64 protein-coding genes (1 of these 64 cut by a window edge) are annotated in these 55907 nt (G+C 51.7%); 38 read left to right on the top strand and 26 right to left on the bottom strand.

Features of this window, described 5'->3' with window-relative positions; all coding sequences use genetic code 11:
• On the top strand, positions 1-82 hold the end of the coding sequence (locus HF679_RS08440) for a DUF2534 family protein (RefSeq protein WP_123753964.1). Its footprint begins 182 nt before the window's first position; the window shows 82 of its 264 coding nt (coding positions 183-264); the start codon falls outside the window, past its left edge; its stop codon occupies positions 80-82.
• A 70-nt stretch (positions 83-152) separates the two neighbouring features.
• Here the strand turns inward: HF679_RS08440 and HF679_RS24865 are convergent, their stop codons facing one another.
• The 5 genes from HF679_RS24865 to HF679_RS08420 form a co-directional block, all read right to left on the bottom strand.
• A complete protein-coding gene (locus HF679_RS24865) occupies positions 153-275 on the bottom strand; it encodes a hypothetical protein (RefSeq protein ID WP_227540094.1) in 123 nt (40 codons plus the stop codon).
• A 205-nt stretch (positions 276-480) separates the two neighbouring features.
• Positions 481-582, bottom strand: a complete 102-nt coding sequence (locus HF679_RS08435; RefSeq protein WP_123755447.1) for a YoaK family small membrane protein — start codon at positions 580-582, stop codon at positions 481-483.
• Between the two features lie 215 nt (positions 583-797).
• Positions 798-1811 carry a sensor domain-containing diguanylate cyclase gene (locus HF679_RS08430; RefSeq protein WP_123753966.1) on the bottom strand — a complete coding sequence of 338 codons (1014 nt, stop codon included), beginning with the start codon at positions 1809-1811 and terminating at the stop codon, positions 798-800.
• 234 nt (positions 1812-2045) lie between these two features.
• Positions 2046-3059 carry a tyrosine-type recombinase/integrase gene (locus HF679_RS08425; protein ID WP_073554187.1) on the bottom strand — a complete coding sequence of 338 codons (1014 nt, stop codon included), beginning with the start codon at positions 3057-3059 and terminating at the stop codon, positions 2046-2048.
• A gap of 115 nt (positions 3060-3174) precedes the next feature.
• Complete coding sequence (locus tag HF679_RS08420; RefSeq protein ID WP_032688283.1) at positions 3175-3474, bottom strand: helix-turn-helix domain-containing protein; 300 nt, start codon at positions 3472-3474, stop codon at positions 3175-3177.
• A 122-nt stretch (positions 3475-3596) separates the two neighbouring features.
• On the opposite strand from HF679_RS08420, the gene HF679_RS08415 reads away from it, so the two are divergent.
• A complete protein-coding gene (locus HF679_RS08415) occupies positions 3597-3866 on the top strand; it encodes a regulatory phage cox family protein (protein ID WP_187042857.1) in 270 nt (89 codons plus the stop codon).
• Between the two features lie 104 nt (positions 3867-3970).
• Here HF679_RS08415 and HF679_RS08410 read toward each other — a convergent pair whose 3' ends face one another.
• On the bottom strand, positions 3971-4186 hold the full coding sequence (locus HF679_RS08410) for a hypothetical protein (RefSeq protein WP_023300862.1): 216 nt from the start codon (positions 4184-4186) through the stop codon (positions 3971-3973).
• 133 nt (positions 4187-4319) lie between these two features.
• On the opposite strand from HF679_RS08410, the gene HF679_RS08405 reads away from it, so the two are divergent.
• The 7 genes from HF679_RS08405 to HF679_RS08375 all read left to right on the top strand — a co-directional run bounded on the left by HF679_RS08405 (position 4320) and on the right by HF679_RS08375 (position 9476).
• Positions 4320-4538: a DUF4761 domain-containing protein gene (locus HF679_RS08405; RefSeq protein WP_187042856.1), complete on the top strand. Its 219-nt coding sequence runs from the start codon at positions 4320-4322 to the stop codon at positions 4536-4538.
• A gap of 15 nt (positions 4539-4553) precedes the next feature.
• Positions 4554-4931 carry a hypothetical protein gene (locus tag HF679_RS08400; RefSeq protein ID WP_187042855.1) on the top strand — a complete coding sequence of 126 codons (378 nt, stop codon included), beginning with the start codon at positions 4554-4556 and terminating at the stop codon, positions 4929-4931.
• A 15-nt stretch (positions 4932-4946) separates the two neighbouring features.
• The gene (locus HF679_RS08395; protein ID WP_187042854.1) at positions 4947-5219 is read left to right on the top strand and encodes a hypothetical protein; all 273 of its coding nucleotides are present in this window, start codon (positions 4947-4949) and stop codon (positions 5217-5219) included.
• A gap of 68 nt (positions 5220-5287) precedes the next feature.
• Positions 5288-5512 (top strand): hypothetical protein, encoded by a 225-nt coding sequence (locus HF679_RS08390; protein WP_004213098.1) that lies wholly within the window; start codon positions 5288-5290, stop codon positions 5510-5512.
• Positions 5513-5520: 8 nt separating this feature from the next.
• Complete coding sequence (locus HF679_RS08385) at positions 5521-6075, top strand: 3'-5' exonuclease (protein ID WP_261802994.1); 555 nt, start codon at positions 5521-5523, stop codon at positions 6073-6075.
• Between the two features lie 232 nt (positions 6076-6307).
• The gene (locus HF679_RS08380) at positions 6308-7243 is read left to right on the top strand and encodes a DNA adenine methylase (protein ID WP_187042852.1); all 936 of its coding nucleotides are present in this window, start codon (positions 6308-6310) and stop codon (positions 7241-7243) included.
• A gap of 37 nt (positions 7244-7280) precedes the next feature.
• Entirely contained in the window at positions 7281-9476 is a 2196-nt protein-coding gene (locus tag HF679_RS08375) for a replication endonuclease (protein WP_261802993.1), read from the top strand.
• A gap of 263 nt (positions 9477-9739) precedes the next feature.
• Here HF679_RS08375 and HF679_RS08370 read toward each other — a convergent pair whose 3' ends face one another.
• The 5 genes from HF679_RS08370 to HF679_RS08350 all read right to left on the bottom strand — a co-directional run bounded on the left by HF679_RS08370 (position 9740) and on the right by HF679_RS08350 (position 15469).
• A complete protein-coding gene (locus HF679_RS08370) occupies positions 9740-10507 on the bottom strand; it encodes a hypothetical protein (protein WP_187042851.1) in 768 nt (255 codons plus the stop codon).
• Entirely contained in the window at positions 10491-10829 is a 339-nt protein-coding gene (locus HF679_RS08365) for a hypothetical protein (protein ID WP_187043091.1), read from the bottom strand. Before HF679_RS08365 ends, HF679_RS08370 begins: the two co-directional genes overlap by 17 nt.
• 17 nt (positions 10830-10846) lie before the next feature.
• Positions 10847-12211: a hypothetical protein gene (locus tag HF679_RS08360; protein WP_119185689.1), complete on the bottom strand. Its 1365-nt coding sequence runs from the start codon at positions 12209-12211 to the stop codon at positions 10847-10849.
• A 475-nt stretch (positions 12212-12686) separates the two neighbouring features.
• Entirely contained in the window at positions 12687-13739 is a 1053-nt protein-coding gene (locus HF679_RS08355) for a phage portal protein (protein WP_410003355.1), read from the bottom strand.
• Positions 13740-13741: 2 nt separating this feature from the next.
• On the bottom strand, positions 13742-15469 hold the full coding sequence (locus HF679_RS08350; protein ID WP_187042849.1) for a terminase large subunit domain-containing protein: 1728 nt from the start codon (positions 15467-15469) through the stop codon (positions 13742-13744).
• A 155-nt stretch (positions 15470-15624) separates the two neighbouring features.
• Here HF679_RS08350 and HF679_RS08345 point away from each other — a divergent pair, with 155 nt between their 5' ends.
• From HF679_RS08345 to HF679_RS08260, 19 genes are all read left to right on the top strand, one after another.
• On the top strand, positions 15625-16464 hold the full coding sequence (locus HF679_RS08345; RefSeq protein ID WP_187042848.1) for a GPO family capsid scaffolding protein: 840 nt from the start codon (positions 15625-15627) through the stop codon (positions 16462-16464).
• Between the two features lie 9 nt (positions 16465-16473).
• Complete coding sequence (locus HF679_RS08340; protein ID WP_187042847.1) at positions 16474-17508, top strand: phage major capsid protein, P2 family; 1035 nt, start codon at positions 16474-16476, stop codon at positions 17506-17508.
• Positions 17509-17557: 49 nt separating this feature from the next.
• A complete protein-coding gene (gene gpM / locus HF679_RS08335) occupies positions 17558-18415 on the top strand; it encodes a phage terminase small subunit (RefSeq protein WP_187042846.1) in 858 nt (285 codons plus the stop codon).
• Between the two features lie 112 nt (positions 18416-18527).
• Complete coding sequence (locus HF679_RS08330; protein ID WP_048024509.1) at positions 18528-19043, top strand: head completion/stabilization protein; 516 nt, start codon at positions 18528-18530, stop codon at positions 19041-19043.
• Positions 19043-19243, top strand: coding sequence for a tail protein X (locus tag HF679_RS08325; RefSeq protein WP_004131559.1), 201 nt, complete (start codon positions 19043-19045; stop codon positions 19241-19243). The genes HF679_RS08330 and HF679_RS08325 overlap by 1 nt, the downstream gene beginning before the upstream one ends.
• Positions 19234-19518 (top strand): hypothetical protein, encoded by a 285-nt coding sequence (locus HF679_RS08320; RefSeq protein WP_004213110.1) that lies wholly within the window; start codon positions 19234-19236, stop codon positions 19516-19518. Before HF679_RS08325 ends, HF679_RS08320 begins: the two co-directional genes overlap by 10 nt.
• Positions 19515-20060: a lysozyme gene (locus HF679_RS08315; protein ID WP_187042845.1), complete on the top strand. Its 546-nt coding sequence runs from the start codon at positions 19515-19517 to the stop codon at positions 20058-20060. Before HF679_RS08320 ends, HF679_RS08315 begins: the two co-directional genes overlap by 4 nt.
• A gap of 20 nt (positions 20061-20080) precedes the next feature.
• The gene (locus HF679_RS08310; protein WP_261803014.1) at positions 20081-20401 is read left to right on the top strand and encodes a DUF2570 domain-containing protein; all 321 of its coding nucleotides are present in this window, start codon (positions 20081-20083) and stop codon (positions 20399-20401) included.
• 55 nt (positions 20402-20456) lie between these two features.
• Entirely contained in the window at positions 20457-20582 is a 126-nt protein-coding gene (locus HF679_RS24860; RefSeq protein WP_261802992.1) for a hypothetical protein, read from the top strand.
• On the top strand, positions 20583-21050 hold the full coding sequence (locus HF679_RS08305; RefSeq protein WP_187042843.1) for a phage tail protein: 468 nt from the start codon (positions 20583-20585) through the stop codon (positions 21048-21050).
• Positions 21047-21682, top strand: coding sequence for a phage virion morphogenesis protein (locus tag HF679_RS08300; protein ID WP_187042842.1), 636 nt, complete (start codon positions 21047-21049; stop codon positions 21680-21682). Before HF679_RS08305 ends, HF679_RS08300 begins: the two co-directional genes overlap by 4 nt.
• Entirely contained in the window at positions 21679-22266 is a 588-nt protein-coding gene (locus HF679_RS08295; protein ID WP_134936710.1) for a phage baseplate assembly protein V, read from the top strand. Before HF679_RS08300 ends, HF679_RS08295 begins: the two co-directional genes overlap by 4 nt.
• Positions 22263-22613 (top strand): GPW/gp25 family protein, encoded by a 351-nt coding sequence (locus tag HF679_RS08290; RefSeq protein WP_187042841.1) that lies wholly within the window; start codon positions 22263-22265, stop codon positions 22611-22613. The genes HF679_RS08295 and HF679_RS08290 overlap by 4 nt, the downstream gene beginning before the upstream one ends.
• 1 nt (position 22614) lies before the next feature.
• Entirely contained in the window at positions 22615-23538 is a 924-nt protein-coding gene (locus tag HF679_RS08285; protein ID WP_187042840.1) for a baseplate J/gp47 family protein, read from the top strand.
• Entirely contained in the window at positions 23528-26557 is a 3030-nt protein-coding gene (locus HF679_RS08280) for a phage tail protein I (RefSeq protein WP_187042839.1), read from the top strand. The genes HF679_RS08285 and HF679_RS08280 overlap by 11 nt, the downstream gene beginning before the upstream one ends.
• Complete coding sequence (locus tag HF679_RS08275; RefSeq protein WP_187042838.1) at positions 26554-26766, top strand: hypothetical protein; 213 nt, start codon at positions 26554-26556, stop codon at positions 26764-26766. Before HF679_RS08280 ends, HF679_RS08275 begins: the two co-directional genes overlap by 4 nt.
• On the top strand, positions 26766-27863 hold the full coding sequence (locus HF679_RS08270) for a phage tail protein (protein ID WP_187042837.1): 1098 nt from the start codon (positions 26766-26768) through the stop codon (positions 27861-27863). The genes HF679_RS08275 and HF679_RS08270 overlap by 1 nt, the downstream gene beginning before the upstream one ends.
• 72 nt (positions 27864-27935) lie before the next feature.
• Complete coding sequence (locus tag HF679_RS08265; protein WP_187042836.1) at positions 27936-28139, top strand: hypothetical protein; 204 nt, start codon at positions 27936-27938, stop codon at positions 28137-28139.
• Between the two features lie 71 nt (positions 28140-28210).
• The gene (locus tag HF679_RS08260) at positions 28211-31366 is read left to right on the top strand and encodes an SIR2 family protein (RefSeq protein ID WP_187042835.1); all 3156 of its coding nucleotides are present in this window, start codon (positions 28211-28213) and stop codon (positions 31364-31366) included.
• Between the two features lie 144 nt (positions 31367-31510).
• Here HF679_RS08260 and HF679_RS08255 read toward each other — a convergent pair whose 3' ends face one another.
• The 6 genes from HF679_RS08255 to HF679_RS08230 are packed head-to-tail and all read right to left on the bottom strand — an operon-like array spanning position 31511 to position 37164.
• Positions 31511-31978 (bottom strand): phage tail protein, encoded by a 468-nt coding sequence (locus HF679_RS08255; RefSeq protein WP_187042834.1) that lies wholly within the window; start codon positions 31976-31978, stop codon positions 31511-31513.
• 15 nt (positions 31979-31993) lie between these two features.
• Positions 31994-34969, bottom strand: coding sequence for a phage tail tape measure protein (locus HF679_RS08250; protein WP_187042833.1), 2976 nt, complete (start codon positions 34967-34969; stop codon positions 31994-31996).
• Entirely contained in the window at positions 34956-35114 is a 159-nt protein-coding gene (locus tag HF679_RS08245; protein WP_058343229.1) for a GpE family phage tail protein, read from the bottom strand. The genes HF679_RS08250 and HF679_RS08245 overlap by 14 nt, the downstream gene beginning before the upstream one ends.
• Complete coding sequence (locus HF679_RS08240) at positions 35114-35431, bottom strand: phage tail assembly protein (RefSeq protein WP_152305845.1); 318 nt, start codon at positions 35429-35431, stop codon at positions 35114-35116. The genes HF679_RS08245 and HF679_RS08240 overlap by 1 nt, the downstream gene beginning before the upstream one ends.
• Positions 35432-35476: 45 nt before the next feature.
• Positions 35477-35992, bottom strand: coding sequence for a phage major tail tube protein (locus HF679_RS08235; RefSeq protein ID WP_187042832.1), 516 nt, complete (start codon positions 35990-35992; stop codon positions 35477-35479).
• 2 nt (positions 35993-35994) lie between these two features.
• Complete coding sequence (locus HF679_RS08230) at positions 35995-37164, bottom strand: phage tail sheath family protein (protein ID WP_187042831.1); 1170 nt, start codon at positions 37162-37164, stop codon at positions 35995-35997.
• 154 nt (positions 37165-37318) lie between these two features.
• Between HF679_RS08230 and HF679_RS08225 the strand changes: the two genes are divergently transcribed.
• The 3 genes from HF679_RS08225 to HF679_RS08215 all read left to right on the top strand — a co-directional run bounded on the left by HF679_RS08225 (position 37319) and on the right by HF679_RS08215 (position 39259).
• Complete coding sequence (locus HF679_RS08225) at positions 37319-38458, top strand: phage late control D family protein (RefSeq protein ID WP_163461364.1); 1140 nt, start codon at positions 37319-37321, stop codon at positions 38456-38458.
• 43 nt (positions 38459-38501) lie between these two features.
• Positions 38502-38753, top strand: coding sequence for an ogr/Delta-like zinc finger family protein (locus HF679_RS08220; protein ID WP_004213128.1), 252 nt, complete (start codon positions 38502-38504; stop codon positions 38751-38753).
• 263 nt (positions 38754-39016) lie between these two features.
• Entirely contained in the window at positions 39017-39259 is a 243-nt protein-coding gene (locus tag HF679_RS08215) for a DUF333 domain-containing protein (RefSeq protein ID WP_123753967.1), read from the top strand.
• A gap of 10 nt (positions 39260-39269) precedes the next feature.
• Here HF679_RS08215 and HF679_RS08210 read toward each other — a convergent pair whose 3' ends face one another.
• Together HF679_RS08210 and HF679_RS08205 are read right to left on the bottom strand one after the other, a co-directional pair.
• Positions 39270-39617, bottom strand: coding sequence for a DUF488 domain-containing protein (locus HF679_RS08210; protein ID WP_123753968.1), 348 nt, complete (start codon positions 39615-39617; stop codon positions 39270-39272).
• Positions 39604-40113 carry a DUF523 domain-containing protein gene (locus HF679_RS08205; RefSeq protein ID WP_123753969.1) on the bottom strand — a complete coding sequence of 170 codons (510 nt, stop codon included), beginning with the start codon at positions 40111-40113 and terminating at the stop codon, positions 39604-39606. Before HF679_RS08205 ends, HF679_RS08210 begins: the two co-directional genes overlap by 14 nt.
• A 184-nt stretch (positions 40114-40297) precedes the next feature.
• On the opposite strand from HF679_RS08205, the gene HF679_RS08200 reads away from it, so the two are divergent.
• Entirely contained in the window at positions 40298-40990 is a 693-nt protein-coding gene (locus HF679_RS08200) for a CTP synthase (protein ID WP_154143670.1), read from the top strand.
• A 61-nt stretch (positions 40991-41051) separates the two neighbouring features.
• Here the strand turns inward: HF679_RS08200 and HF679_RS08195 are convergent, their stop codons facing one another.
• On the bottom strand, positions 41052-42239 hold the full coding sequence (locus HF679_RS08195) for a CynX/NimT family MFS transporter (protein ID WP_187042830.1): 1188 nt from the start codon (positions 42237-42239) through the stop codon (positions 41052-41054).
• A 97-nt stretch (positions 42240-42336) separates the two neighbouring features.
• Here HF679_RS08195 and HF679_RS08190 point away from each other — a divergent pair, with 97 nt between their 5' ends.
• Positions 42337-43131 carry an AraC family transcriptional regulator gene (locus tag HF679_RS08190; protein WP_187042829.1) on the top strand — a complete coding sequence of 265 codons (795 nt, stop codon included), beginning with the start codon at positions 42337-42339 and terminating at the stop codon, positions 43129-43131.
• Here the strand turns inward: HF679_RS08190 and HF679_RS08185 are convergent.
• Together HF679_RS08185 and HF679_RS08180 are read right to left on the bottom strand one after the other, a co-directional pair.
• On the bottom strand, positions 43115-43561 hold the full coding sequence (locus HF679_RS08185) for a DUF441 domain-containing protein (RefSeq protein ID WP_123753972.1): 447 nt from the start codon (positions 43559-43561) through the stop codon (positions 43115-43117). The genes HF679_RS08190 and HF679_RS08185 overlap by 17 nt on opposite strands.
• 135 nt (positions 43562-43696) lie before the next feature.
• Positions 43697-44197: a YbaK/prolyl-tRNA synthetase associated domain-containing protein gene (locus HF679_RS08180; protein ID WP_123753973.1), complete on the bottom strand. Its 501-nt coding sequence runs from the start codon at positions 44195-44197 to the stop codon at positions 43697-43699.
• Positions 44198-44573: 376 nt separating this feature from the next.
• Here HF679_RS08180 and HF679_RS08175 point away from each other — a divergent pair, with 376 nt between their 5' ends.
• Positions 44574-45638 (top strand): glycosyltransferase family 9 protein, encoded by a 1065-nt coding sequence (locus tag HF679_RS08175; protein WP_261802991.1) that lies wholly within the window; start codon positions 44574-44576, stop codon positions 45636-45638.
• A gap of 73 nt (positions 45639-45711) precedes the next feature.
• Here HF679_RS08175 and HF679_RS08170 read toward each other — a convergent pair whose 3' ends face one another.
• Positions 45712-46251 carry a helix-turn-helix transcriptional regulator gene (locus HF679_RS08170; protein ID WP_187042827.1) on the bottom strand — a complete coding sequence of 180 codons (540 nt, stop codon included), beginning with the start codon at positions 46249-46251 and terminating at the stop codon, positions 45712-45714.
• A 675-nt stretch (positions 46252-46926) separates the two neighbouring features.
• Between HF679_RS08170 and HF679_RS08165 the strand changes: the two genes are divergently transcribed.
• Positions 46927-47628 carry an oligogalacturonate-specific porin KdgM family protein gene (locus tag HF679_RS08165; protein ID WP_123755450.1) on the top strand — a complete coding sequence of 234 codons (702 nt, stop codon included), beginning with the start codon at positions 46927-46929 and terminating at the stop codon, positions 47626-47628.
• 140 nt (positions 47629-47768) lie between these two features.
• On the opposite strand, the gene HF679_RS08160 is transcribed toward HF679_RS08165, so the two are convergent.
• Together HF679_RS08160 and yeaG are read right to left on the bottom strand one after the other, a co-directional pair.
• Positions 47769-49052, bottom strand: coding sequence for a YeaH/YhbH family protein (locus HF679_RS08160; protein WP_123753977.1), 1284 nt, complete (start codon positions 49050-49052; stop codon positions 47769-47771).
• 167 nt (positions 49053-49219) lie between these two features.
• Positions 49220-51154 (bottom strand): protein kinase YeaG, encoded by a 1935-nt coding sequence (gene yeaG, locus HF679_RS08155; protein WP_123753978.1) that lies wholly within the window; start codon positions 51152-51154, stop codon positions 49220-49222.
• Between the two features lie 428 nt (positions 51155-51582).
• Between yeaG and HF679_RS08150 the strand changes: the two genes are divergently transcribed.
• The 3 genes from HF679_RS08150 to HF679_RS08140 all read left to right on the top strand — a co-directional run bounded on the left by HF679_RS08150 (position 51583) and on the right by HF679_RS08140 (position 54844).
• Positions 51583-52329: a MipA/OmpV family protein gene (locus HF679_RS08150; protein ID WP_187042826.1), complete on the top strand. Its 747-nt coding sequence runs from the start codon at positions 51583-51585 to the stop codon at positions 52327-52329.
• A 103-nt stretch (positions 52330-52432) separates the two neighbouring features.
• On the top strand, positions 52433-53287 hold the full coding sequence (locus HF679_RS08145) for an aldo/keto reductase (RefSeq protein WP_123753980.1): 855 nt from the start codon (positions 52433-52435) through the stop codon (positions 53285-53287).
• A 99-nt stretch (positions 53288-53386) separates the two neighbouring features.
• Complete coding sequence (locus tag HF679_RS08140; protein ID WP_123753981.1) at positions 53387-54844, top strand: anion permease; 1458 nt, start codon at positions 53387-53389, stop codon at positions 54842-54844.
• A gap of 81 nt (positions 54845-54925) precedes the next feature.
• Here the strand turns inward: HF679_RS08140 and HF679_RS08135 are convergent, their stop codons facing one another.
• Positions 54926-55813: a D-hexose-6-phosphate mutarotase gene (locus tag HF679_RS08135; protein WP_123753982.1), complete on the bottom strand. Its 888-nt coding sequence runs from the start codon at positions 55811-55813 to the stop codon at positions 54926-54928.
• Between the last annotated feature and the right edge of the window lie 94 nt (positions 55814-55907).

The raw sequence follows: 55907 nt of genomic DNA, 5'->3' as shown, positions 1-55907 counted from the left end.
GACCGTTTACAGCACCGTGTTCACGCTGCTGTTCTCTATTCCGCTGGGGTTCTTCTTTTTAGGTTCCGATCGTCAGGACTGATTGCCAGTCTCGATAAAACGGGGCGAACCGACGTTCGCCCTGCTTGATGCTTCGCTCGCTAATCCCTCAATTACCAACCGCGACCATCATAATGATGGTGGTGGCGCCCGTGATGATAGCCATCATGCACGATACAACCCGATAACAGCGTGCATAGCGTAAGTAGCAACGTTAACACGATCGGTTTTTTCATCTCTCACTTCTCCGCTGGTCCACCGTCCGCGGGCAAAGGGCCTGCGGAATCGGCTGATGAAGTGAGTGTATAGCGTTAAGTTATTGAGTGGATAAGACAACTCTGCAATTTCAGCCGGGTAAAAAATACGATTACCACCAGCCGAACTGCACGCCTGCCAGCGCAATAATAGCGACGATAAGCATAATAATGGTGCTTTTTTTCATCACGCGCCTCCCGGCGACGCGTAACCGCCGACAAAAAACCAACCGAGAAAAATAACGGCGACGATAAAGATGGCCACCGGGAAAAGAATACCCAATCTCATTGTGTTACCTCTGGGGCCAGACATCCTGCCCGTAATATAAGAGTCCATTAAGAGCCTATCCCATTAGGCTATTTTATTTGCCATTTTGGTCCTGGGCAGTGCTCACCATCCTCACGTACTGCGTGTACGCTCCGGTGGTTCCGCGCTGTCCGCGGCCAAACTGGCTGCAACAATCTACGCCTACTGGGATAGGCTCTAAGCCGCGCTATCATACCTTAATCAAGATACAGGAAGGTTTCTTTGCGACGGGATTTTTTATCCTGATACATGGCATCATCGGCGGCACGTAAAGCGCTTTCGACATCCTGGTTATGAGGATTAACGTCAATAACGCCAAAGCTGGCCCCAGGATAATCGATCCGGTGGCCGGCGAGATGATACACCCCGCTTAAGGCCTGGCGCAGCGTGGCGACAAAGGCCAGCTGCTGCGCGGCATCCCGCTCGGCGCCAACCACTAAAAACTCATCGCCGCCCAGTCGTCCCACCAGATCGCCAGGCTCAAGGCGGGCAGTTAAGCGTTCACCAATCTGAATCAAGAAGCTGTCGCCGCACTGGTGACCGAAGCGATCGTTAATCGCTTTAAAATCGTCAAGGTCGATAAAGACCATCAGGATATTACGCTGCTGCTCACGGGCGCGGGGAAATATCGACGTCAGGTGTTTAAACAGCGCCCGACGATTCGCCAGCCCGGTGAGTTCATCGGTATAAGAGTGCATCTCTAACGCGACGTTGGCCTCGCGCAGTTGGTCAACCAGCGTCTCTTTCTCAATATAGTGAGAGATTAAATTCGCAAACAGCCCCATGACCTGCTCACCCTCAAGGTTGTAGGGCTGCTTGTCGCGGCTGGTGGCGCACAGCGTGCCGTACAGCGAGCCGTCGGCGAGGCGCACGGGGATGCTGAAGAAGGTCATGATCCCCAGGTCTTGAGCGGCAATGCACGAGCGCCAGCGATGGTTGACATCATTGCTGAACTGGCAGTTATCGTCGATGGCTCGTTTGCATAATGAATCATTCCAGGGCACGGAAAACCCTTCCGGGATCTGCATAACGCTGCTGTTATGTGCATACATAATAAGCTGACGCTGTGCTTCAAAATCAATACGAGTCAGATACGTCGACTCCATTCTGGTCACCAGCTCCAGCATCTCAAGCAACTGCCGAACTAATAATTCCAGGGAATGTTCGTTGGCGAGTGTTTGCGAAACACGAGCAAGAATAAAATCTGACATGAATGTACGGCTCCCGATCGCGAGTGAAGACAGCCAGCAGATCCAGCTGGCGACGGCTACCCACGAAAAGTAAACATAGATACATCAAATTTAACACATTAATTCGGGGAATACCTGCGATCGCAGCGGGGAAAAAAAGCCCCGTCGGGTGCATTACCTAAACCTGGTAGTTGTGGCTTTCAACAGTGTAATGCGGGTTGCGCGGCACACAACACCATCGAAAGCCATATTTACCTACCTAAGTGTGGACATAATGTGGACATTTTCCGCATCAATGCCACCTCTTAAGGGGTTAAGAGAAATGGCGTCCTGTAAATACTCAGGCGCAAAGTGAGCATAGGCCATCGTTTGCTCAATTCGGGCGTGCCCGAGGATCCTTTGTAGCGTTATGATGCTTCCCCCATTAATCATAAAGTGCGTCGCGAAACTGTGCCTCAAGGCGTGCGTAGACTGACCAGTCGGGAGATCTGGTTTTACTTCCCGAAGTGTCTGCCTGAAGTCGGTATACGACGCACTGGTAAACAACAAACCTCGCTTACCACCAGCTATGAGTTTCGCGACTTCTGCTGATACCGGAACAGTGCGAAGCTTGTTGCTCTTGGTTTTAACGAACGTTACTCGATTCTGTATGATGTTTTCCGCCTTGAGTCGTGCAGCTTCACCCCAACGAGCACCGGTGCTTAAACAGAGGATCGCGATCTTCCTGTTGTCGCCATCGAGCTTTGAGAGTAAAAGGGCTATCTCTCCTTCGGTGAGATAGCCGGTTTCGGGTACTTCTTCCTTCAGCTTTTTTCTGCCCCGAATTGGATGCTCACCGGAGAACAATTCGGCCTCAATAAGCGCAGTGAACATGCCACTTGTACTATTAAGATCGCGGTTTATGGTCGAAGCTTTAATGCCCTGGCTTCTTCTCGTTGAGTAGTACTGACTTATCAGCGCCTTCGTGATCTGAAATGCACAAGGATCGTTAGTCATCCTGCAGAACGTCTCAATCTTATTGCGATTTATCCGTCCATGTTCCTCGTGCTTTCCCTTCAAATTCCACCAGATCTGTATTAACTCAGACAGATGCCGCTTATCTGTCGGTTTTGATAACCACTCTTTAGTATGGTGGTTAAACTGGGTGTGCTTCTCAAATGCTACTGCTTCACTCTTCTTGTCAAACCTCCTGCGGATGCGCTTTCCGTTGCGCCCGGCAGGTCTTATGTCCACTTCATATCGACCATCATCGAGTTTCTTAATTGTCATAAGAAATCCCTCAGATGGGGGCGTTTGCTTTTAGGCTTCAACGCGTTGCCATTATGTGATGAATACTTTTCGACCAATAACAGACATTTGAAATGTATGTAAGACCGGTTAATTGTTAACCAATCTTTTGGTCTGATTGCTGCGAGGTTGTTAAGTCTTGCCCAAAGTGTGCGAGGGCCGGTGCGATTTGACCGGATTCAGGGGATACCTGATCGGTCATAAACCACAAGGCGTACTTACAAAAACGGGGGTGCTGGAGAATTTTCATTGCTATATCGGTTGGAGGGATAGTCCTCCCGCTTTCATAGTATGTGAGTGAGCTGTAAGGAACTCCTGTAATTTCAGCAAATTGCTTTCTGTTTAGCCTCTCGGACTCGCGGATTAACGCGAGTTTCTCGCTAATAGCGGTTGACATGTTATCAAGATCCTCTAATATCTTTCGGTATGTTCTACTCAAATTCAATTTTCTCTAAAATCACTGATGCACATTAGAGAACATTGAAACCCATTGGTTAGATCTAGATAAGAGGTTATCAGATGAACAAAAAAAATGTCAGTAGCAGCGACGCCATTCCGTATCAGGAGTTTGCGAAAATTATAGGGAAAACGCCGGCAGCAGTTAGAGGCATGATCGAAAAAGGGAAGCTACCTGTAATCGAAATGACCGATCCCCAATCAACTTCTGGCCGTGCGGGCGAGTACTGGGTTTACCTTCCAGCCTGGAACAACGGCATGAAACTGGCCTACGAAAGTCGTCCAAAGGAGATCAGGGAAGGGTGGTTGATGTGGCTTGGACTGGGAGAATGAAAATGCTCAAACCTGCTGAATCAGATAGTGCATTACAAGGGCAAATCTTCTACCGTGGCGATATGAAAAGCGCCACATTGGTGGCGCTGGTACCCTACAAGCAATTACTTGCCACGATTTCTGTTGACGTGATCTTGCAGAATGGCGGCCAACTCTTCGATCTCATCCAAGGCGAGCCCAACAAAGAAACGGTCGGTGGATGGAATGGAGACTTTTTGCGGGAAGCCAAAGCCAATAAAAGCCATACCAGATTCGCCTTCGACGTAACCATATTGCTTGGCGATAACATAGGGATCCTTACGAACTTCATTACTAGACATTGAAACTCCTTGTTTTATGTGTAGTTGCCTGCCCATTCTTGGCGGAATGCAGGCCATAAAAAAATACCATAAACAAGCCATCATGAATGGCTTAACAATTCAATGAATATCTTTTGTTTGACGGAGTTCTCATATGAAGAGTGGGGTTGGTAAGGGGGGGGTGCAGTTGAATAGCAAAACCAGTCTTTACTGTGGTTTTACTATTCTGAAACTCCCACGCAAAAAACCGTACAACCGCCAGCGCTATCAAATTACACACACAGGCCATTATTTCGGCATTGACTTTGCTTTATCAGAAGCATGCCGAACGATTGACAGAATCATGAATAAAAAGCGCTTCATTGCTTTTTAATCTCTGGGGGCGAAAATGAAACTTGAATATGCAGATAAAATTAATTCGCTTTTACAATGCTTCCATTTCAATAAAGAGTTTCTGGAATGGAATCATGATTACTCTCTTCAGCTCTTACGCCATGGCGTATCCCACCTTTATCATTTCGCAATGCTTCAAGGCGAGAATGATGAATGCACTCTTGAAGAACTCCGCAACATCATTATTGCCGTGACCGATGGCGACATCCCTAAACCATACGACCTGCTATCACTCGACACTGAGCAACTGAAGAAGGCTATGGTGTTTGCCAAGCCGCCGGCGGTAACTGTAGAAGTTACCCCGGAGATCTTGCAACACCTGAAACTGGGAGCAAAAGCCTCCTGGCGGCTGGAGCCCCCTTGCTTTAACTGATCATCGGAGTACGCCATGTTCACCGAAGAAAAAACATCTTGGGAACAGGAAATGCTGATCCGAGAGGCGATGGAAAGTGCAGAGCAGGGGTTCACTGTACATCTGAAAAACGGTGCTCGTATCACCATTACTTCAAAAAGCCCGTCTAAAGATTTAATAATTTACGGGCTCGAAAAAGCCATTCGCGGTAATCACGATCGCGCGCGAATGACCTTTATTGATTTCATGTATTACTGGCATGAAAGGATATTTAAGCAGATTAAAAGAAAACCGCGTCCAAACAATTAATTAACCCGATTTAAAAATAACGGCATTCACTTTGCCGGGGATTCGTTTTGCCTTTTTTAGGAGGTTGCATGTCGGTTACGTCAATAAAGCCGGAAGGCGGAATAAGCGATCCAGAGTTTATGGGTATCAGCACCAATGCGCGCAAAGGCGAGCGCGCCCACTTACTAGGATTGCTGCGCATCCGTATGGGCCTGCTGAAAGAGCAAGGCCTTACCCCCGAAGAGATTTATTCAGCACTTGAGCAGTGGATAGCCAACCACGAAACAATCACCAGCGAGGGCAGTAGACCATGAATCACGTAATGATCGATTTGATTAACGTTAGTAAGAAACCATCATCACCTCTGTGTGCCATTGAAGCTGTGTTTTTTGAACCCTCAACAGGGCAGATCGGAAAGGTTTTTTATTCTTCGATAGACATTCGTAAATCTGAAAGCTTGAAGGGCCGTATCAGCATTAGTACGGCATTCGATTGGATGAAAAAAGACTCTCACTGGCGCGCCGAAGTAATGAGCGCAACCGAAGCTGAAGAAGATGCACTTTGCAGCCTTGCTGCTTTCATCGCCGACAATACCTGTCCCCGGAACGCGGCGTTATTCGTATGGTTCAAAGATGTCCCGGAAAAACTGGTTTCACTTCGTTATGCCGTGGATCGCTTAGAGGTGTCAGGCATTTTCCCTGAAGGCACAAAATACCGCTGCATTCGTTCACTTCTCGACCTTGCTGCTGCCACAGACTATGCGCCTCATGCGAGAAGCGCCCTGGCATGTTACACGCTCACTGACGCGCGATATCAAGCAGAGCAAGTCTGCGAAATCTGGCAGCGCTTGACCTCTCCACACACTGGATCGCTATGAGGGCCGCCATGCATTCGCATCTGTCTGTTGTTTGTAACGCGCCGTTGCCGGTTTGTAAGAGGGCGCTTGCCGCCCTGAATTGCTTTGCTCGTGGACAGCGTAATTACACCCGAGTCAAGCCACACGCCTATCTCGTGATCCGCATTGGCCTCCGTTGGCGTTTGCTCAGCAAAAACGGTGGTAAGCAGTGGCGACTGATGACCCATGAAACCTATAACCAGGAATGCCGCAAATGATTAAGTCACCTCTTAAGTGGGCTGGCGGTAAAACCCGCGTGTTGCCGGAGCTGCTGAAGCACTTACCTAAAGCCGATTGCTTGATTGAGCCCTTTGTAGGCAGTGGCACAGTCTTTATGAATACGGAATACCGCCGCTATGTGCTTTGTGACAGCAATCGCGCATTGATCAATTTCTTCCTCGCGCTCAGGGAAGACCCTGAAAGATTGATACTGATCGCCAGGAACGTATTCAGAAATGGCAATAACGAAGATAGCTATTACGAAGAGCGCAAGTTGTTCAACCACCTGTCGTGGGATGACGAGTGTGCAGATGATTACGTTGTACGGTGGGCTGCATCATTTTTATACCTGAACCGCCACTGCTTTAACGGGCTTTATCGCACCAACAGGGATGGCGGTTTCAATGTTCCATTTGGCAGCTATAAGGCACCTTATTTTCCAGAAGCAGAAATGCGCCTATTTGCCGAAAAGGCGCTGGATACTCACGCGCTCTTTCTTTGTAATGATTTTCGTACTTCTATTCCGTACGTTGTCAGGAACCGCCTGGACTCCGTGATTTACTGCGATCCGCCGTACATCCCGACTAGCAAAACAGCCAATTTTACCGCTTACGGCAAGCCATTTACCCTGGATGATCACCGCGCTTTGGTTACGGCGTTGCTGGACGTTAATCGCCAGCATGGAACGCGCTCGGTCATCTCGAATAGCGACACACCAGAAACACGCCAGATCTACTCCGCTTTCAATCTCCACGCCTTCAGAGTTCGACGTTCCGTTAGCGCCAAAACCCGCGATATGGCCGGTGAAGTGATTGGCGTTCTTCGCGTGTGTGGTGGTTGCGGTCGTTATGGTGGTGGAGGTTGCCCGGACTGTGGGGCGGTGATGGGGGATGCGACATATGCCGAAATGTTTGGTGCGCCGGCTTGTTGAAGCGTTGGCTTTGCAAAATAAGATTCGAAGGTGAGTTATGCCTGACTCCACATCCCTGGCATGGAGCTGGAATGCCAGAAAGCAGCCAGTAAACCCTTATGCTGTTGATGCGCCTGCACAGAAACCATCTGCGCTGGCCGTCTGGATTGCTCTTTATGAGCAGGATAAAAGCGATCAACGCGAGCAGGCTGAAGCAATGAGTCGTGCAGCAGAAGAGTACCTCTTTTCTGTTGCACATTGCGATCCCTGGCACTATGACGAATTGAATGATGCGCTGATTGAGAAAGCTAAGCGACATGCAGAACTCCATCGTGTTGATCCTCTTACCCTGATTCGTGATGACGTCGCCAGCTTGCCTGGTTTCCTGCGCAAGCCGCTGGAAACAAGGATTAAGTATTTGGAAAAATCAGAAGATCCGCGCCATTTGCCTACCTATCTGAATGAGGTCATTACTCCCTCATTAGTGAGGATTGACAAGGTCCGTGCTAACCAGGCGTCGCTGTCATTCCAGGCCATGGCTGGTAGGGATAGCCTTGATCAACTCCTTCGACTTGCTGAACTGAATCAGCGGGAGGTTAAGCGGCTTTCAACGCTGGTCGCAGCGCACATTGATATGATTTTTATCCAGCTTTGCGGTGAGATGCTGACCGATGAATTAGCTTCTCCCATCGTAATACTGGAGCTCTATCGTCGTGTGGCGGCCGAAGTGTCACGCCTCGATGTTATCCCGCCGGGTTATGAAGCGCTCCGCAGCAAACATAATCGCCGCAACCCGATTAACTACGAGTTGATACCGGGCGCGCTAGCCCGTATGCGTTGTGCTGACTGGTGGCAACGTAAGCTGTGGCAACTCCGCAACGAATGGCGGGAAGAGTTGCTTCGGGCAGCGTGCCTTGTTCATCGGCACGCATCACCTTATGTCAGCCATGACATCCTGTTGCAGAAGCGGGAACAACGCCGTAAGGCGATGGATTTTTTCCGCAACCATGATCTGATTAACGAAGATGGCGACACGCTCAACATGGAGGATGTGGTGCTTGCAAGTGCCAGCAATCCAGCGCACCGTCGTAATGAGATGATGGCCTGTGTCAAAGGCCTGGAATTGATAGCTGAAATGCGTGGCGACTGCGCCATGTTCTATACCATCACCTGTCCTTCTAAGTACCACGCCACACTGATGAACGGGAAGCCTAACCCTACATGGGATCAATCGACAGTTAGGAAAAGCAGCGACTATCTGGTTGATACGTTTGCGGCATTCCGTAAGGCAATGCACAAAAAAGAGCTGCGCTGGTACGGCGTCCGCGTAGCCGAACCACATCACGATGGCACTGTGCACTGGCATTTATTGTGTTTTATGCGCAAAAAACATCGACGTGCAATCACAGAGCTGCTGCGTCGTTTCACTATCCGAGAAGATCGTGCCGAACTTGGCAATAACACTGGCGCTCGTTTCAAGTCAAAGCTGATAGACCCGCGAAAGGGGACTCCGGCCAGTTATATTGCAAAGTACGTCAGTAAAAACATCGATGGGCGTGGGCTGGGTGACACCGTCAGCAAGGAGACGGGTAAATCACTACGTGATAGTGCCGAGCACGTCACTGCGTGGGCATCGTTGCACCGTGTTCAACAATTTCGTTTTTTTGGGATTCCAGGCCGCCAGGCGTACCGCGAGTTACGATTGTTCGCATCGCAGGCAACTCGTGCAATGAAAACCAGCAAACCGGGTGCTCCGGTACTTATGGATCCAAAACTGGACGCTGTGCTTGCTGCTGCTGATGTTGGCTGTTTTGCCACTTACATTATGAAGCAGGGCGGTGTACTTGTTCCCCGCAAAAATTACCTCATTCATACCGCCTACGAGCCGACAGTCGAACCAGGAACCTATGGCGATCACGGGATTCGTATTTATGGCATTTGGTCGCCAATCACCGGTAAGGAAAACAAAATATGCACGCATGTCCATACCTGGAAGATGGTGAAGAAGGCTTCCGCTAACCCAGGCGCTGAAAGCGCCGCCCAGGGCGACTCCGTCGCCCCTTGGACTCGTGGCAATAACTGTCCCTATCCCTTAAAAAGCGAGGGCGGAGGGATAGGTAGTGATAAAGTATTATCGGTAAAATTGGTTCAGGATGCAGAGTCAGGGCCGCTGGATGTAACCCAATTACCTGCTAAAGAAAGAAGAAACGTAATAAGGCGCTTGTGTGAAACATTCAAAGGTTATGCCAGATAATACATTAGGTGATAGAACTTAATTGTATGGTTTCTTATGGTAAATTTTCATCATCCATGATGAGAATATTATTTGTGAGTAGTGCTAAAGTTGATTTTTAATTATTTTAATGGATGTACAGAGTGGGGTAAGTATTGTAATTTAATTGAGATGTTTTAGTCGTGCCATAGAGAGGTTGCCCTCATGTCTTAAATGACATGGAAACCATGTTTTTTGAGGGCTTATTTTAAATTAGTGTTAAATAAAATAATAAATGTTAATTTTCATATTTTCTTATGAATTTGCACAAGCTCTTTTATTAATTTCGTGTTAAATTCCGTTACATCTAAAATTCTTGTTTGTAAAGGGTCTAGCTGATGATTATCAATATTGTTGTCAAGTTCGTCACATATATTTTCAAGGGCGCTTATTGATGTTTGCATATTTGGAAAACTATTTAATATTGAAAAGGTCTCATGTAACTCTTCAATTTTAATAGAGATTGTATCTTGATAAAAATTTGAGAAGTCACTGTTATTCATATTAAAACTGTCTTTCAAATCAGAGCAGATTTTAAACATTAACTCATTTATTTTTGGGAAAATTACTTCTCTTAGCCAAAAACCATCATGTATAGCATCTTTTTTTTGCTTGCGTTGCAAATGTATTGGGACCAATACTGATGCTAATAATGCTAGAAATGATATTGCTATAGCTATATAGTCAGGTTTAGATTCTGGAGTTTTTACAATATTGTAAAAATCACTTTTTTTATCATTTGGAATTTCATAATGCTGCATATCTACAACCGATGATTCTCTTGATAAATACTTTGGAGAGAAATTAAGTTCTTTCGGTTTTCGCACACTATAGGCATTATTATCTGGCATGCCATCTAACGGTAGATTTCTGACAGCATCATTGTAAAATGATAAATCATCGATATTTTCGTAACGGCTTACATTAGAACTGTCACAACCGATGATTGAAAAAAAAATGACAGGTAGAACTGTCATTTTTTTTAAACGATCAGGTTTAAAATAAAGGTGCATTTTTCCTGAGGCCTCTTTTAACTGCCCGATCAAATTCTGAAAGCATTCCTTCCTTATATTGTTCACCATCTAAAATAGTGACCTTAAAAAAGTCGGAAGGTTTTGAATAATCAGGTATTATCTTTTCAAGCATACCTAAAAAATATGAGCTAGATACGACAATACTTTCTGGCATTAGAATGTATATCAAATCTTTTCCATCGGTATTGAATTGTTTCAAGTTGAAGTAATTGTATGCTTCTTGTCCGTTTGCTCTACCAGCAAACAGTTTTTTAGTTGTAGCACCAACTAACTTATTGAAATCTATAGTAACGTTAGACATGTTCATAATCCTATTCCTTAAGAACGCTTCGTTTTTTGTAAAGGAAAACGAATATTAACCATAACACCAGGGAAATAGGCGTTCGTCATTTCCTTAAGATAAGCGCGATCTGGCTCAGTTGCAAGACTATCGTTGTTGAATGGATATGAGTAGGTTTCACTTTCATCATCTTCTTCATCGATTTTACAAATAAGGCGATAACGACCATCAAAAGATATATGTGTTTTACCAGATATAAGGGACATTTTTGGTTCTTCAATAGAACTACCACGAATTCTTCTAAGATTGTCATGCATATCTTGGAAAAATTTCAACAGTTCGATTGTACCTGTACCGGAACTATCTGAATCAGTAATGTTTTTGCAACTGACTCGTCCTTGAAGTGCGGCTACGGTAACTAACCCTTCCCTAAACATGCCTCGTTTATTTATATGTTTCTTTACATAAGGCTTAACTTGCTCATTAAATGAGAAATGAGTCTCTGGTAAGCCTTCAAATGTTTCGGCAATTGTATTCCCAAAATTAATTATAGTTAATTCACATACTGGGGAATGAGCGTTGTTATTTACGTAACCTCTTACAAACCATCGTGGTCTTTGTGATAAACCACAATGTCTTTCTGCATTATCCAATAACTCACCCATGCATGATGTCAAATATTTGCTGGCATTTTCTTTTAATTGTAAATCATGGTCGTTTAAACATTCGTCAATATATTGGGCGAATTTTTCTGCAGTGTGATTTTTACGATCTTGAGCAAATGCAGACGCTTCTTCTTTCCCAATTGAATCAAATTTAAAAACTCTTTGTTTAGGGTTGTCTTTTCTTGTTGTGTAGTCAAGAATTGTGCCTGGGGATGCTTCATCCATTTCCTTCACGATCCCCATGCATTTAATTATTTCACGGTGAGCTTCTTTTTTCGGGTAAGTGCCATTAATAATAACTTTGTCAGAAAAGTTTACATTGGATTGCCGAGCTTCAGTCACGGCTAAGCCTAATAGATATTCAGCACCAAGACATTTGTATTGAGCTGAGGTGTAATCTATGGTCACTGACTTATTTGTTCCTCTGCTAATAAATTTACTGGCAGAGTGAATGAATATCAATGATTCTTCTGGATTTTCATAAAAACTTAATTTTCTTGGAACTATTATTTTGTTTTTTGAGATTATTTTTCCACTGATACCTTTTTTCATCGGAACAATTTTATCTATGAAATTCACTATCGGGTTAGATATGAATCCCGCGTCATTTGATATGACAATTTTTTTGTGCCCAGTTTTACGTTTTCTAGCTATATTTTGCTCGCGCGAAATAGAATACAAGTGACGATTCCATGCACGCAAAAAAAACACTCTGCCATTGACGCTATTCTTTTTCATATCAATCCCTACCGATGCTAATGCAAGATCTTCCTTGTCCCAGATAACCTCGCCAATCTAACCCCCAACCATACTATACATGCAACCAAAAAAACAATTCGAAGACTGCAAGATTCTGCATAAATTTGCACAATTTTTATGGAAGTGTTTACCTGAGTTGCGGCCTGTAGCGGAGCGCTTCGACGCTTAATCTACAAGCGCACAAAAACACGAGTGTTAGCTGCGCGCAGGTGACGGGGGGCAAGCCCCCGCAAGCGGGTCAGGGTAGGGAAGGCGGCAGAATACGCAATTTCACGGGTTCTGCGTCACGGTGAGCGGTGATTTTAGGTAGAGGCATGCCTCGCGCAGAAAAAAAGCAGCGATGCGTAGAGGGCAGCTGATGCGGGATTTTTTAAGCAGAAAAGATGAGGCCAGCGAAAACGCTGGCCTGTTATAAATGTCTGATGTTGTTCAAAGAAAGTGAATTCTCTAGCGGTTATTTCTCTGGGGAAAGCAACGCATAAGGGTTGAAACGGATCACCTCTTCTCCTAGCCACTCGTTGACCACCTTCAGGGCCTCCATTACTGGCGTCAGCTCGTTGATAGCGTAGACCCGTGCGGCCTTCTCGATATCCCCAAACGATCCATTTCCTGCTGGCATGGCGCCCATCAGCTGCGGCGGGATACGGTGCGCCGCGAGTATGTCGTCCCTGGTGGCATTCTTAATGTTGATAAACTCATCTTTAGCCGTGATCTGTTGAAACGGCAGGATCTGAACGCCATCCTTGCCGCCGCCTGGCGCATGCAGCAGTACGTTTTTAAATGCCCCTTTCCCACGCGCACCGGTCAGTGTCTCTTTGACTGTTTTCATGCTTTTGTCGTCAACCTGTCCCGCACCGATGTAGACAATACACCCCGCGTGGGAGCCGTTGTCGTAGTACAGCTTGCGGAACATGTCAGCGGAGTGTGACAAACTGGCCGCCAGCAGCGCTGCCATATATTCCGGCATACCGTAGACCTCCTGATTAATGTCCGGATTCAGAACGTGACACACTGAACCCGGTTTAAACGAGTGTTCCTCTTTCCAGCGCCGGATGAACCAGTACTGATCGAGGTCTGCACTTCCACGCCGGGTGTACTTTGCCAGTGAATGCCTGAAGGGAAGCGGCCCGCCCAGGCGATTGCGCGGCAGTTCAAGGTAGGCATTGCCAAACGTGAACCAGTCCAGCGCAAACGCGGAAAAGGTCTGGCGATTGAGCAGCTTGTGCGGAATAAAGCAGCCGGTCAGCACATTACGTTTGAAGTACAGAGCAGACTCATGCCAGGCGCTCTGGCGTGGCGCTTTAGCTAGACCATAAAAATCTACCGGTGTTTCATAGTATCGCCCGTTATCCAGGCAATAAAGATTGTCCAGCAGGTCGGCCATATCACGCACCGGATAAGGCCCGTCAAAGCTGAATGCTGTTAACTCAGGATCGCCCTTCAGTGACTCCGCAATGTCAGAACCGGAGGTGCTGGTTACCGGTTTTTTACTGTATTTCTTTTTCACTGTTACCACCCCATCGCGAAACCACCGCAGCCACTTTCCTGGCCCAGCGGTTCATTAATAATCGAAAGCATGGTCGCCCACGCCATATCACCATGGCTCACGCCGCGTGACCGGTCCGTCTCGTACGTCATGAAACCGCCGGGCGTAACGACTTTGCGGACGGCGTTAAAGGCTCTGACCAGGCCTTGCTCGCTGCGATCATATTCCCAGCGTCCGGCGCGTATCACCTGCAGCATTTTCAGGACCAGAGCGCGTTTGGATGAGAGGCTCATCTGGTAGCAGATAGCTGCCGGGAACCAGTTTTTAACAATCTGCCAGACCGCCTCGCCGATGCCTTGCCCGTCAATGGCGATATGGGTGACGTTGTAGCGTTCTGCTGCCTCCTTGATCACTGCCGCCTGCTGCTCAAATTCAAGGCCTCGCAGCTGCTGAATCTCAATCGTGCGGAACCGCCCTCCGGCCACCAGGGGAGGGACGGTGACGGACAGGGCGCCGGCATCACCATTACCACTGCCGCCGTTGGCGTCATAACCCAGCCAGACCTCACGCAGGCCCATAGGGCGCCCAGCGAAAGGTTTCCAGTCCGGCCAGTCGTCGTATCCGTCAACGCCGCATCCCAGCAACTGACTCAGGTTGAACGCGCTTTCACCGTCTTTGACGAACTCGCACATGTAGAGGTTTTCAAATTCATCAGGGCTGTTTTCATCCCTGATCTCGTCAATGTCGGTATAGTCCCAGCCGTTGTTGATGGCATCCTGAATAGTGACGATCTGCCGCCACGTTTTGTCCGGGTACAGCACGCCGCTATGGGTTTTCTTCCAGGTCACATCGAAATCAACACGCTGCGCTTTAGGCCGCTTTGCATTCCACCGATCACCGGTCCAGAACTGATAGGCTTCATGGCTTTCGCTGGAGGGCGTGGAGAAGTAGGTGCGCGTTAATCCCTTTAGCGTCGCCATGGCCCCGGCGACCTTACGCAGGTTGATAAAGTTACCGGTCCAGAAAAACTCATCAAATCGCAGGTGGCCGGTGTAAGACTGCGCGGTTGCCGCTGACGTCCCGAGAAAGTGCAGCTCTGCGCCATTCGATAGCGTAATCTGCTCACCGCCCTTGAGTTCAACATCCACCTCTTCTGCCGCTTTACGGATAAAGTTTCGGAACTGAAGCGCCTGTTTACGGGATGCTGAAAGGAAGATTTGGTTGCGCTGATAGTCATGTTTAACATCAGTCCTCAATGCGCCCAGCAGTGCCTCGCGGGCAAAGTACCAGGTCGCCCCAATCTGGCGCGATTTGAGGATCATCCGGTTACGCTGATCTCGCTGTTCGTACCAGCCGCGCTGATGCCAGGCAAGTGAGTCAATAATTTTTGTGCGCAGCGCTTCTATTTGCTCGTCGGTGAAATGGTTTTTCTTCTTGCGACGACTGGTTTTATTAACGCCAGAGAGGGTGGTGCTCTGCCCGGTATCCAGCTTTTTTAACTGCCGGGTTAACAGATCGATCTCTTTGAAATCGCCACCGGTTTTATTGTCCTTTGCACTTAACTGGCAGAGACGGGTGTCAATGGATTGCGTGACCCGTTTGATCGGTGTCGTCTCGTCCCACTCATCACGCTTTTTCCACGAATACACCGTATTGGAGTTGATACCCATCAGCCGGGATATTTCGGCGGGCGGATACCCCTGCCAGTAGAGCTGTTTGGCCCGCAATCGAATAAACGCATCCTGAATCATTCACACCCCCTTTTGAGCAGGGAGATTACCCGCGCGCGATCACGGCGGCGCGGGGTTTCAGGTCTGGGCGTTCTCCGACAACAAAACAGCGTGGCGCGGGGCTTTTACGCAATGCCATGATGCTGTGACTGACACAAACCAACAGGATAAACGACATGGCCAGCACCACTAAACCAGCCCGTAAAAAATTCCGTGTTGCGGTTTCTGGCGCGACGGTTGACGGGCGCGAGATCCGCTCGGAACACCTTCGCGACGCTGCGGCTAACTACAACCCCGATGTTTACGGCGCCCGCGTGAATGTAGAGCACTACCTTTCCCCTTATCCGGGCAGTGACTTTGGCGCCATGGGGGATGTGGCGGCATTAAGCGTTGAAGATATCACTGACGGTCCGCTTTCTGGTCGCACTGCGCTGTATGCCGAAATCGACGCATCAACGCGTATGAAGCAGCTCACTGATGACGGGAAAAAAGTCTACTCCAGCATTGAGCTGCATCCGCAATTTGCTCTTAACGGTAAGGCGTACGTGGTTGGCCTGGCGATGACAGACACGCCGGCAAGCCTGGGGACTGAGCGCCTCAAATTTGCCGCCCAGCAGCGTGCTCAGGTGATGGCCTTCAATAACCAACAGGCAGAGGCGCCGTTGTTCTCTGATGCGCTGGAGGCCGAAGTGGTCGAGCTGGCCGCCCAGCGCAGTGAAGAGGGCGCCAACTGGTTCAACCGCATGATGGGCATTCTGAATAAGGGCCAGAAGACTGACGATCAGCGCTTCAGTCAACTGCATCAGGTTGTTGAAGCCGTGGCGCAATCTCAGGCCGATCAGATTGACCGGTTCAGTGCCCTGGAGCAGGAACGCCAGCAGGACAAAACCACTTTTCAGCAACTGACCAGTGAACTCAACGCCTTGCGTAGTCAACTTCAGCTCCAGCCAGCAGAGAATTACAGCGCGCGGCCGGCGGCTACCGGTGCCAGCAGCACCCAGCTTGCAGAATTTTAAGAGGTAATCATGGAAAACCAGACCCGCGAACTATTTGATAATTATATTGTGCGTCAGGCGCAACTGAATGGCGTTTCACCTTCAGCCGTTGCCAACCGCTTTAGCGTTGATCCGACCATTCAGCAAAAGCTGGAACAGGCCGCCATGGAGTCGGACGACTTTATGAAGCAGGTTAACCACTTTGGGGTTAAGGAGCAGGAAGGCCAGAAAGTGAAGATCGGCAGTAAAGGGCCGATGGCGAGCACCAATAACAGCTCGGATGGCACCAACCGCCGCAACCCGGCGCCGAACCATAACAAAGAGCCGCAGAACTACCACTGCCGCAAAACCAACTATGATTATGCACTTTCCTATGCGGAACTGGATGCGTGGGCCGGTCACCCTGAGTTTCAGTCACTGATTAGCAATGCCATGGCCCGCCAGCTGGGGCTGGACCGCCAGATGGTTGGCTTCAATGGCACGCACTACTCCGAAAACTCCGATCGCACTGCGTATCCGTTATTGCAGGATTGCGGCGTGGGCTGGCTGCAAAAGATCCGCGATGAAGCACCGCAGCGCATTATGCCAGGTATCACGCTGACTTCCCGCGATGAGAACAACGCGGTAATTGCATCAGGCACCTACGGCAATATTGACGCCGCCGTGCTCGATGCACGTCACAGCCTCATGGATCCATGGTTCCGCCGTACCCCTGGTCTGGTCACCGTGCTCTCTTCCGATCTGCTGCTGAAAGTTAACCTGCCGAAAGTGAACGCGCTCAGCCAGACCAATCCGAATACCGAACTGCTGGCTGCGCAGCTCATTGTCAGCCAGGAAAAGATCGGCGGTCTGCCGACGGTCTTTGTCCCGGGTATTCCTGAAGATGTCGTACTCATCACCAACCTGAAAAACCTCTCTGTGTACTACCAGAAAGGCTCCCTACGTCGCTCTATCCGGGAAGAGCCGCACTACAACCGCGTGGCGACTTACCAGTCCAGCAATGATGACTATGTCATTGAAGAGTACGGCATGATTGCCATGATCGACGGCGTGACATTCGCCTGATAATCCCCATCACATGGCGGGCAGCAAGCCCGCCCAGGAGAATGAACCCATGCTGACACCGGCACAAAGACACTTTCAGAAGGTCATGGCAGAGAGGCGGGGCATCAGTGATGAGCGTGACGCGGAGACGCGCACCGCGCATGAGCAGATCCTCTTTCGCCTGCATATGCATAAATCCTCGCTGAGCCAGATCCAGTCCCGCCAGGCGAAGGCTGCTGTAAAGGCCAGCATCCTTCCTGAGTTTCAGGGATGGATTGACGGAACTATCGAGGGCGACAGCGGACGCGCCGATCCGGTTATCACTACGCTGATGGTTTGGGCGGTGGACTGCTCCGACTATGCACTGGCGCTGCGCATCGGGCGCTATGTCGTTAAGCATGGCCTGAGCATGCCGGATGACAACTATCGCCGCCCGGCACCCACGGTGCTGACCGAAGAAATCTGCAATCCCATTCTGAACCTCGCCACCACGGACGCCGGAGCCGATTTGTCAGGCTATATCGCCATGCTGGACGAGCTGGCCGACATTGTGGCTGACAGTGACATGCCGGATGAGGTCCGCGCGAAGCTGTGCAAGGTGAGGGCGTTTTGCCGTCGTGACACGGAAGACGCGGAAACCAAAGGCGAAGCGTTGAAGCTCTTCCGGGAGGCCATGAGCCTGAACCCGGGCGCAGGCGTGAAACGGGAGATCGCCTCTCTGGTCAGCGCTTTGAAGAAGGCGCCGCAGACCAGCGTGACGGGCGATGATGCCGTCGATGAGACTTCATTCAGCGGCGCCACCACAGTAGAGACACCCGCAGCGGAAAAAACAACGCGAACGCGCAAGCAGGCGAAAGCGGCGACGGGAACAAAAGCCGCTACCCGCAGAACGGCGGCAAAAAAGACAACGAAAATAGCCACAAAGTAAACGCCTGAGCGTAATGAACTGGCCCCGCGCCACAGGCGGCGCGTCCGGCGATCTGCCCGTAATGCGGTCTTTTTACCGGACGCCCACCGCCTGACCTACCGGAGAAACGACGATGAGTTTTATCGCACAACGCCCCGTCAGACCTGCTGAAAGTGATGTGACAGACGTGGACGACGGCGGCGCACAGATTGCCATCGGCACTTTCTGGCCGACGGTAAAACTCCACGATCTGCGCCTCGCTGCCCGCATCGCCGGTGACATTACAACATCGCGATTAATGCATATGGCAACGGAGGCCGCGCTGCATGTCGCGGATCAGCTGAAAGACTGGCGTAAGCAAAGAGAAGCGGAAGGCGCTGAATCGCTGGCTTCTGTACTGCTGACTTCCGCCGGTGAACCTGTCGAGCAGATTAACGGCGAAAGCGCAAAAGTTTATCGCTTCCGGCGCGCGGTCTACTCCTTCACGCGCGCCAGCGTACTGGAAGGTTACAGGGACGTCGGCACCACGCCAAAGGGCGACAAGGATGCGGAGGCCCTGGACAGGCAAATAGACGATCTCTGGCGGGACGGGCGCTGGAGTATTTCAGATATCCGGGAAGAAGCCCGTATCTATGCGGAGTTGTTCTGATGAAAGTCAGGGCGCTGCAAAACGACACGGTTGATCAGCTCTGCTGGCGTCATTACGGCAAAACCGCAGGTGTCACGGAGAAGGTGCTCGAAGCCAATCCGGGACTGAGCAACCAGATTTTTTTGAATGCCGGGCAGGAGATCGAAATGCCCGTGATAACCAGCGAGGTGGAACGGGTAACCGTCCAGTTATGGGAATGACTCTGGATCGTATTAACGAATATTTTGCGTTTGCAACATCCGCCCTGGTGACCGGTGTGGGCGTGATGACCGTCAGCGAAAAGCTGGCGCTGGCTGGCCTTCTTCTGGGGATTGTTTCCGCCGTCCGGCTGGCGATTCATCGCCGCCGCATTGAGCAGGCCAGCCAGCGCCGCAACGACTTGATCGAGCAGATTCTCCGCCAGGCTGAAACCCGCAACCTGTCGGACCGCGAACGGCAGCTGCTGGAGCAACTGCACGGAGACAAACCGGCATGAAGAACATCATCAAAAAATGTTCAATTGCGGTGATTGTGGTCCTGGGCATTTCGCTGGCGCCCGGGAGCGTCAGAACGTCGAAAGAAGGGCAGCAGAAGATCGCCGGTTGGGAAGACTGCCGCAGCACGCCTTATTACTGCACGGCAGGGGTGCTGACGGTGGGCATTGGTTCCACGGGTGGCGTGGAAAACCGCGAATACAGCAACCAGGAAATAGCGCGGCGTTGGGTTAACGATCTGCAACGGGCTGAAAACTGCATCAATAACAATTTCCACGGTGCCGACATGCCGCAGCTCACCTTTGAGGCCATGACGGATGCGGCCCTGAATCTGGGCTGCACCGGGCTGATGTGGTTCACCGATAAGAACGGACGCAAGCAGAGAACCACGATCTGGAAGCATGCCCAGGCCAGACAATGGCCGCAGATGTGCAACAGGCTGACTGATTTTGTCTATGCGGGCGGTAAGCGCTCCCTCGGGCTGGTTAACCGGCGTAATGATTTTAAAGCCTGGTGCCTGCTGGGCCTGAGTACGCCGTCATGAGGGCGGGCAGTGTGATTGTGATGCTTATTCTGCTGGCCGCAGTCTGGTGGCAGACCGACCAACTGATCGAGGCCCGCACCCTTAACAAGCTCCTGGCTGAAACGGCGACCGGTTACGACCAGGTCATTCAGGAAGTACAGGCGACCGCGATACAGACCCATAAGTTACTGGCAGAGGTAAAAGCACGTGAGCAACAGCGTAATGCAGAAGGGGAGCGACGACGCGAAGCAATGCAGGCCGCATTCAACGGTGACACGTGCGCTGTTAATCGTGTGCCTGACGCTGTCAGTCGCAGCCTGCAAAAACGCACCGCCCGCACCGGTCATTCAACTGATCCGTGAACCCGTCCCGGAGAGCCTGACCGAGGAGACACCATCACCGGCGCTGGATGAGCCCGTGACATGGGGCGCGGTGGCGATATTCAGTGACAGGTTGCTTGATGCGCTTGATTCCTGCAATGCCGACAAAGCAGCGATCCGCCAGTGGGACAGTCTGCGCCAGAACACCCGTAAGGAGCCATAAATGCTGAAGATAAACACACTGCGTGCCGCGATCGAAAAGGCAAATACCTGGTGCCGGGCGAACCCGGAAGCCTGGACGGTGTTCGTTGAAGAGGGCGGCATTGAAACCACCGGTGAAACGTCGTCTTTCATGTATCGCTATTCTCTGGTGCTGTTCGTCATGAACTACGCCGGGAGCATTGACGACTTCACGCTGCCGCTGATGGCCTGGCTCTGGTTTAATCAGCCCGATCTGCTGCTGAACCCCGATAAAAACCAGCAGATTAAATTCACCACGCTGATTAACAACGATGACACCGCCGATCTGATGTTTGAGCTGCCGGTGCGTCAGCGGGTACTGGTGCAGCTGGATGAAAACGGTGTGCCATATGCCGAGCATTTGCCGGAGCCGCGCCCGCGCGTGCTGACACCTCACGCAACTGGCTGGGGGCTGGTATTTGAAGGCATGCTTCAGGAGGCCGGAGCGTGAGCGATCGCATGTTCAGCGGGCTGGATAAAATCTTTCAGGACATTCTCGACGGCGTCAGCCCGGCGGGGCGCACCCGTACCGCGCGCAAAATTGGCCTGGCAGTGCGCCGCAGTCAGCAGCGCCGCATCGCGTCACAGAAAAACCCGGACGGCAGCGGCTATGCCGTGCGCCGTCGTAAGGTTTACCGCACCCAACAGGGGATCAAGTTCGTCTGGAATAACGAGGTGCGGGCGCTGAAAAACTGGCGCGGCGGGCGCGGTAAATATGGCCGGACGATCACAGGGTTTGATGAGAAACGCCGGGATATCCGCATATTTTACCGGGCCGATATCGAGCGCTATCTGGAAATTAAAACCCAGCCAACGACGCAGGCAGTGACCAAAAAAACGCCGATGTTTACCCGCCTGCGCACCCTGCGTTTTATGAAGGTCAGACCGGACGCGGGCGGCGTTACCGTAGGATTTGATGGCATCGCCGCACGCATTGCCCGTATACACCAGTACGGCCTCAAAGACGAAGTTGGCCCGGGTGCTTATGCGCAGTACCCGGCACGCGAACTGCTGGGCATGACACCGGCAGATCTGGTAGCTACGGAAAATGCCGCTATCAGCAGCCTGGGAGGTGAGTCATGAACTCAGAACTGATGCGCCTGCTTGAAAATATTCTGCGCCAGGGCGTGGTGGAGCAAATCAGCGCTGATGCAAAAGCGGTACGTGTTCGCTCCGGCAGGCTGCTGACGACCTGGATCCGCTGGAACGTCACGCGTGCAGGAGCATTCACCATCTGGTTGCCGCCCTCTGTCGGTGAGCAAGTTTGGATCGGTTGCCCTGGCGGCAACCCTGAAAACGCGTTTGTGATTGGTTCGGCATACAGCGCAGACAACCCGGCAACGGGTAGCAGCTTGCTGGAAATCAGCATCACCGCACCGGATGGCGCGCGCCTGCACTACGACGCTGCCGACGATGCCGGAGCACTGGCCGTGACCGGCATTAAAACCGCGTTTATTCAGGCAGAAACCCGCGTCACGTTAGACACGCCGGAGGTGGAATGCACAAAACACCTCAAAACGCGCTCTTTCGAACTGACCCATGGAGGGACGATGGCCGGTGATGTGATCCACTCCGGCGGCGTGTTGCAGTCAAACGGGATCATCGTACATGAACATAAGCACGGTGGCGTGCAGTCTGGCGGGAGTACCACGGGAGGTCCGCAATGACAGCAAGTTATACCGGGATGAACCCGGATGGCACCGGCGTGCTGACCGATCACGATCAGCTCTGGCAGTCCGTGACAAAAATCCTGACCACGCCAACCGGCTCCCGTGTGATGCGGCGAGACTTTGGCAGCGCGATCCCTGATTTGCTCGATGCGCCGCAGAACGCCGTCACCCGCATGCAGCTGATGGGCGCCACCGCCATTGCGCTGGCGCAGTGGGAACCGCGGATCAGCCTGACCACCGTCAATGTGATGTTTTCGGAAACAGGCGCAGTGACCGCTGAGCTGAGCGGCACCATCACGGAAACCATGACAGAAACCAGCAACACCATCAGGTTAAGGAGCTAGTGTGCAAACGTCTGTCGATTTATCTCAGATCCCGCAGCCTGATATCGTCGAGGTGCCCGATTTTGAAACGGTGCTGACTGATATCCGGGCGCTTATCGTGGCGGCCATGCCTACGGAACAACAAGCTTCTGTGTCTGCTGCGCTGCTGCTGGAATCTGAACCGATGGCAGCACTGGCTCAGGCGTTTACATACCGCGAGATCCATCTGCTGCAACGTATCAATGAAGCCGTTCGCGCGGTGCTGCTTTCGAGCGCTCTGGGGGAGGATCTCGATCAGGTCGCGGGTAATTTTGACACGGAACGCCTGCTGATTACCGAAGCCACCGACGAGGCGGACGCCATATACGAAAGCGATGAAGAGCTGCGCGCCCGTACGTTGCTCTCATGGGCGCGCCTGAGCACGGCTGGCGCCCGTAATGCCTATCACTATTTTGCGCGCGGGGCTGATGCGGATGTACTCGATGTTCGCGCCTATGGCCCGGAGACGCACGACCAGGAGGGTCGCGTTTTCCTCTACGTGTTGTCACGTACCGGGGATGGCACCGCCCCGCAGGTTCTGCTTGATAAAGTGCTGACAGCAGTGAACCCGGAGGATGTGCGTCCGATTACGGATTACGTGGCCGATTATGTCCGCTCCGCTGTGATTGTGAATTATCAGGTGATCGCTGACATTTATGTCCCTTATGGCGTGGACACTGCCACGGTGCTGGAAAATGCCACCACAGAACTGAACGAATACACCGCCTCTGTACATCTCATCAATGCCACCGCCGCACGGTCCGGCATAGATGGGGCGCTGCATCAGGACGGCGTTGTTACCGTCGATTTGCATTCACCTGCCGCCGACGTCGTGGCGATGATGGGAGAAGCGCCTCATTGCACCGCCGTCAAAATCAATCTTGTGGTGATGGACCATGACCGCTAATTATCCCGCCAGCATTCTGCCACCCAACGCTACCGCCGTAGAGCGGGCCATCGACAGGGCCAGCGCCGCAGCGCTGGCGAGTCTGCCAGTACATCTGATCCGCTGGGTGAAAGATCCCGACAGCTGCCCGCTGGCGCTCCTGCCGTGGCTGGCGTGGGAATATCAGGTTGATACCTGGAATATTGACTGGTCAGAACAAAAGAAACGCGATGCGATCAAGCGCGCGCATTACATCCATCGCCATCGCGGCACGGTCGCCGCTGTCCGTCATGCCCTGGTAGACAGTCCTTTTGGGACGGATATTGTTGAATGGTTCAATCAGAACCCGAAAGGGGATCCGTATACCTTTCGCCTGAACGTGTATCAAAACGATCTTCCGGTGACGGAGTATGACCAGCAGGACCTGAAATTAGCGGTGTTGCGTGCCAGGAACCTGCGCAGCTGGTTTTCCGTGCATGTGTTTGGCCGGCTTCAGGGAACCTCATATGCGGCCGGGTACATGTACGCCACCGAGAAAATCACGCCTCGCTTTGTCCCGTTGCAGGTGATTTTATCCCGCTACGAGCTGAATCTGGCACCGGGTGACTCGGAAACGGTCACGGTAACCATCCTTCCTGAATACGCGGAAGATAAAACCTTTACGGTAACCACATCGGATAAAACAATTGCGACCGCCCGGATTGTCGATGGCGCCATTGTGGTCATGGCCGTGGAGCGGGGGAGCTGTTCGGTCACCGTCACCACCACTAACGGCGTTAGCGCGGTGATCAGTGTGAAAGTGGTTGCGGTGATGAAGTTCGTCACCCGGATCGATAATGCAAGCCGTCCGCTGTTCTTTGTTCGCATGGACGAAGATTTCACCGTTGACTATGGTGACGGCATCGACAGCCGGGAGTATCGCCTCGATCCGGCCAGTGCCATTTATGGCTGGGTTGTTCCGACCCGTGAACTGGAGGCGGGCAGGGAATACACAATAACGGTCAAAAATACAGAAACCGCCAGCTTTCAGCGGGCTATGGGGAACGTCTCCGTGACGCTGAACACCGTCCGTGAAATTATTTATGTCACCGGGAATCGGGATAATCTCACCTCCTTTTCTTCAGGCGCGATAGGGCTTGTCAGAGTACATGCCGGGGCGTTTGATGATCTTCCGAAAGTGCAGAGCTGCACGTCCCTATTCAGGGATTGCACCTCACTGGAAGAATTACCGTCGGGGCTGTTCTCACGCCTTACTACTGCCACAGATTTCACCTCTGCATTCTACGGCTGTACAGCCCTGGCCATCCTCCCTGATGGGCTGTTTAGCGGCCAGACTGCGGTGGCGCACTTTATCTCTGTTTTCGAAAAATGCACCGCTCTTACCAGTACCGGAAATAGTACATTCAGTGGCTGCGCATCTGCGGTCAGTTTTAACAGTGCATTTGATGGCTGCACGGCGCTGTTAAGTGTCGGGGCCGGGGTATTTAAAGGGTGCGTTTCAGCCACATCCTTTTCGTACTGCTTCAGGGGCTGCCGCAACCTTCTGGCGTTGCGTGGCGACATGTTCGCTGATGTTCCGGGGGGTATTTTCACAGGCGTATTCCAGAATAGTGCCGCGCTGACAGAATTACCTGCCGGCCTGTTTCATGCCTGCTCTGAGGCGAGTCATTTTGGCGGCGCGTTTAGCGGCTGCTCACAGCTCCTGTCTGTTCCCGCTGAATTGTTTGCTGGCCTGTCAAAAGTGACATATTTCGGGACGGTCTTTTCTGGTTGCAGTTTACTGAAAACAGTCGGCGCTGGCTTGTTTGCCGGGTGCAGCCTGGCGCAAACATTTGCCTCTGCGTTTTACAGCTGCCGCTCCCTTGAGACCGTTGCTGATGATATTTTCAGCGGTTGCGTCAGTGCGACAACATTCGCCAGCGTATTTTATGGTTGCAGCAGCCTGACGGCACTCCCGTCTTTTGCTGACTGCACGAAAGTTACCACTTACTCATATGCTTTCGCCAACTGCGAATCACTTATCAAAGTAGAGGCCGGCGCTTTTGCCGATAAAGCGCTGGTGACGACATTCGTTTATGCATTTCTGAACTGTCATTCTCTGGTTTCTGTGGGGGAAGGGGCATTTCGTGGATGTAGTGCGTTAACCAGCTTGGGCTACACCTTCTCCGGCTGTCGCTCACTGGTTTCCCTCGCGGGAGATATGTTTGCTGGTTGCGGTAAAGTGACAGCCGTCGAGTTCCTGTTCAATAAGTGCTCCGCGCTGGTCGGGCTGCCAAAAGAACTGTTCAGCGACATGGTATCCCTGAAAGGCATGGGATCCACATTCCAGGACTGTAGCGCACTGATCGCGTTGCCATCCGGCCTGCTTGCGGGTTGCGTCAATCTCACTTCGTTAACACTGACGTTCTCCGGCTGTACCGCGCTGGCAGTATTGCCTGCGGATTTACTGGAGCATAACACCCTGCTGACCAGTGCTGGATCAACGTTCTACGACTGCACTTCACTGGCGGACATTCCGCCTACGCTGTTTGCATCTTGCCCACTTATCACCGCGTTTGGCGCGACGTTCCAGAACACTGGCGTGGCGGAAATACCGGAAAACCTGTTCAGCGGCAACCCGCTGGTGACAGCTTACGGCCAGACCTTCAGGGGATGTAAAAACTTGCGTTCAGTGCCTGCGGGGCTTTTTGCCGCCAGCGTAAATGCCACGGTGTTCACGAATCTCTTTGCGGAATGTCGCTCGCTGGAAGTCGTTGGGGCGGGATTACTCAACACCACAGCGGTCACGACCGTGGGTTATCTGTTTGACGGCTGCGCGTCATTACGCAGTGACGTCAATGCGATTTTTAATCTTGCGAGCTACCCGAATATTGTCACCACCACGGCCATATTCAGGGGCTGCGCATTGCTGACCGGTAAAGGATTGGTCTTTATGGCCAAGGTGCCAAATGTCACTGCGCATTATTACGCGTTTTATTCCTGCGCAGATCTCGACGATTACGACGATTTACCCGGCAACTGGATAACGAATAAATTATGAAGACATTCAATCAATTAAAAAGCTTGATCGACTTTTGCCAGACCGACGATTTTTTCCTGGAGCATCTGAACAGGCTCCAGGATGCTGGCGTAATTTCGATTGATGAAGGCGATATTGATACCGCCAGTAGGGTCGTCAGCGATGATTTTTATGACCGCCTTGCCGGCGTGTACGGCATTGAGCCAGAAACAAAAAATGAGGAGGCATAATGGCCGCAGGACTGACACTAACGACGGCGGGCGCCGCTGAAATCGAGGCTGCGTATCAGGCGGGTGAGGTTGTGGATATTACCGCAGTGCTTATCGGCGATGGCGGCGGCGTGACTTTACCGACCGATCCAGATGACCTGGCGGCGGTGACGGCGCTTTTTGGTCAGTTTGGCCGTGAAACCTTTGACTCTAATTCAAGCTTTGAGGGATTTATCAGCGGTCAGATTGTTATCAACTGCCGGGATTATCCGGGTAAGACGCTCAGAGAGGCGGGGCTGGTCAGCGCTAAGGGTACGCTCATCGCTTACGGCGCATACCCGGCGACATACCTCCCGGCGCAATCAGATTCCATTATCAAAGAGATCATTTTGACGCTAGTGCTGACGCTGACACACAGCTCAAATGTGCAGCTGGTTATCGATCCGACGCTAGCCACCTTAACTCAGGAGTCAGGCGATAAACGTTATTTGCGGCGCGAGCTGAACCTCTCGGATCTAACTGATGCTGAAGAGGCTAGGGAAAATCTGGAGCTGGGCAACTCGGCCACGCGGGACGTTGGCACAGAGGCGGGAACGGTAGCCGCAGGAAATGACTCACGCATTATTGGCGCATTGCAAAAAGAGAAAAACCTGTCCGATCTGAGCAATCCATCTGAGGCGCTAAAAGCTCTGGGGCTGGGCAGCGATGGGGACGGATACAAGGCTATTGTTGACGCTATTTTTTACGTCGGGATCGTCATCTCAGGAGAACAAAGCCCGGCGACTCGTTTCCCTTGGCAGACATGGGCTGATTTAAGCGAAACCTTTGATGGAAGGGTTGTGCGGATCGGCTCTCAATACGGCGCGACCGGCGGCAGTAACAAGGTGAAACTCGAAGCCGATAACCTGCCTCCCCACTGGCATCGTTCTGGTGACAGATCACCTGGTGCCACGTGGGATCCGAATACAACTCATGGAACAGACAACCAGAAAAGCGGCCCGCTTGCGCTGACTGAGGGAACCTACATTGATGCAGCAGGCCTGACTGAGTCCACAAACAAAGCGGTAGATGTGACTAACGAATACTTCACCCTATGCATGTGGCAACGTGTGACATAAGAAAAATACTATTTGCACTAACCCGACAGTTAGCTATATGTATTCACAGGTGAACGTCAATGTGCTTTCTTTATGAGAAGTAATCAAATAGAAAAAATCGGCTTCATTGAAGCAAAGCAATTTGGAGACGACGGTGGGTTAAGCCGAGCATCAGTAAGGTTGTGGTTGTTTTTTGAACAGGCGAATCAATTTGATAAGGATAATTTCAATACTTATGATTTGGATAAAAACTATATTTATCATGATGATAAGTTAAGGTTTGCGTTTCTTGCGTAAAAATTATTGATAAGCTAAGTATATAATATGTATCGTTATTGAATTGTCTTTATAGTAGGGAGTACTGAATTATGCAACTAGCCTCTGACAAAGCTCTATTAAGTGCGATAACAAGAAGTAAAAAACCGATCACTATTTTAGTTGGTTCGCCAATTTCGGCTGCTGATGGACCTGGTTCAAATGGTGTTTCAACAGTTTCAGAAATTGTACAAATGATTGAGGATGTTTTAAAAAAAGAACAATTATTCGAACAGTACGAAGAGACTATAAAAGCAACGAATACAACGGAGCGGTACCAAGAAGGATTTGATTTTATAAAGGATTATCTTAGTCAAGATGAAGTTAATGATATTATAAAAAATGCTGTGTTAAATGCTTTTAATCCGGACTTGAATTTATGGAATATTCCGAGAGGATTGGATGCACTGTGTGAAATTATATCATCAGAATCGTTAAATGTTACTAGTATAATAACAACAAATTTCGATCCATTAATTGAGGAAGGGTTGAAAAAATATAACATCATTCCCTTAAAAACCATCCTTCATAGTGATGGCAGTCTTTCTAATTTTAATGGTGATATTCCTCGAAGTATACCTGTCATTCATCTGCATGGTTTCTGGGAGGGGGCTGATACACTTCATACACCAAAGCAACTGACAACAAAACGTCCTCAATTGAAATCATCTCTATTGCAGTTGTTAAGAGATACCACCTTGGTAGTGATCGCTTACGGTGGATGGGATGATATATTTATTGAATCACTTCAGGAAATAGCATTTGATAACAGTGCAAATACCGATGTAATCTGGGCATTCTTTGAGAGCAATGAGGATATAGTTTCAAAGAAATATGACAAGTTGTTTCTTCGTGTCCGTAATATACATTTGAGAGGAAGGTTTAGACCATACTATGGAATAGAGTGTAATGATTTTTTTGCTAGTTTAAAAATGCATCTCATTCCTATGAATACACCATCTGATGTAAAAGAAATATCAAATATTGAGAGTAATGAAAAAAATATATTTGATGCGGTTACGACTGAGATTAAAAAATCAATGGAGAATATAAGGGATGGGGAGAGCGGGGCTTCTCCTTTCGAACCCATGTCACTAAAGCGTTACCCGGCACACAAAAATATAAGATTGGTTGAGCAGTCGCAATTTTCAGATGACATTAAGGTTTCTCGAGTTGTTTCTCTGGTCGCAGATTGGGGGATGGAGAGAAATGGCTTCTTATATACTCTTAAAGAGAATCCGGCAAATCCATTAAATTTAAAAACAATCTATAATATAAATGTTCAGGGCTGTACAAGTCTGGATGATATCGACAGTAAATTTAAGGAGAGGTTTGGGCATGGGTTACACACTTTTGTTGTGCTGGCAGCTGAAAGGAATGACATAGCAATACTGTTTGAAGAAGTAACATCACTTGAAAATATAACTTGGTTTAATGATTACGATAAACTGCTTAAGGTCTTACTTGATTTTATCCCCAATATTCTGATTATTAATAGTGGCGATTCATCATTAGTGAATTTAGAGTATCCTATAATTTCATTAAAACCTTTATCTGAGCCTGATATAAAATCCTTTATTATGGAGCATCCCGATGGCGATAAAGATTATCTGACGCAATCATATTTTGATTCTATAGTTCGTCTTTCCGCAGGGCTGCCTACTCGTTTAAATAATATAATATTACAGTTAAAAATTAGTGGTATTGAAACTCTTATAGAAGACGAATACAATCAACGTATTGATTTTGATGAGTTTAAAGATGATGATCCTATTCCTCTTCGCTTGAAAGAATCTTTGTTAAATTATATCAGTAAAAAAGATTCTACACGACACTATGCTTTATTGAAAGTATTGTCAATTCTTCAGTATGGTGATACATATTCGAGGCTTAAAAGATTCAATCCAAAATCACCATTTACGACATCGGATTTTTTAGATATTTCTAACTCTGGTCTTATTACAACATCGGAGAAAATAATAGTATTAAGTGAAAGAGGGACAAAAGAGAAGGAGCCAGTACATGTGATAAACCCCTTGGTAGGTATATATATAAGACAGGATGTTGAACGTGATGAATATTTTTCAATTGTCAGGAAGTATCTAGACCTCACTTTTGGTGATATGTGGATAACTGGAGATATTAAGTTTAATCAATCATCCTTACGTTATTTACAGGATGTAAATAAATCAGGGCCAGGAAATGCACATATATTGATTTGCGCCTATTTGCGATTTGCTGTCGAAAATGACATGAGGCGAGAAATTAAGGCTACCTTTAACTTGGCATTGGCTTTTTTTAAGTTTTTAGAGGATAATAAGCGTTACAAAGATCTTATATTCTCAGCGACGGAAATAAAAGCCTTAATTAAAGAGTCCTCTGAAACAATTGCTTTAGGTAGGTTACACTTCTCTTTGTCGAAAGGGCTAAGGATGCTTGGGTATAGAATAGAGGCTGTTGACGAGATGTTACTAGCGTTAGAACAACCTAGTCTATTCCAGAAGCATGAAATTGCCACTGCTAATTTACAAATAGCATTATCTTACTCAAACGCTTCAGGTCATGAAATTGATGCAATAGAGTATGCTAACGAAACCAAAAAACTGAGTAAGCCTGACTCACCGACATATACGCATGCTGAATTAATTTTAGCTGAAAAATCATCTGGCGAGACGAAATTATTACAGTTGAAGAAGGTGTTGAGAAAAGCCGAAAAATATAATTTTAGTGTCATTAAAAGTCAGGCGATTTTGGAAATTGCAAGGCATCAAGATGATTATGAAGAAAATGAAAAATTGTATAGATCTGCGTTGCTTAAACTAGATGATACTTACTCGATGTATAGTGTTATTATTGCTAGGAATTTGTCTTTTTTAGATAGAAGTATGGTTGAAAGTATTACTGATTCAGATATTAATATTTTGTGTGTTGCTTATTCATATTTTTACACGCAAAGAATAGATGTGCAGCTCAAAAAAACACACAGAATACTTTGGGCAGTTTTTGTCGATAGAAAAGATAACGATAGCCTTGTTAAGATGTTTCGTTATAGCTCCTTTATCTGGCGTTTAAATAATGACCATGAATCAGAGGAAAGATATGCGAGCCTGCTTAATATTATAGAATTTAATAGGACTGATTCGTACTTAAATGACTTGATAAAATACGCCAGAGTAAGGATTAAAATACTTAAAAATGCTTTGTCTTGATATTTTTGGGGAGGGAGCCTCCCCAGCATCTATTGGTAGTGCATTCAATTATGTTAAATGTTAAATAATGGTGGGTTGAATTTTTGGTGGTTTTGGCAGAATTATTAAATTGTTCTCGATGTGTGCTGGCTGTCATGAAACTAACTAATGAATCGCATTAAATTCTGTATCAAAACCATCCTTTAGTGTTGCCATCAGTTCACTCACAGAGGCACTTTGCAGCCGCTCCCTGATATCTTCATCAACCCTCTGTAACGAAAGCGTGAACTCAATTTTTTTCGCCTTACCGTAACGATCGAACTCTTGGTGCGTCTCCTGTAAACCCGTAATGACATACATCCCGTAAATAGAGCCGACACCATCAATCAGCGGCCAGGCAAGCCCGGTGTAGGCCATTGTCGAGACGGCACCCAAAGACAGATTGCCCCCTGTGATTTCAGGATACAGCAACCCACCCAGCGTCAGCTGGTTCTCACCTGCGCCAACGTACTGCCATTTTGCGCTACGGCCCACACGATCATTCTTGACGTGCCGCCAGTTACGGGACAGCTGCAATTGCTGATAGGGCAGTGTCCTGAGTTCAAATACAAAAAGTCCGAATACCATCATCATATTTATTACTCCTAATTAATCGTTATCCCGGAACGAACCTCGTGCAGCACGTTGCTTTTTATCAATTTCCGCGCGGACAGCCTCGCCAACAAGTCGTGCTAGTTCGCGCGGATTGCTGCTCTGAATGTCATGCAGATGAACATGAATATCACCGGAAAAACTATAACCTGAAGCCGCAGCCGCCGTGTGGGTGCTTTGATTTCGGCGTACCGGTTGCCATGCCTGCGTATGTTTTATCAATGGTTCGCCAGCGGCAATAACCGGGCGAGCGCTGACAGACTGGCGGACAAGCTTCGACTGCTGCCATTCACCACGCACAGCAAAGGCTGGAGGGAGATTTTTAAATACAATGTCACCCGGCCCGATACGTTTGCGCTTTTCCTCATCTAAAAGGCCTTTGGTGTTATCCGCGATTTGGCCCAGCCGCCGCTCTGTTCCAGAGTTGCCCCCGAGCACATTGGGCGGCGGGGCGCTGCCTTTGCTTGCAGGCTTTTCAGATGACCATTGCCACTCCCTTTTAACCATGCGCCCGGATTTTTCATCCCATTCCCACATGACCGGAATAGCCCTGAGCCTTGCCGCTTCCAACCTGGCTCTTTCAATGCCATCGGGGATGAGATCGAGTTTTTCCAGCAGCCAACCAACGCCTTCCATTAATTTCTGAAGTGGCCAAAGCAGTACGCTAAGGGCAGCACCCAGAACCTCTCCAAAGGTCTGCCCGGCGCTGGCGCATTTGTTCAGCGCCTCGCGACTTTCTTCAACAGGGGTCAGTAATTTCCTGAACCAGTCCCAGATTTTTTTGACACCGTCTCCAATGACACCGAATACGGGAGACAGCCTGGAAAATGCAGCTCGTACGGGCGCCAGTCCTTGGATCACACCGGTAAAAAAACCATTAAAGAAGGCTTTAATCGGTCCCCAGTATTTCCAGATCAGTACCCCAGCCGCCACGAATGCAGCACCCAGTAAACCGATTGGGCTCAACAGGAATGACAATCCACCGCCCAGAGCCGTAATTCCACTTTTCACAATACCGAGTAGAGCAGGGATCCCGGTTAGCCGCAGCGCCAGCCCGCCAACGCCTTTTGACAGGGCGTTTATCACCGTCCCCGGAGAGGTAAAGGCGCCAAGTAACGCGCCGCGCAGTGGTACCATCAATCTGGTTAATACGCTGGCGCGTCCAGCCAGACCGCCGAGTAAAGCACCCCATCCGCTAATTTTTGCCAGTGAAATGCCGCCCACAGCACTCAATATGCGGAACGCTGATACCGTACCTTCGATTCCGCTCCCGCCAGACAGCAGCGCAAACCCCAGCCTGAGCTTTGCAAGCGGCCCCATCAGCAGACCAGCAGCTAATGACAGACCGCCAATTACTGCGGTTAGTGCCAGAGCGGTACCACCGGCAAGTAACAACGTTCGTGAAAGTCGGGGGTTTTCTTCTACCCAGCTTTGAATGCTGCCAATAACCCGGCTAAGCCCCTGTGTCAGTCTGCGCAATGGGCCGTCCACTGTCTCAGCCACAGAAATGCGAAACGCCTCCCAGGCGCTGTCCAGCTCCTTTAAATCGCCGCCAAGGTTGTCTTTCTTCTTGTTAGCGACGGCGAGCGCCTCCTGGTTTTTATGGGCTTCAGCGATTTGTTCATAGAGTGACTGAAGGTAGCCATCACCTGCGCCTTTGACCAGAGACTGAAGGCCGGTAAAACCTTCCTCACCGGCGATGTCTTTGAAAAAGGAAACCTGGTCCACATCACCGAAACGGGAGACACGCTTTTGTAGATCGAGAAGAATATCGAACGGGCGACGCATCTTCCCGCTTGCGTCGGCGGTTTCTACACCCAGCTCTTTAAGCGCTCTCTTTGCTGCCGTAGTAGGGGAGGCCAGTCGGGAGAGTGAGCGACGCATTGCCGTCCCGGCCTCGCTGCCACGGATACCCACCCGCGCCAGTGTGCCGGTCATCGCCGCGGCTTCTTCCAGGCTAATCCCAAGTCCTGCCGCTACCGGCCCGACAACTTTCATTGTTTCGCCGAGGCTGCTAAGCGTGGTGTTGGTACGGGTAAATGTGCCTGTCAGCACATCGCTGACGCGGTCCATTTCCCCGGCGTCGAGGGCGAACTGTGAAAGAATATTTGAGCCGATGTCTGCCGTTTCACCCAATTCCATGCTGCCCGCCAGTGCCATATTGAGCACACCTGGCAGGGCGGCACGGATAGCATCAGGCGTGAAGCCCGCCATTGCCAGAAAGGCCTGGCCGCTGGCGGCGTCGCGCGTGGTGAAGGCGGTTTCAGCGCCGAGTTTTTTTGCCTGAGTACGCAGGGAGGACAGCTGTGAATCACTTTTATCGAGCCGCGTCAGCGCCTGAACGTTTGACATTTCCTCATCAAAACCAACCGCAGGCGACAGGAAGCGTCCGGCGCCGTACCCGGCAGCGGTTGCTGTACCTAATGCTATAGCACCGCCAGAGCGCAACTTTCCGGCCATCTGCTGTGCGCCCTCATAACGTTTTCGGGCCTGAGTCACCGCAGCCAGCTGGCGCTTTTCCCGTTCAAGCGACTGACTGAGCTGATCGGTACGGCGTATCGCGTTACCGATAGTGGCACTGCTGCCGGAGAGCATCACGCCATGCTGACGTAACGCCGATGCGCTTTCTCGAAGGCGAGCAACTTCCGTCACGCGTTTTGCAGTCAGTCGGTCGAGGCGTTCACCCAGCCGGGTCATCAGTACCTGCTGTTTTTCTGTCAGCGTCCCGTTTTTACGTTGTGCTTCTGACAAGCCATCAAACCGGTTACGGACTCGTGAGATTGAACGATCGGTTTTGCCGACGGCAGCGGTCATTCGCTGAAAAGTGGCACTGCTCTTATCGAGTCCTTTCAGGGTGGATTGTGTTTTTCTGAGGGAGTCGGAAAGGCCGCCCGCGCTCTGGCGGGCTGCATTAACGGGGCGGGTAAACCTGTCGATCGCGCTGAACGCAACGCGGATATCAAGACTCTTCATCACTGGCACCACTTCGAAGCGCCGCCCGCTTGCGCCAGGCTATCACCTCGCCAAGATCCATGCCGAAAATTTCAGAGGGCGGCCAGTTAAAAATAACGGCAATATCAGCAACCAAATCGTCAATCTGGTCAAACGCAACGGTAATTACTCGCTCTCCGTCTCCGCCCCGTTCGACGCTCCAGGCTCCGGCGGATTCAAGAAAGGGACCAGCAGCTCTGCCAGCCCGATAAAGTCCAGAGTGTGCATCTCGTTGATTTCTTTTTGTGTCAGCGCAGGCGCGGTGACACGCGTCAACAATGTTGCGATGGAGTCTGCATCCATGTTGGCAACCCGGATAAGATTCAGGCCGCGCAACGATCCGGCCTGACTGATGGCGCTGGTGATTTCCACCTGACCGATCTCACTGTCTTTACGAACTACTGGCTGCATAAGCGTGAACAGGTTTTTAGTTTTTTTAACCATGTTAAAAATCTCCGGGCGGCATCTTTGCCCCCCTCTGAAAGATGATTAATTGCCCATGCCAAGGGCGGAAGTGATGCGGTCCGGGAACATGTTCTGACCGTTCTTTTTATAGATGAAGTTCAGCAGGTCGATTTCGATAATGGGCTGATCATCAATGGAGAATTTGTAGTAGGTGGATTTAAAGGTGTAGCTTTCCTCCGTATCTTCCCCCTGTTTTGAATCTCCACCATCGAGTTCAGTAAATCGCCCGCGCAGCTCCACCTCGACAAGCTGGCTTTCGCCATCAGTGAAATATTCACCGGCAAAGCGCAGTCGCGTGCCGTCAATTTCTGCCCCGTATTCGAGAAACAGAGCCTTAATGACGCCGCCAAAAACAACGGTGGAATCCAGTGCGCCAGCATCAAGGCCGAGATCAACCCCGACCGCGCCCAGCATGCCACCGCCCTGATAGTCCTCTACCTTTCGTGACAGTTTGGGCCGGGTGAAGGAGGTTACTTTTCCCAGATAGTTGTCGCCGTTAACAAAGCAGCTAAAAAGCCGCAGTTTGTGAGGAATAGCCATTATTAACCCCCGAGCGACGCGAACGCCGGTTCGTAAAAATCATCAGTAAAGGTCTGGTATAGCGTCAGATCTTCAAGCGGTGGGACCGGGCTGTAGCTATAGCGCACAATCAGTTTTCCCTGGCGCAAATCCGTGGTGCCGTTGTCCAGCGTATCAAACCAGCAGTCAGCGCCGATAAGCTGGCCGGCAGTGACTTTTTTGCTGAGAGCAGAGCGGATGCCGCTTACCACATCTTTCACGTTGGCCGGAGTGAGCGGGCTGTCAACAGAGGTAAATTGCGCCTCCGCGATACTGTCCGCCAGGATCTGCGCGGTACGGGTGAACACCTCGAAAGTGTAGGTTTCGGTGTCCGTGGTGCGGTTACCCCAGAAGCGGAAACCGTCACGCTTGATAAGCGTCGTGATTTCGTTGTTGTTAAGCTCGTTCGCGTCGCTGTCTTCTGCCTGTAATGCCCAGAAAACATCCTTCGAAATACCGAGAACGTTATTCACCACAACATTCGACAGCGATTTGTGCCAGCCCTGGCTGTTATCGATAGCGGCGCGCAGGCCGCAGGCGTAAGCCGGGGCGGGAAACGTTTCGTTATCATCCGTCAGGGGGTTGTAAGCGATAAAGTCAGGCCAGATCAGCATCAGCTCGCGGTAAGCGAAGGTTTTGCGATAAGCAATAGCCTCCGCCATGGTCGCGCAGCCGTTACAACCGGCATAAACAAAAGCCCGAAGATTCTGGGCAATCACGCAAAGCTGTGACGTTACCTCCTCGGTGTCGTAGTCCGGTACCGCCAGGATGCGCGGACGATAGCCGGTTTTGGCTTCCGCCGTCAGCAGGGCATACATTCCCGTATAGCTGTCGCCATCTGTTCCGCCAATAACGGCCTGGGACTGGCTGGCGCCGTTACCGGAAGCCTCTTTAACCCGGACAATCACAACGCGCGGGCTGCACTGATCGGAAATGGCTTTGAGGGCTTTGTAAAGTGACCCGGTTTTACCTGCCTTGCCGAGGACGTTACGTACCCGTGTCAGCAGAACCGGCGTATTGAGCGGGAAGGTTTCCGGATCGGCGTCATCAGCAACCGCAACAATACCAATCACGCTGGAATCAATGTCATTGATTGCCTGCTGTAGGTCGGTATTTTCGCGAGAGCGGACGCCGTGAAAACGAGTTTCAGACATAAGTTCACCATCATGTTGCTCTTTGAGTTCAGGGCAATATTCAACGTTAAGTCTGCTGGCGTCGCCTGGTTGCCGGTCTGCCCGCTCGCTGACAACAAAAAGGGATTCAGCCCCGCGCGCGGGCATGGAATCATCAGCAAAAAACGGGGGAGTTATGTCGATAGCAGACACGCTGACAACAACAGCCGAAGCGTATGTAGAAAAATTAAGTGAGGTCGTAAAGACACCGGATTTTAGTATCACGCTGGGTGGGGGCGTCCTGACTGAACTGGCCGACCGAATCACCTCGCTATCTGTTACAGATAACAACGGTTTTGATGCTGACCAGCTAACTCTGTCAGTAGATGACTCTGACGGAGTAACGGATTTACCCCCACGCGGTGCGGAGCTGGCGGTGTCCATCGGCTGGCTGGGTGAGGCGTTGATCTACAAAGGCCTCTACACCGTTGACGAGGTGGGGCATAGCGGGCCGCCGGATGTTATTGACATCACCGCACACAGTGCTGATTTTCGCGAAGAGATGAACGTCAGGCGGGAGGTGTCCTGGCATGATGTGACGGTAGAGCGGGTGGTATCGGCCATAGCCCGGCGTTATGACCTGATGCCGATGATTAGCGAGGCCCTGATCGACATTGAGATCGACCATGCGGATCAGACCGAAGAGAGCGACATGTCGTTTTTAACGCGCATGGCGGAGATGTTGGGGGCTATTGCCACCGTGAAAAATGGCTGTCTGCTGTTTATCCTGCCTGGGGGCGGCCTCAGTGCATCCGGTAGGGCGCTGCCATCGGCTGAGATCACCCGTGCCAGCGGAGATCGTCACAGGTTCCGCATTGCCGATCGTGATGCTTATACTGGTGTGCGGGCGTACTGGCTGGATCTTAATTTCGGTAAGAAAAAACCGGTCAAGGTCACTAAGCGAAAAACAAATACTGCCAGAAAAAAGGCTGAGGAGAAAAGCAGCCGCCCGGAAGGGGATTACATGGAGGGCGCTGAAGGTAACGTGTATGTTTTGCGTAAAACCTATCAGAACGAAACGGCGGCCAGGCGCGCAGCTGCGGCAAAATGGATACAGCTCCAGAAAGGCGCGGCACAGTTTTCGATAACCCTGGCGCGCGGCCGCGCCGATTTATACCCGGGTATGCATCTGACCGTGTCGGGCTTTAAGCCTGAAATCGATACTCAGGATTGGATAATTGCCAGAGCGGAACATGTGATCGGTGATAACGGATTTACCACGAAAATGGAGCTTGAGGCGAAAATAAGCGACTGGATTGCAGAAACTGAACAGTAGCGGCCATAATAGGCGTGAGTTCAACTCCCTATGGGAGATCATCATGTTTGTTTGTCCCTACTGCGGCGCAAACGCCCGCACCCGCACCAGCCGCCGGTTAAGCGAGTTCACCATCCGGCAATACCATCAATGCCAGAATCTTGAATGTAGCGAGTCATTCACGACACTTAACACCGTAGAGCGCAGAGTGACGAAGCGCTCAACCAGCGCAGATCCTTTGCCGCCAGGATTTATCCCCGGCGATGCTTTCCCGGCTTCTCATTACGGGAACAGTCAACTTAGTCTTGCAGTATAAAAATAGCCCCCTGGAAAGGGGGCTATTCTTGTCAATGTGGTCGATATGTGGACATTTTTGAAATAAATCCTTTTATTTCAATTTATTAAATCCCAAAAAAAAGCCCCGTCGGGGGCGACGGGGAAAAACTCATTGATTATGGAATGATCTGTTCTCTGGTCAGTTCGAGAACAAGGCTACTCTACCGGGCAAAAGTGTAGGTAAAATGGAGAAACCATGAAGAATCAGGGCGAATACGCGCTCTGTACAAAAAAGGAACCGACATGAAGTGGATGACGATGATGCTGCCGCTGGCCCTTGCCGGCTGTGCTCAGCAACAGGATGCGCCGCCACCGCCGCAACAGATTGGCATGGCCAACCCGGCTGCCGTTTACTGTACGCAGAAAGGCGGAACGCTGATCCCGGTGCAAACTCCGCAGGGTGCGCGTTCGGACTGTAAACTGCCAGGCGGCGAAACAATCGACGAATGGGCGCTCTGGCGTCGCGACCATCCTGACAAATCCTGATGAACCGCTATCAGGCCAGCGTCTCCAGCCACTGGGCCAGCACCAGCGCATGGTTTTGCCGGGTATCTTTGGCACCATACAGCAAGGTTAACGGCTGCTGGTGAGCCAGCGTGGCGAGGCGCAGTCCCTCGTCACGGTGGGTGTCGAGTTCGTCGCGATATTGCTGACTGAAATGGTTAAAGTCGATCACCCCGCCGTGCAGCGCTTGACGTAGCGCCGTGGACGGGGTGAGCGTTTTACACCACTCATCGTGCAGCAGGGCCTCTTTTTTGATCCCGCGGGGCCAGAGTCGGTCCACCAGGACACGATAACCATCGCTGGGGTCTGCCGGATCGTATACTCGTTTACAATGGATCATCGTTGTTCTCTCTTGCCGCCATCCAGGCGAGGAGTTGGGGTACCTGCCCGTCGGAAAACACCGTAATACCGTGCTCGCGCAGCAGGGCGGCGGCGACGCCTGAGCCCGGCTTTCGCTGTCCGCTGAAGGTGCCATCATAGATAAACTGACTGCCGCAGGTTGGGCTGCCATCGGTTAATAACGCGGCATCGCAACCGGACTCCTGGGCGGCCCGCAACGCCAGCCAGGCGGCCAGCTGATAGTGCGCCGTGACATCCTGACCGCTGCTTTCAACAATTTGCGCCCGACCCTGCATTACCTCTGCTCCCTGGGCGCTGACAATTTCGGCAGGAAGCCGCGGAGTCGGCAGCCCGGCGGCCAGCTCCGGGCAGTGGATCACCAGCCGGTTATCCTGCTGCCAGCGCGCCAGCATCCCGGCAAGCTGCGCTTTTCCACTGCCGTTATAACGCACCTGAAACCCCATCAGGCAGGCGCTGACCAGAATCTTGCTCTTCATACTTCGTCCGCCGGTGTTGTTCTGCGCTATACCATAACGCCTTCAGCTGGAAATTACCCGCAGGAAAGCGCCCCAAAAATGGCAGGAGGTCCGCGCAAAAATAGGGATTGTGTTCTGCGCCCGAGATCGCTAACCTGAGCGTCCTTGTGTTGCCCGAAAATCGCTATGACATAAGGAACCTGCTATGAACTCCCCCCTGCGTATTGCCCTGGTTGGTGACTACAATCCTGACGTGATTGCCCATAAAGCGATCCCCCTTGCTATCGATGATGCCGCCGCCGTCATGGAACTGCCGGTACGCTATGACTGGCTGGCAACCCGCGATATTCACGATGCCGATGCGCTCGCCGACTACGATGCGATTTGGGTGGTGCCCGCCAGCCCGTACCAACACGCCGAAGGCGCGTTTACCGCTATTCGATTTGCCCGTGAAAACAGCGTGCCGTTCCTCGGAACCTGCGGTGGTTTTCAGCATGCGATTATCGAGTATGCCCGCAATGTGCTGGGCTGGCAGGATGCGGCGCATGCGGAAACCGACACCGAAGGGCGGATGGTCATTGCGCCATTAAGCTGTTCGCTGGTGGAAAAAACGGACACGATTGAACTGCGCGCCAACACCCTGATTGCGCGCGCCTATGGCCGCGATAATATCGAAGAGGGTTACCACTGCAACTACGGTATCTCTGAGAGCTTTGCGGCTGAACTGGAGCAGGGCGATCTGCGGGTTACCGGCTGGGATGACGAAGGGGAAATCCGCGCGGTGGAACTGGTCACCCATCCGTTCTTTGTGGCGACCTTGTTCCAGCATGAGCGTAACGCCCTGGAGGGCCGCCCGTCGCCGCTGGTGCAGGCGCTGTTACATGCGGCGATCCATTAACCTCGCCATCCGACGTGAAGATGCCGCCAGCATGCTGGCGGCTTAGCAGGAGAGTGGCGGGTTATCCGGCTATCTCCCGGTTACGACCGGCGAGGGCGCCAAACACCGCCATCACCACCGAAATCAGCGCCACGGCGAGCAGCGGAATCTGCCAGTTGCCATTGGCGTCATGTATTCTCCCCATCAACGGTGGCCCGCAGGCTGCCAGCAGATAGCCGACCGCTTGCGCCATACCCGACAGCGCCGCCGCCTGATGCGCGGAACTGGCGCGCAGACCAATAAAGGTCAGTCCGAGGATCATCGTTGCACCGGAACCAAACCCAAAGATCAGCGTCCACAATACCGCTTGTCCGGGCCAGAACCACAGGCCGCCGGCGCTGATGGCGCACAGTAAAGCCACCAGAATCGCAATCCCGCGCTGATCTTTCAGCCGATGGAGGATCAGCGGAATCGCCAGGCCCGGTACGGCGGTGGCCAGTTGCAGCAAGCCGTGCAGGGAGCCTGCCTGCGCTTCGCTATAGCCGAGGCTCTGCAGGATGGCGGGCAGCCAGCCAATAATCACGTAATACACCAGCGAGTTGATGCCGAGGAATAGCGTCACCTGCCACGCCAGCGCCGAGCGCCAGATCCCGCGATTATGCATCGCGCCGGAGCCGGTCAACGGCGCGACCGACGGCTTACGCGATTGCGGCAGCCAGAACAGCAACGCCAGCAGCGGGAAGATCATCAACATCAGGAGCGCGCCGCGCCAGCCATAGCCAGCCATGGCCAGCGGGACCACCATCGCCGAACCCAGCGCCGCCGCACCGCCCATGGTGAGCGAATAGGCCCCGGTCATTCGGGCAACGTGCTGCGAGAAATCGCGCTTGATTAAGCCCGGCAGCAGAACGTTGCCCAGGGCAATACCGCAACCGATGATCGCCGTCCCGCCAAACAGCAGGAAGGTTGAAGGCAACGAACGCAGGCCGATACCGAGGCAAATCAGTATCAACGCGACCAGCAGGCTACGTTCGATGCCGAAGCGTCGGGCGACGCCGGCAGCCAGCGGCGAGATCAGGCCAAAGGCCAGCAGCGGCAGCGTGGTGAGCATCCCGGTTTGTGCAGTAGTCAGCGCATATTCAGCGCGAATGGCATCCAGCAGCGGGGCGGTGCCGGTAAAGGTGACCCGCAGCGTGGCGGCAATCAATAAAATACCGGTAATCAGCAGCAGATTGCGGCGGCCGGTAGCAGAAGATAAAACAGAACTCATAACGTTCTCTGGCGAATAAACAGGGCGCTTACCATAGCGCGTTTGCTCGCTGTTTAAATCAAGCTAAAATGACAGATTATCGCTAATATCGGACAAAATGATGATTGGACTCGGTCTCGACGGCTACGACCCCGACAGCGGTCACGAAGCGGCCCTGGCGTTTCGCATTCAGGTGGTGGAGGATGAGCAGTTTATTGCGCAGCATCAGCACCGGAAAGGCCAGCTGATTCTCGCGCTGCACGGCGCGCTCACCTGCGAGGTGGAAAACGCCATGTTGATGGTGCCGCCGCAGTATGCAGTGTGGGTTCCCGGGCTGATGCCCCACAGCAACCGCGCCACGCCCGGAGCGCAAATCAGCTTTCTGTTTATTGAGCCTGAGGCGGCAGCGATGCCGCAGCACTGCTGTACGCTAAAAATCTCGCCGCTGGTCCGTGAATTGATTCTGGCGCTTGCCGCCCGGAGTGGGGCGGAGTTAACCCATCCGACAACTCAGCGGCTGGTTCAGGTGTTATTTGACGAGCTGCCGCAGCAGCCACAGGAGCATCTGCAGCTGCCGGTTTCCGCCCATCCGCGGATCCGGCAAATGGCGGAGGTGATGGCGGTTGATCCGGCGCGCTGGCAGACTCTGGGGCAGTGGGCCGCAGAGTTTGCCATGAGCGAACGCAACCTGGCGCGTCTGGTGGTGCGAGAAACCGGGCTGAGCTTTCGTCGCTGGCGCCATCAACTGCAGCTGATCCTGGCCCTGCAAATGTTGATTCGCGGCCAGACGGTGCAGCAGACGGCGCAAACCCTCGGCTACGACTCGACCACCGCCTTTATTACCATGTTCAAAAAGGGGCTGGGGCAGACACCAGGACGCTACCTGGCGAGCCTGACTACGACTTCCCGATAAACAGCGAGATAATCCCGGCGGCAATCAGCGGACCAACCGGTACGCCACGGAACAGCGCCACCCCCAGCACCGTGCCGACCAGCAGCCCGGCCACCAGTTGTGGCTGCGAGCCCATCAGCGCCACGCCGCGTCCGCCGAGCCACGAGACAAACACCCCGACGGCAATGGCAAGCAGCGATTTCCAGTTCACGAATGAGTGCAGGAGCGTCGACGGCGGCAGGGTGCCGCTGGCAATCGGCGCCATCACGCCAATAGTCAAAATGATAATGCCGATCGTCAGCCCCTGTTTTTCAATCCACGGGAAAAAGACGTTGAGCGGGGTCACGCGGACGATAATTAACACGAGGATAGAAATGGCGACGGTGGTGTTATGGCTAACAAAACCCAACGCGGCCAGCCCCAGCAGAATAAACAGGGTGGTATCGAACATAAAAAGGGATCCTTGCCAACAGAATAAGCCTGTCTACTTTACGCGTAATAGCGTGAGTAAACAGGCTTTTTTTACTTTCTGGCCGTGTATTCATGCATCTGCATAACAATCACCAGCGGCACGCCAGAGCCAGCGTCAGGCTTCGCGACGAAACGCCAGCAGCTCCGGACGGGCAATGCGCAGATAGTCGGCGGTATTGAGGATGATGGATTTCTCCAGCAGGCCGGCATTAAACGCAATTTCGCCGTAGCGGTCGAACAGCAGCGGATCGGCGATCAGCCGCAGCGCAGGATGGAAGCTGAAAGGCGGAATGGCGCCAAAAACGCAGGCGGTAAGGGCATCGACCTCGGCCGGGCTGGCCAGTGAGGCTTTGCGCGCGCCAAGATGCTGCGCCAGACGCGACAGGTCGGCCTGCTGGTCGGCGGCGAGGATCGCCAGCACATGTTGATTCACGCCATTGCCTTTGACTTTGCAGACCAGCGCTTTTGCGCCCTGGCCCAGCGCGGTGCCGCGAATTTCTGATACGGCTTCGCACTTGCCCACGGCATCATGTTCTACCACCCGATAGTGCGCCTGATGGTTATCAAGCAATTCGAGCAACTGACGATGGGTATCCTGTTTTTCCGGCTCGTTCATTTTGTGACGTCCACCCTGGCAAAACCATCAGCATAAGCTTCTTCTTAACAGATGAAAACCTTTGGTGGCGGCAATCGCCATCTGAGTGAGGTGGCATTAATAACCTGCGGTATTATTCGTAATTAATTCATAATTTACTCATTTTGTCTCCAAAGGAAAATGCTGGAATGCTGCTGGCGTAAGGATTTATATTACGCAATCGAACTTTTCTCATTTTATTTAGTCCTTAACAAAACCAGCAGGAATGTTATTGATTGTGGTTACGAGGTTATGATGAAAGCAAACACGCGCGGTGCGCGTATCCCCCCGAAAATTCAAAAAAATAAGGGAGCTGAACAGGCGCCGTAATTACTTTACTAAGAAAGTTCGCAATGTTATGCGTGTTTATATTGCGAAAACGTTATGGGACAACCACAAGCGCAATGACACCGCATTATCACCGGCGAAAACGGTGCTGCTGATGCGCAATGAAGGGGCAATAGGCGATGTCGTTGTCGATTCGGCGCTGGTGAAATGCCTGCATGAGTCGGGCTATATCGTCGATTTTCTGCTGACCAAATCGAACAGCCTGGTCATGAAAAATCATCTCAGTATTCGTCGGATCTATGAAGCAGAAAATGTATCCTCAAGCGATTTCCTGCGAAAATTCACCCATAACGTTCCTAAGTCTGTTATTAATGAGCTGGCGAATAATAAGTACGATATTGTTATCGATCCTTCGTTATTCGATATGCCCATACACCGCATGCTGTTACTGCGTCAAATAAAAGCCAAATCGGTACTGGGTTTTAATAAATGGGCATCGATTAACCATTACACCAAATCATTTGCCTTTGACTGTGAAAACTGGCACGTCAGCAATACCTTTACCTTTATTGCCGACTATCTGCATCTTGATGCCAGCCACCTTGAGAGATATGACCTGCATATCCCTGCGGATATTAATCAGCAGGTCCGCGCTTATCTCGACGGTTTAGCCGGGAGAAAGGTGGTTATTAATATTTTTGCCGGCCATGCCGACCGCAGTTTGTCGCAGGAGCAGCTGGCGGTCATCATCGACAGGCTGCGCGAAGCCTATCCTGACGTGCACATTATTTTGCTCGATCACCGGAATGAAATCCGCCTCCCGTTACCGGAAGGGGTAAGCATCAACCCGTTTAAGACCCTGCATCACGCGATGGCGTTAATTGCCGGCGCCGACCTGATTATCTCGCCGGATACTTCGGTCGTGCATATGGCCGCGGCGTGGAAGAAGCCGCTGATCGCCATCTATAAAGACGTGTTGATGAATAACCGACTGTGGGCACCGGGCTACGATAATGCGCGGCAGATTATTCTGCAGTGCGGCAAGGTGCATCAGCATGCCGACATTGCCAGCCTGGTTATGGCGGAGATGAAGCGCGGGGTGCTGCCAGAACGCGCCAGTATCGAAACGGCCTGACGGCCGGAGACGTTGCTGGCGGCCTGGGCATCATCGTCAACGGCTCACGGTACTATACCGCGGGCCGTGTTTGTTAATGGGGGCTCAGAGCGCTATAGAGCGAGCAGAGCTCCTGCAGGCTTTTCGTTCCCGTGCGTTTCATCAGGCCATTGCGTTGGACGCTCACCGTCGTCGGGCTGACGCCCCGGATGCGGGCAATATCTCCCAATGAGTGCCCGCGTATCAGCAGCCTCATGATCTGTTGTTCCGCAGTGGTAAATTTGAAGGTATGGGGCAGATAGCCCGCCGTTTTGTTCTGCTCGGCTGACAAGCGCATCACCCACAGCGCCTGCCGTAATGCGTCGACGCCCAGCCTTTCCGGCAGATATAATTTTATTAATCCCGGGAAAAGTCGGTTGATCGTATCAAAATAACGCTCCGAAGTTATAAATACAGAGTGGTGCACTGGCGGCCTGGTAAATAACAATGAGTATATTTCATGCACCTCCATGCCGGAGGTGACATACACATATGGTTGTTCGTTATTAGCGTATTCACTTCCTTCAGGATGTAACTCTTTAAGAATTTTCTCTATCCCATAGAGGTAAAAACTGTCCTTTCCATAGATAGTCATAGTGAGACTCCAGCGGTCGTGGTGCGGTTATTTTCTGCGTTCACCGCAGATGTATCCCTGAGTGTTGTGTTGTTGCCTCAATAAATCAATCCTGACAGTAGGATGGTTTGTCTTTCGTTTAGCCTGCAGCGTCTGTCAGCCGTAAAGTTATCTGACAAGCTTACGGCATTTTATTGTTCGCATCTTCTCTTTTAGCCAGGATGATTTTTACTTTTTTTAAATTCTTGTTCTTAACTTTTCAGATAATTAAATGACCAGTCCCTGGTGATTTTTCGTAACTCTTTGTATTTATTGACTTGCATTCTTAGGACTATCTTTATTAAAAGCGTATGAATTAATTTTAATTTGCGAATAAATAATTGGATCGCGATCTCAAAACGATATTTCAATTTATGTGAAAGTGTAATCCATAAAATCATGTGGTCATTGCCTGATGTTTCTAATACAGGTAAAAGAATTATGTGTGGTGAATCCCCCTATGCGGAGGGGTCATGCTGGCATGAGAGTATCCTCTGATGACGTTTCTATTTTATGGACGAATTGGTGTTTCAGCGCCCAATTCACCGGGAGGCACCCGGCACCACACACCCCATTATTAAAATGATTTTATTCATTCACCTGCCAATGCGCAGGGGATTTCCCTAACCTTTGGAATATAAAAATATAGAGGGTTATATGTTGCGTCCGTTTTTATTACTTACTGCTTCACTTTTAAGTATTTCGGCTCATGCGGTGACTTTTGACTATCGTCACGAGATTAACGATAGCGGCGGTAATAACCATAAAGACCGGTTGTTAATGTCGCATCGCTTTGCTAATGGCTTTGGTCTGTCGTTGGAAGGCAAATGGAAGGGGGCACAGAAGAAAGATAAAGCTTTGCATGAGACCGTCAGTAACGGTACAGAAGCGATCGCCAGCTATGTCTATAAAATCAATGACACCTTTCAGGTTGAACCGGGTTTTTCGCTGGATAGTAGCTCAACCTCAAATAACTATCGCCCCTATCTGCGTGGTAAGGTCAACCTGAGCAAAGATGTCAGCGCGACGCTGCGTTATCGCCCGTACTTCAAGCGTAACTCCACCAACATCGGTACCCAAAAGGATACCTCAGAAAACGGCTATAACCTGACCAGCGTCCTGTCATGGAAATTCTTCAATGACTATCAACTGGACTATGAGTTCGACTATAAAAAGGCCAACTCTGCCGGGGTGATTCTGTCAGATAATGAGAGCTATGAGTGGACTCATGATTTCAAACTGACCTACAAAATCGACAAGAACTGGTCGCCGTATATGGCTATCGGCAACATCTCAGGCAGTAAAGTGACGGATGAGCGGCAAACGCGTTATCGCGTCGGTGTAAAATACAACTTCTGATGCGCAATGCCGCATCAAGGCGTTAAATCCCATGGTCTGCCGGTGCAGGCCATGGGGCGTTCATCAAAGGTGCATGTTGCCGGGGGAAGGGGAAGGCAAAAAATCAGCCAGAAACGTCGCGTCGCTGGCCGATCTGCGGGTTAGTTTTTCACTTCTGTACCCTGCTTGTGGAACAGTTCACGGAAGACCGGGTAGATATCTTCCTGATCGCGGATATGCTGCATGGCGAAGTTGTCGAACTTCTCCTGCAGATGCTCGTATTCACGCCACAGCGTCTGGTGCGCCCGGCGGGTTATCTCGATGTAGCTGTAGTAACGCACCACCGGCAGGATGTTTTTCGCCAGCAGTTCGTGACACAGCGGTGAGTCATCGGCCCAGTTATCCCCATCCGAGGCCTGTGCCGCATAGATATTCCACTGCGACGGGTCATAGCGCGCTTTCACCACTTCATCCATCAGCTTCAGGGCGCTCGAGACGATCGTGCCGCCGGTCTCCTGCGAATAGAAGAACTCATGCTCGTCGACTTCTTTGGCCTGGGTATGGTGGCGAATATAGACCACTTCGACGTTTTTATAGGTCCGGCTGAGGAACAGATACAGCAGGATGTAAAAACGCTTAGCCATATCCTTCGTCACCTGATCCATGGAACCCGACACGTCCATCAGGCAGAACATCACCGCCTGGCTGGAAGGCTCAGGCCGCTTTTCGTAGTTCTTGTAGCGCAAATCAAAGGTATCAATAAACGGTACCCGGTCGATTTTTGCCCGTAGCTCGGCGATCTCCTGGCGTAGACGCTCTTCCTCCAGCAATTGCGCTGGCTCACTTTTGCTGATGGTGTCGAGGTCCTCCTCCAGCGCCCGCAGCTCGCGGCGTTTGCCAGCGGTCATGGCGGTACGCCGCGCCAGCGAATTCTGTAGTGAGCGGACAACGCTAATGTTGGCCGGCACCCCGTTGGCGGTGAAGCCCGCGCGGTGGGTTTTAAACTCGGTGAGCTGACGTTGCTGGTTTTTCTTCAGATTCGGCAGGGCGAGATCCTCAAACAGCAGATCAAGGTACTCGTCTTTGGAAATCTGAAAGACAAACCCGTCCTGGCCTTCGCCATCGGCGCTGGCTTGCCCTTGTCCGCTCCCGCCGCCGCCTCCACCGCCCTGAGGGCGTTCGATGCGGTCATTCTGGACGAAGTGATCGTTGCCGGGGTGGACGCGGTTGCGCAGCCCCCCGCGACCCTGATGAAACATCGGTTCGTTGATATCGTCCGTTGGGATGGAGACGGACTCTCCACTGTCAATATCGGTCACCGAGCGCTTGTTAATTGCCTCGGAGATCGACTGTTTTATCTGCGCCTTATAACGGCGCAAAAAGCGCTGGCGGTTCACCGCACTTTTATTTTTCCCGTTCAGGCGCCGGTCTATGAACCAGGTCATATGCCCTCCTGTACCGCAATTGCCAACTCTGCCGTTCATCACTCAGGCTTCGGCGGTCCGCTTTCCGGGCCGCTGACACTGGGCGCTTCCCACGCCCATCGCCGATTGATTACGGGCATACGCAGTTGTTATATACCCGGCAGTGACGTCACTGCCGGGCTGCTCCGTCAGGACGATTTACGTACACGCAGATACCATTCGCACAGCAGACGGACCTGCTTGCGGGTATAGCCTTTCTCCATCATACGGTCGACAAAATCGTCGTGCTTTTTCTGCTCGTCGGTTGAGGTTTTGGCGTTGAACGAAATGACCGGCAACAGCTCTTCGGTATTCGAGAACATTTTCTTCTCGATAACCGTGCGCAGTTTTTCGTAGCTGGTCCAGTTTGGATTGCGGCCGTTGTTGTTGGCCCTTGCACGCAGCACGAAGTTGACGATCTCGTTACGGAAGTCTTTCGGGTTGCTGATCCCGGCAGGCTTCTCAATTTTTTCCAGCTCCCCGTTCAGGGACTCACGGTCAAACAGCTGACCGGTATCCGGGTCACGATACTCCTGATCCTGGATCCAGAAGTCCGCATAGGTGACATAACGGTCGAAAATGTTCTGCCCGTATTCGGAGTAGGATTCCAGGTAGGCGGTCTGGATCTCTTTGCCGATAAACTCGGCGTATTTCGGGATCAGATAGCCTTTGAGGAATTCCAGATAGCGTTCCGCTTGCTCCTGCGGGAACTGCTCACGCTCGATCTGCTGCTCCAGCACGTAGAACAGATGCACCGGGTTGGCGGCGACCTCGGCGTGGTCAAAGTTAAACACGCGTGACAATATTTTGAAGGCGAAGCGGGTGGACAGACCATTCATGCCTTCATCAACGCCGGCGTAATCGCGATACTCCTGGTAGGATTTCGCTTTCGGGTCGGTGTCTTTCAGACTTTCACCGTCATAAACGCGCATTTTGGAGTAAATGCTCGAGTTTTCCGGCTCTTTCAGGCGCGAGAGAATAGAGAAGCGGGACAGCGTCTCCAGGGTGCCGGGCGCGCAAGGCGCGTGGGTCAGCTCACTATTATTGAGCAGTTTTTCGTAAATACGCATCTCTTCGGAAATGCGCAGGCAATAAGGCACCTTGACGATATACACGCGGTCGAGGAAGGCCTCATTGTTTTTGTTATTACGGAATGTCACCCATTCTGATTCGTTCGAGTGGGCGAGAATTATGCCGTTGAACGGCAGGGCGGAAATGCCCTCGGTGCCGTTATAGTTACCTTCCTGGGTGGCCGTCAGCAGGGGATGCAGCACCTTAATTGGCGCTTTAAACATCTCGACGAACTCCATAATCCCCTGGTTGGCGCGGCACAGGGCGCCGGAGTAGCCATAGGCGTCCGGATCGTTCTGGGCATAGTGCTCCAGTTTACGAATGTCCACTTTACCGACCAGCGCCGAGATATCCTGGTTGTTTTCATCACCGGGTTCCGTTTTGGCGATGGCAATCTGCTCAAGGATGGAGGGCCAGACTTTGATGACGCGGAATTTGGTGATGTCGCCGCCGAACTCATGCAGACGTTTTGCCGCCCACGGCGACATAATGGTGCCGAGGTAGCGGGTCGGTACGCCATACTCTTTATCCAGAATCTGGGCATCTTCCTGCGGGTTAAACAGGCACAGCGGATGGTCATTGACCGGGCTACGCTCACCGTTAGCGCTGAGAACGTAAATCGGTACGCGCTGCATTAAGGACTTCAGACGTTCGGCCAGCGATGATTTACCCCCGCCGACCGGCCCCAGCAGATACAGGATCTGTTTCTTCTCTTCCAGGCCTTGCGCGGCATGTTTCAGGTAAGAAACGATCTGCTCAATAGCATCTTCCATACCGTAAAACTCTTCAAATGCCGGATAGCGTGCGACTACCCGGTTTGAAAAGAGACGGGACAGCCGTGGCTCCAGGGCCGTATCGACCATAACTGGTTCACCAATAGCCATCAGTAGCCGTTCTGCCGCGTTGGCATAAGCACTGCGATCTTGCCGGCAGATGGTAAGAAATTCCTGCAGTGTGAACTCTTCGTCCTTGGCAGCTTCATAACGCTGGCGATAGTGATCGAATATATTCATGGCATGCCGTCCTTTCGTTTTTAGCACAAGTTGAGAGCCGTTCATATGAATAGTGGGAGCTCCCGGAAGAGGTAAACTGCACGACGTTCACTGATTCTCCAGCAACCCTTATGCCAGGTTGTTGGGGGGATAAAGATCGCGTGCGGCAGAAAGACGTCTTCTAAATTAAAGCGTAGATGCATTTAGAAAACTTGCATGGCGCCAAAATACAATTTCAATGACATATCAATAACTCATCCGGAAAAGTGCGGCTATTTCGCATCTATTGCCAGGCGCTGTCATCGTGGTGTCATTTCCCTGCAAGCGAATGGTCACAGGTTGATGCCAGATTGAATGGTTTTATGTAATGACGGGTAAAGAATTTGAGGCATGAGGTCTACGACGTTAAACTGCCGGGGCGTATTATTTGACAAACGGGAAAATGGATTGTGAATAAGATCAAACCGCTGGCACTCAGTGTGTGCCTTGCAGCATCTGTTTCAGCGGCCCACGCTGAAGGGACATTTACGTTAGGGGCCGGCGTGGGTATCGTCGAAAGCCCGTATAAACAATATGATGTCGATGTCTATCCGGTCCCGGCCATTAGCTATGAAAGCGACAGTTTTTGGTTTCACGGCTTAGGTGGCGGTTACTATTTATGGAATGACAACAGCGACAAACTGTCTATTACCGCCTACTGGTCGCCGATGTACTTCAAGCCGGGCGACAGCGACAGCGAGCAAATGCGCAAGCTGGACCGCCGTAAAACCACCATGATGGCCGGGCTGACCTATATCCACAACACGCAATATGGCTTTCTGCGCACCACTCTCGCGGGCGATACACTGGATCAGAGCAATGGTATCACTTGGGATGCGGCCTGGTTGTATCGCTACACCAACGGTAACCTGACCGTGACGCCGGGCATTGGCCTTGAGTGGAACAGCGACAATCAGAACGAATACTACTACGGTGTGTCACAGCATGAGTCAAATCGTAGCGGTATGCGTAGCTATGACCCGGACAGCAGCTGGAACCCTTATCTTGAGCTGTCGGCAAACTATCGTTTCCTCGGTGACTGGAGCGTCTATGGCGTCGCGCGCTACACCCGCCTGGCCGATGAAATCACCGATAGCCCGATGGTGGATAAATCCTGGAGCGGCCTGATCTCCACCGGGATCACCTACACCTTCTGATTGGCAGCCGTTGTGCACCATAACGAAGAATTTCATGCATCATAACGGGGCGTTACGCCCCGTTTTGCATTACGGTGGTGCAACAACCTAACCCGAGGAGTCGATGATGGGAAAAACAGTGCGTTTTGGCGAGGGTGCGGCGGTTCCAGCTATTGGGCAAGGCACCTGGTTTATGGGCGAAAACAGCGCCCGGCGCTCGCAGGAGGTCGCTGCACTACGTGCGGGCGTTGAACGAGGGCTGACGCTGATCGATACCGCCGAAATGTACGCCGACGGCGGGGCAGAAGAGGTGGTGGGCGAGGCGATTCGCGGCCTGCGTGACCGGGTGATGCTGGTGTCCAAGGTCTACCCGTGGAATGCCGGTGGGCAAAAAATGGTGACCGCCTGCGAGGCCAGCCTGCGCCGTTTGCGTACCGACTATCTTGATATGTATCTGCTGCACTGGGGCGGTGAGTTCACCTTTGCCGAGACCGTTGAGGCAATGGAAAAGTTGGTCGCGCAGGGCAAAATTCGCCGCTGGGGCGTATCAAACCTCGACGTAGACGAGATGCAGGCGCTGTGGCAGGTGGCTGACGGTTCCCGCTGCGCCACCAATCAGGTGCTCTATCACCTCGCGTCACGGGGCATCGAGCACGACCTGCTGCCATGGTGCCAGCAACAGTCGCTGCCGGTAATGGCCTACAGCCCGCTGGCTCAGGCGGGGCGCCTGCGCAATGGCTTAATGAATCATCCTGCGCTGAGCAAACTGGCGATGCAAAAAGGCATTACCGTGGCCCAACTGTTATTAGCGTGGGTCATCAGCCACCAGGGTGTGATCGCGATTCCAAAAGCGGGAAGTGTGGCCCACGTCGAAGAGAACGCCGCCGCGCTTGAGGTGGTGCTGAATGCGCACGATATCGCGCTGATGGAGCAGGCCTTTCCGGCACCGGGCCACAAAACGCCGCTGGATATGGTGTAAAAGAGAACTATTCAGCCTAAAAACGTTGGCGCTTTGTTGATGAGAATCATGGCTCAGTCGTGAGTATCCCCTTAAAGATACAAGAAAAAGGAGATACATATGACTGAACCTACTCAGCCTCTGGATGTGAAGCTGGCTTTCCCGCTGTGGAAAGCCGTTCTGACAATACTCTTCGGCGTGATTATCTGGTTTACTCCACCACCCGATGGACTCACCCTCCACGCCTGGCAGATGTTTGCCATTTTTGCCGCCACCATCTTTGCCATTATCCTGAAAGTGCTGCCGATGGGCGCGGTGACGATGATTGCGTTGATCGTCTCCGCCTTTTTGGGCGTGACGCCTCTCTCGCCGGGTAAGAGCGATAAAGTCGCGGCGTTATCCGGGTTTGCCAACGGCACCATCTGGCTGATTGGTATCGCGATGTTCATCTCCCGGGCGGTGATCAAAACCGGGCTGGGCAAGCGGGTGGCGCTGTGGTTTATCTCTAAGTGCGGATCCAGCATGTTGGGCGTGGCCTACGGCCTGGCCTTGTCGGACGTGGTTCTCGGGCCAGGGATCCCCTCGGCGTCCGCGCGAGGCGGCGGAATTATGTACCCGATTACCCAATCCATTGCCACCGCCTACCAGTCCGAACCGGGGGCGACGGCGAGGAAAGCCGGGGCGTTCTTGATGATCTGCGTGTCGCAGATCGATGCCATCGTCTGTACGATGTTTTTAACGGCCATGGCCGGCAATCCGCTGGTGGCTGAGCTGGCGAGAAGTCAGGGAATCGAGATCACCTGGACGACGTGGTTTGTCGGGGCCATCGTGCCGGGGATTGCCTCGCTGATCCTGCTGCCGCTGGTGATCTACGTGATTTATCCGCCGCAGTTGAAGAAAACGCCGGAAATCCCGGCTATTGCCCGCGAAGAGCTACGTAAAATGGGGCCGATGTCGCTGGCAGAGAAAATCCTCGCCTTTGATTTCGTGTTGCTGATCTTGCTCTGGACCGTCGGGGATATCTTCTTTTCCATTCCCGCCACGCTCTCGGCGTTTATTGGGCTGATGGTGCTGCTGATCAGCAACATCATGTCGTGGAAAAACATCATTGAAGAAAAAACCGCCTGGGACACCATGTTCTGGTTCGCGGTGCTGGTGATGATGGCCAATGCGCTCAACAAATATGGCATGATCAAATGGATATCGGAGCGCATTGTCGGCTATGTCGGGCACTTTGAATGGATCACCGTATTTTTACTGCTGGTGGTGGTCTATTTCTATACCCGCTATTTCTTCGCCTCGGCGATGGCGCATATTTCCGCGATGTATCTGGCTTTCCTGGCGGTGGCGGTTTCCGTCGGCGTACCGCCGCTTTTTGCCGCGCTGGTGCTCGGATACACCTCTAATCTGTCGATGGGTCTGACGCAATACTCGGGTGGCCCGGGGCCGGCGCTGTTTGGTTCGGGCTATAACACCACAGGGCAGTGGTGGAGCGTCAGCTTTGTGGTTTCGCTGGCGTCTATTGCTATCTGGTTAGTGTTGGGCGGTGCGTGGATGAAGCTGGTGGGATTCTGGTAACGGACGTTCGTCAGCCATAAAAACAGGGCGATATCGCCCTGTTTTTGATCCGGCGTGTCCCGCATTGCGGGAGGGCAGGGATTATCCGCGTTTCACGACACGAATAGTTTGCGCCAGGCGAGAAGGTTTCTCTTCGCTGGTTTTCTGCGGTTCGGTCACGCAGCAGGTTTCCACGCAAACGAAGGTCTTGTAACCATCATCCGGCATATCGCCCATGCTCACGGACAGCGCCGGGCCAGGGTTCCAGCCGACCACGTTGCTGTGATGATGATGAACAACGTCGATATTGCGGTTCAGCGCATCGTCGTGGATCACGCTGCAGGCTTCGGCATTGAGGTAGACGCGGTCGGTACGGTCCGGGAAGGTCTGTACGCCGTCGCTCAGCACGCCTTCTTCGGCATTTTTGACTTTATCGATGTAGCGATCGCCCAGGCCGCTGACTTTAACGGCAGCGATATCGCCGACGTTGAAGTAGGTGTGCAGCGCGGAGGTGGTTTCAAACTCGCCGTGCGCTTCCAGTTCGATCTCGCAGGTTTTACCCAGTTTGAAGCGCGCATAGAGGGTGAAGTCATGCGGCCAGTATTGACGGGTCTCATCGCTGCTTTGCAGTTCGAAGGTCAGCATCACGCCGCTGTCATCTTCATCATGGCCTTTCAGCGTCCACGCCAGGTTACGGGCGAAGCCGTGGGAAGGCAGACCTTGCTGTGCCGACGGGCCGAACCACGGCCAGCACACCGGTACGCCGCCGCGCAGCGCAACGCCGGTTTTGAACGGCGTGTTCCCGCTCAGCCACAGGACTTCTTCTTCGCCGGCAGGTTTCCACGACAGCAGGTGGGCGCCCTGGAAGGCAACGGAGGCTTTGACCTGCGGATGGTCAACAACAATCAATTCCAGCTCATCGAGCTGACGGCGGGACAGAACAGGCGAGATTTCTTCAATAACCGGGAGAGCAAAAATTTTATTAATCATGGTGCAATCCTTCGTTAGCGTGACACCTCCATCCCCCAGAAGACAGCCAGTGCACAGGCTGCGTGCGGGGTGGCGTGTACATAAAAAAAGGCGA

It is taken from the genome of Enterobacter sp. JUb54 (genome assembly GCF_014298075.1).
Taxonomy (GTDB): Bacteria; Pseudomonadota; Gammaproteobacteria; order Enterobacterales; family Enterobacteriaceae; genus Klebsiella; species Klebsiella lignicola.
This window is presented reverse-complemented; position numbering and strand designations above follow the sequence as displayed.

Bases quoted from the DNA above. Each gene is read 5' to 3' on its own strand.
- HF679_RS08345 (WP_187042848.1), top strand. From the start codon at position 15,625: ATGGCCAGCACCACTAAACCAGCCCGTAAAAAATTCCGTGTTGCGGTT.
- HF679_RS08420 (WP_032688283.1), bottom strand. From the start codon at position 3,474: ATGTCAACCGCTATTAGCGAGAAACTCGCGTTAATCCGCGAGTCCGAG.
- HF679_RS08220 (WP_004213128.1), top strand. From the start codon at position 38,502: ATGTTTGTTTGTCCCTACTGCGGCGCAAACGCCCGCACCCGCACCAGC.
- HF679_RS08350 (WP_187042849.1), bottom strand. From the start codon at position 15,469: ATGATTCAGGATGCGTTTATTCGATTGCGGGCCAAACAGCTCTACTGG.
- HF679_RS08225 (WP_163461364.1), top strand. From the start codon at position 37,319: ATGTCGATAGCAGACACGCTGACAACAACAGCCGAAGCGTATGTAGAA.
- HF679_RS08265 (WP_187042836.1), top strand. From the start codon at position 27,936: ATGAGAAGTAATCAAATAGAAAAAATCGGCTTCATTGAAGCAAAGCAA.
- HF679_RS08215 (WP_123753967.1), top strand. From the start codon at position 39,017: ATGAAGTGGATGACGATGATGCTGCCGCTGGCCCTTGCCGGCTGTGCT.
- HF679_RS08395 (WP_187042854.1), top strand. From the start codon at position 4,947: ATGTTCACCGAAGAAAAAACATCTTGGGAACAGGAAATGCTGATCCGA.
- HF679_RS08160 (WP_123753977.1), bottom strand. From the start codon at position 49,052: ATGACCTGGTTCATAGACCGGCGCCTGAACGGGAAAAATAAAAGTGCG.
- HF679_RS08230 (WP_187042831.1), bottom strand. From the start codon at position 37,164: ATGTCTGAAACTCGTTTTCACGGCGTCCGCTCTCGCGAAAATACCGAC.
- HF679_RS08385 (WP_261802994.1), top strand. From the start codon at position 5,521: ATGATCGATTTGATTAACGTTAGTAAGAAACCATCATCACCTCTGTGT.
- HF679_RS08340 (WP_187042847.1), top strand. From the start codon at position 16,474: ATGGAAAACCAGACCCGCGAACTATTTGATAATTATATTGTGCGTCAG.
- HF679_RS08375 (WP_261802993.1), top strand. From the start codon at position 7,281: ATGCCTGACTCCACATCCCTGGCATGGAGCTGGAATGCCAGAAAGCAG.
- HF679_RS08330 (WP_048024509.1), top strand. From the start codon at position 18,528: ATGAGTTTTATCGCACAACGCCCCGTCAGACCTGCTGAAAGTGATGTG.
- HF679_RS08430 (WP_123753966.1), bottom strand. From the start codon at position 1,811: ATGTCAGATTTTATTCTTGCTCGTGTTTCGCAAACACTCGCCAACGAA.
- HF679_RS08410 (WP_023300862.1), bottom strand. From the start codon at position 4,186: ATGTCTAGTAATGAAGTTCGTAAGGATCCCTATGTTATCGCCAAGCAA.
- HF679_RS08315 (WP_187042845.1), top strand. From the start codon at position 19,515: ATGAAGAACATCATCAAAAAATGTTCAATTGCGGTGATTGTGGTCCTG.
- HF679_RS08145 (WP_123753980.1), top strand. From the start codon at position 52,433: ATGATGGGAAAAACAGTGCGTTTTGGCGAGGGTGCGGCGGTTCCAGCT.
- HF679_RS08280 (WP_187042839.1), top strand. From the start codon at position 23,528: ATGACCGCTAATTATCCCGCCAGCATTCTGCCACCCAACGCTACCGCC.
- HF679_RS08305 (WP_187042843.1), top strand. From the start codon at position 20,583: ATGCTGAAGATAAACACACTGCGTGCCGCGATCGAAAAGGCAAATACC.
- HF679_RS08175 (WP_261802991.1), top strand. From the start codon at position 44,574: ATGCGTGTTTATATTGCGAAAACGTTATGGGACAACCACAAGCGCAAT.
- HF679_RS08435 (WP_123755447.1), bottom strand. From the start codon at position 582: ATGAGATTGGGTATTCTTTTCCCGGTGGCCATCTTTATCGTCGCCGTT.
- HF679_RS08235 (WP_187042832.1), bottom strand. From the start codon at position 35,992: ATGGCTATTCCTCACAAACTGCGGCTTTTTAGCTGCTTTGTTAACGGC.
- HF679_RS08135 (WP_123753982.1), bottom strand. From the start codon at position 55,813: ATGATTAATAAAATTTTTGCTCTCCCGGTTATTGAAGAAATCTCGCCT.
- HF679_RS08325 (WP_004131559.1), top strand. From the start codon at position 19,043: ATGAAAGTCAGGGCGCTGCAAAACGACACGGTTGATCAGCTCTGCTGG.
- HF679_RS08170 (WP_187042827.1), bottom strand. From the start codon at position 46,251: ATGACTATCTATGGAAAGGACAGTTTTTACCTCTATGGGATAGAGAAA.
- HF679_RS08320 (WP_004213110.1), top strand. From the start codon at position 19,234: ATGGGAATGACTCTGGATCGTATTAACGAATATTTTGCGTTTGCAACA.
- HF679_RS08290 (WP_187042841.1), top strand. From the start codon at position 22,263: ATGACAGCAAGTTATACCGGGATGAACCCGGATGGCACCGGCGTGCTG.
- HF679_RS08200 (WP_154143670.1), top strand. From the start codon at position 40,298: ATGAACTCCCCCCTGCGTATTGCCCTGGTTGGTGACTACAATCCTGAC.
- HF679_RS08275 (WP_187042838.1), top strand. From the start codon at position 26,554: ATGAAGACATTCAATCAATTAAAAAGCTTGATCGACTTTTGCCAGACC.
- HF679_RS08360 (WP_119185689.1), bottom strand. From the start codon at position 12,211: ATGAAAAAGAATAGCGTCAATGGCAGAGTGTTTTTTTTGCGTGCATGG.
- HF679_RS08250 (WP_187042833.1), bottom strand. From the start codon at position 34,969: ATGAAGAGTCTTGATATCCGCGTTGCGTTCAGCGCGATCGACAGGTTT.
- HF679_RS08425 (WP_073554187.1), bottom strand. From the start codon at position 3,059: ATGACAATTAAGAAACTCGATGATGGTCGATATGAAGTGGACATAAGA.
- HF679_RS08165 (WP_123755450.1), top strand. From the start codon at position 46,927: ATGTTGCGTCCGTTTTTATTACTTACTGCTTCACTTTTAAGTATTTCG.
- HF679_RS08415 (WP_187042857.1), top strand. From the start codon at position 3,597: ATGAACAAAAAAAATGTCAGTAGCAGCGACGCCATTCCGTATCAGGAG.
- HF679_RS08310 (WP_261803014.1), top strand. From the start codon at position 20,081: ATGCTTATTCTGCTGGCCGCAGTCTGGTGGCAGACCGACCAACTGATC.
- HF679_RS08365 (WP_187043091.1), bottom strand. From the start codon at position 10,829: ATGTCTAACGTTACTATAGATTTCAATAAGTTAGTTGGTGCTACAACT.
- HF679_RS08260 (WP_187042835.1), top strand. From the start codon at position 28,211: ATGCAACTAGCCTCTGACAAAGCTCTATTAAGTGCGATAACAAGAAGT.
- HF679_RS08240 (WP_152305845.1), bottom strand. From the start codon at position 35,431: ATGGTTAAAAAAACTAAAAACCTGTTCACGCTTATGCAGCCAGTAGTT.
- HF679_RS08370 (WP_187042851.1), bottom strand. From the start codon at position 10,507: ATGCACCTTTATTTTAAACCTGATCGTTTAAAAAAAATGACAGTTCTA.
- HF679_RS08295 (WP_134936710.1), top strand. From the start codon at position 21,679: ATGAACTCAGAACTGATGCGCCTGCTTGAAAATATTCTGCGCCAGGGC.
- HF679_RS08270 (WP_187042837.1), top strand. From the start codon at position 26,766: ATGGCCGCAGGACTGACACTAACGACGGCGGGCGCCGCTGAAATCGAG.
- HF679_RS08205 (WP_123753969.1), bottom strand. From the start codon at position 40,113: ATGAAGAGCAAGATTCTGGTCAGCGCCTGCCTGATGGGGTTTCAGGTG.
- HF679_RS08190 (WP_187042829.1), top strand. From the start codon at position 42,337: ATGATGATTGGACTCGGTCTCGACGGCTACGACCCCGACAGCGGTCAC.
- HF679_RS08380 (WP_187042852.1), top strand. From the start codon at position 6,308: ATGATTAAGTCACCTCTTAAGTGGGCTGGCGGTAAAACCCGCGTGTTG.
- HF679_RS08140 (WP_123753981.1), top strand. From the start codon at position 53,387: ATGACTGAACCTACTCAGCCTCTGGATGTGAAGCTGGCTTTCCCGCTG.
- HF679_RS08185 (WP_123753972.1), bottom strand. From the start codon at position 43,561: ATGTTCGATACCACCCTGTTTATTCTGCTGGGGCTGGCCGCGTTGGGT.
- HF679_RS08405 (WP_187042856.1), top strand. From the start codon at position 4,320: ATGAAGAGTGGGGTTGGTAAGGGGGGGGTGCAGTTGAATAGCAAAACC.
- HF679_RS24865 (WP_227540094.1), bottom strand. From the start codon at position 275: ATGAAAAAACCGATCGTGTTAACGTTGCTACTTACGCTATGCACGCTG.
- HF679_RS08195 (WP_187042830.1), bottom strand. From the start codon at position 42,239: ATGAGTTCTGTTTTATCTTCTGCTACCGGCCGCCGCAATCTGCTGCTG.
- gpM (WP_187042846.1), top strand. From the start codon at position 17,558: ATGCTGACACCGGCACAAAGACACTTTCAGAAGGTCATGGCAGAGAGG.
- HF679_RS08180 (WP_123753973.1), bottom strand. From the start codon at position 44,197: ATGAACGAGCCGGAAAAACAGGATACCCATCGTCAGTTGCTCGAATTG.
- yeaG (WP_123753978.1), bottom strand. From the start codon at position 51,154: ATGAATATATTCGATCACTATCGCCAGCGTTATGAAGCTGCCAAGGAC.
- HF679_RS08400 (WP_187042855.1), top strand. From the start codon at position 4,554: ATGAAACTTGAATATGCAGATAAAATTAATTCGCTTTTACAATGCTTC.
- HF679_RS08390 (WP_004213098.1), top strand. From the start codon at position 5,288: ATGTCGGTTACGTCAATAAAGCCGGAAGGCGGAATAAGCGATCCAGAG.
- HF679_RS08210 (WP_123753968.1), bottom strand. From the start codon at position 39,617: ATGATCCATTGTAAACGAGTATACGATCCGGCAGACCCCAGCGATGGT.
- HF679_RS08255 (WP_187042834.1), bottom strand. From the start codon at position 31,978: ATGATGATGGTATTCGGACTTTTTGTATTTGAACTCAGGACACTGCCC.